General features: G+C 69.3%; 53 protein-coding genes (1 of these 53 only partly in view). 17 read left to right on the top strand and 36 right to left on the bottom strand.

The genetic code is table 11. From position 1 onward, the window contains the following. From JOY88_RS14325 to JOY88_RS14280, 10 genes are all read right to left on the bottom strand, one after another. A protein-coding gene (locus JOY88_RS14325) for a DUF8689 domain-containing protein (RefSeq protein WP_293503306.1) crosses the window boundary here: on the bottom strand, positions 1-302 show its beginning. The gene continues 1,060 nt to the left of window position 1, outside the view; the window shows 302 of its 1,362 coding nt (coding positions 1-302); the start codon lies at positions 300-302; the stop codon falls past the left edge of the window. Between the two features lie 13 nt (positions 303-315). Further along, positions 316-846 carry a prepilin peptidase gene (locus JOY88_RS14320; RefSeq protein WP_293503305.1) on the bottom strand — a complete coding sequence of 177 codons (531 nt, stop codon included), beginning with the start codon at positions 844-846 and terminating at the stop codon, positions 316-318. Positions 847-859: 13 nt separating this feature from the next. After that, positions 860-1,039: a Flp family type IVb pilin gene (locus JOY88_RS14315; protein ID WP_293503304.1), complete on the bottom strand. Its 180-nt coding sequence runs from the start codon at positions 1,037-1,039 to the stop codon at positions 860-862. A 135-nt stretch (positions 1,040-1,174) separates the two neighbouring features. Beyond that, the gene (locus JOY88_RS14310; RefSeq protein WP_293503303.1) at positions 1,175-1,357 is read right to left on the bottom strand and encodes a Flp family type IVb pilin; all 183 of its coding nucleotides are present in this window, start codon (positions 1,355-1,357) and stop codon (positions 1,175-1,177) included. 144 nt (positions 1,358-1,501) lie between these two features. Continuing rightward, positions 1,502-1,690, bottom strand: coding sequence for a Flp family type IVb pilin (locus tag JOY88_RS14305; RefSeq protein WP_293503302.1), 189 nt, complete (start codon positions 1,688-1,690; stop codon positions 1,502-1,504). Between the two features lie 10 nt (positions 1,691-1,700). After that, on the bottom strand, positions 1,701-2,204 hold the full coding sequence (locus tag JOY88_RS14300; RefSeq protein WP_293503301.1) for a response regulator: 504 nt from the start codon (positions 2,202-2,204) through the stop codon (positions 1,701-1,703). An 86-nt stretch (positions 2,205-2,290) separates the two neighbouring features. Next, positions 2,291-2,941: a methyltransferase family protein gene (locus JOY88_RS14295; protein WP_293503300.1), complete on the bottom strand. Its 651-nt coding sequence runs from the start codon at positions 2,939-2,941 to the stop codon at positions 2,291-2,293. A gap of 10 nt (positions 2,942-2,951) precedes the next feature. Beyond that, on the bottom strand, positions 2,952-3,842 hold the full coding sequence (locus JOY88_RS14290) for a phosphatase PAP2 family protein (RefSeq protein ID WP_293503299.1): 891 nt from the start codon (positions 3,840-3,842) through the stop codon (positions 2,952-2,954). Between the two features lie 78 nt (positions 3,843-3,920). Then, the gene (locus JOY88_RS14285; RefSeq protein ID WP_293503298.1) at positions 3,921-4,667 is read right to left on the bottom strand and encodes a response regulator; all 747 of its coding nucleotides are present in this window, start codon (positions 4,665-4,667) and stop codon (positions 3,921-3,923) included. A 21-nt stretch (positions 4,668-4,688) separates the two neighbouring features. Further along, positions 4,689-6,272 (bottom strand): sensor histidine kinase, encoded by a 1,584-nt coding sequence (locus JOY88_RS14280; RefSeq protein WP_293503297.1) that lies wholly within the window; start codon positions 6,270-6,272, stop codon positions 4,689-4,691. A gap of 546 nt (positions 6,273-6,818) precedes the next feature. Here JOY88_RS14280 and JOY88_RS14275 point away from each other — a divergent pair. From JOY88_RS14275 to JOY88_RS14250, 6 genes are all read left to right on the top strand, one after another. Then, on the top strand, positions 6,819-7,940 hold the full coding sequence (locus JOY88_RS14275; RefSeq protein ID WP_293503296.1) for an efflux RND transporter periplasmic adaptor subunit: 1,122 nt from the start codon (positions 6,819-6,821) through the stop codon (positions 7,938-7,940). Continuing rightward, positions 7,940-11,041, top strand: a complete 3,102-nt coding sequence (locus JOY88_RS14270) for an efflux RND transporter permease subunit (protein WP_293503323.1) — start codon at positions 7,940-7,942, stop codon at positions 11,039-11,041. Before JOY88_RS14275 ends, JOY88_RS14270 begins: the two co-directional genes overlap by 1 nt. Next, positions 11,034-11,336: a DUF3240 family protein gene (locus tag JOY88_RS14265; RefSeq protein WP_293503295.1), complete on the top strand. Its 303-nt coding sequence runs from the start codon at positions 11,034-11,036 to the stop codon at positions 11,334-11,336. The genes JOY88_RS14270 and JOY88_RS14265 overlap by 8 nt, the downstream gene beginning before the upstream one ends. Then, positions 11,333-12,574, top strand: coding sequence for a TolC family protein (locus JOY88_RS14260; protein WP_293503294.1), 1,242 nt, complete (start codon positions 11,333-11,335; stop codon positions 12,572-12,574). Before JOY88_RS14265 ends, JOY88_RS14260 begins: the two co-directional genes overlap by 4 nt. 17 nt (positions 12,575-12,591) lie before the next feature. Continuing rightward, complete coding sequence (locus JOY88_RS14255) at positions 12,592-13,248, top strand: response regulator transcription factor (RefSeq protein WP_293503293.1); 657 nt, start codon at positions 12,592-12,594, stop codon at positions 13,246-13,248. A 74-nt stretch (positions 13,249-13,322) separates the two neighbouring features. After that, positions 13,323-14,615, top strand: a complete 1,293-nt coding sequence (locus tag JOY88_RS14250; RefSeq protein ID WP_293503292.1) for a sensor histidine kinase — start codon at positions 13,323-13,325, stop codon at positions 14,613-14,615. Between the two features lie 11 nt (positions 14,616-14,626). On the opposite strand, the gene lexA is transcribed toward JOY88_RS14250, so the two are convergent. Then, on the bottom strand, positions 14,627-15,298 hold the full coding sequence (gene lexA / locus JOY88_RS14245) for a transcriptional repressor LexA (protein ID WP_293503291.1): 672 nt from the start codon (positions 15,296-15,298) through the stop codon (positions 14,627-14,629). Positions 15,299-15,364: 66 nt separating this feature from the next. Here lexA and JOY88_RS14240 point away from each other — a divergent pair, with 66 nt between their 5' ends. After that, complete coding sequence (locus tag JOY88_RS14240; protein ID WP_293503290.1) at positions 15,365-16,300, top strand: asparaginase; 936 nt, start codon at positions 15,365-15,367, stop codon at positions 16,298-16,300. Positions 16,301-16,313: 13 nt separating this feature from the next. Here JOY88_RS14240 and JOY88_RS14235 read toward each other — a convergent pair whose 3' ends face one another. After that, a complete protein-coding gene (locus tag JOY88_RS14235) occupies positions 16,314-16,748 on the bottom strand; it encodes an organic hydroperoxide resistance protein (RefSeq protein WP_293503289.1) in 435 nt (144 codons plus the stop codon). 26 nt (positions 16,749-16,774) lie between these two features. Next, positions 16,775-17,260, bottom strand: coding sequence for a MarR family winged helix-turn-helix transcriptional regulator (locus JOY88_RS14230; protein WP_293503288.1), 486 nt, complete (start codon positions 17,258-17,260; stop codon positions 16,775-16,777). A gap of 120 nt (positions 17,261-17,380) precedes the next feature. Here JOY88_RS14230 and JOY88_RS14225 point away from each other — a divergent pair, with 120 nt between their 5' ends. Further along, a complete protein-coding gene (locus tag JOY88_RS14225) occupies positions 17,381-17,743 on the top strand; it encodes a DUF1304 domain-containing protein (RefSeq protein WP_293503287.1) in 363 nt (120 codons plus the stop codon). On the opposite strand, the gene JOY88_RS14220 is transcribed toward JOY88_RS14225, so the two are convergent. From JOY88_RS14220 to JOY88_RS14155, 14 genes are all read right to left on the bottom strand, one after another. Further along, positions 17,740-19,677: an ATP-binding cassette domain-containing protein gene (locus tag JOY88_RS14220; RefSeq protein ID WP_293503286.1), complete on the bottom strand. Its 1,938-nt coding sequence runs from the start codon at positions 19,675-19,677 to the stop codon at positions 17,740-17,742. The genes JOY88_RS14225 and JOY88_RS14220 overlap by 4 nt on opposite strands. Continuing rightward, positions 19,674-20,534, bottom strand: coding sequence for a 50S ribosomal protein L3 N(5)-glutamine methyltransferase (gene prmB / locus JOY88_RS14215; RefSeq protein WP_293503285.1), 861 nt, complete (start codon positions 20,532-20,534; stop codon positions 19,674-19,676). The genes JOY88_RS14220 and prmB overlap by 4 nt, the downstream gene beginning before the upstream one ends. Next, complete coding sequence (locus tag JOY88_RS14210; RefSeq protein WP_293503284.1) at positions 20,531-21,676, bottom strand: PilT/PilU family type 4a pilus ATPase; 1,146 nt, start codon at positions 21,674-21,676, stop codon at positions 20,531-20,533. Before JOY88_RS14210 ends, prmB begins: the two co-directional genes overlap by 4 nt. Positions 21,677-21,701: 25 nt before the next feature. Beyond that, positions 21,702-22,526 (bottom strand): 2,3,4,5-tetrahydropyridine-2,6-dicarboxylate N-succinyltransferase, encoded by an 825-nt coding sequence (dapD, locus tag JOY88_RS14205; protein ID WP_293503283.1) that lies wholly within the window; start codon positions 22,524-22,526, stop codon positions 21,702-21,704. Then, positions 22,523-23,728 carry a succinyldiaminopimelate transaminase gene (dapC, locus tag JOY88_RS14200; RefSeq protein ID WP_293503282.1) on the bottom strand — a complete coding sequence of 402 codons (1,206 nt, stop codon included), beginning with the start codon at positions 23,726-23,728 and terminating at the stop codon, positions 22,523-22,525. The genes dapD and dapC overlap by 4 nt, the downstream gene beginning before the upstream one ends. A gap of 33 nt (positions 23,729-23,761) precedes the next feature. Continuing rightward, complete coding sequence (locus JOY88_RS14195; protein WP_293503281.1) at positions 23,762-25,216, bottom strand: serine/threonine protein kinase; 1,455 nt, start codon at positions 25,214-25,216, stop codon at positions 23,762-23,764. Next, on the bottom strand, positions 25,213-25,989 hold the full coding sequence (locus tag JOY88_RS14190) for a metallophosphoesterase family protein (protein WP_293503280.1): 777 nt from the start codon (positions 25,987-25,989) through the stop codon (positions 25,213-25,215). The genes JOY88_RS14195 and JOY88_RS14190 overlap by 4 nt, the downstream gene beginning before the upstream one ends. A gap of 45 nt (positions 25,990-26,034) precedes the next feature. Beyond that, positions 26,035-28,467 carry a spermine/spermidine synthase domain-containing protein gene (locus tag JOY88_RS14185; protein ID WP_293503279.1) on the bottom strand — a complete coding sequence of 811 codons (2,433 nt, stop codon included), beginning with the start codon at positions 28,465-28,467 and terminating at the stop codon, positions 26,035-26,037. Between the two features lie 135 nt (positions 28,468-28,602). Beyond that, positions 28,603-29,229 carry a TIGR02466 family protein gene (locus tag JOY88_RS14180; RefSeq protein ID WP_293503278.1) on the bottom strand — a complete coding sequence of 209 codons (627 nt, stop codon included), beginning with the start codon at positions 29,227-29,229 and terminating at the stop codon, positions 28,603-28,605. Further along, a complete protein-coding gene (locus JOY88_RS14175) occupies positions 29,226-30,179 on the bottom strand; it encodes a HupE/UreJ family protein (protein WP_293503277.1) in 954 nt (317 codons plus the stop codon). Before JOY88_RS14175 ends, JOY88_RS14180 begins: the two co-directional genes overlap by 4 nt. Next, on the bottom strand, positions 30,176-31,033 hold the full coding sequence (locus JOY88_RS14170; protein WP_293503276.1) for a peptidylprolyl isomerase: 858 nt from the start codon (positions 31,031-31,033) through the stop codon (positions 30,176-30,178). The genes JOY88_RS14175 and JOY88_RS14170 overlap by 4 nt, the downstream gene beginning before the upstream one ends. Positions 31,034-31,069: 36 nt before the next feature. Then, positions 31,070-31,654, bottom strand: coding sequence for a PEP-CTERM sorting domain-containing protein (locus JOY88_RS14165; RefSeq protein WP_293503275.1), 585 nt, complete (start codon positions 31,652-31,654; stop codon positions 31,070-31,072). Between the two features lie 72 nt (positions 31,655-31,726). Then, positions 31,727-33,970 (bottom strand): hypothetical protein, encoded by a 2,244-nt coding sequence (locus tag JOY88_RS14160; protein ID WP_293503274.1) that lies wholly within the window; start codon positions 33,968-33,970, stop codon positions 31,727-31,729. A gap of 91 nt (positions 33,971-34,061) precedes the next feature. Beyond that, on the bottom strand, positions 34,062-34,511 hold the full coding sequence (locus JOY88_RS14155; protein ID WP_293503273.1) for a copper chaperone PCu(A)C domain-containing protein: 450 nt from the start codon (positions 34,509-34,511) through the stop codon (positions 34,062-34,064). 178 nt (positions 34,512-34,689) lie between these two features. Between JOY88_RS14155 and JOY88_RS14150 the strand changes: the two genes are divergently transcribed. Next, entirely contained in the window at positions 34,690-35,268 is a 579-nt protein-coding gene (locus JOY88_RS14150) for a PEP-CTERM sorting domain-containing protein (RefSeq protein ID WP_293503272.1), read from the top strand. 71 nt (positions 35,269-35,339) lie between these two features. On the opposite strand, the gene JOY88_RS14145 is transcribed toward JOY88_RS14150, so the two are convergent. Continuing rightward, a complete protein-coding gene (locus tag JOY88_RS14145; RefSeq protein ID WP_293503271.1) occupies positions 35,340-35,549 on the bottom strand; it encodes a hypothetical protein in 210 nt (69 codons plus the stop codon). 115 nt (positions 35,550-35,664) lie between these two features. Further along, positions 35,665-36,282, bottom strand: a complete 618-nt coding sequence (locus tag JOY88_RS14140) for a rhodanese-like domain-containing protein (protein ID WP_293503270.1) — start codon at positions 36,280-36,282, stop codon at positions 35,665-35,667. A 308-nt stretch (positions 36,283-36,590) separates the two neighbouring features. Here JOY88_RS14140 and nosR point away from each other — a divergent pair, with 308 nt between their 5' ends. The 8 genes from nosR to JOY88_RS14100 all read left to right on the top strand — a co-directional run bounded on the left by nosR (position 36,591) and on the right by JOY88_RS14100 (position 47,893). After that, a complete protein-coding gene (nosR, locus tag JOY88_RS14135; RefSeq protein WP_293503269.1) occupies positions 36,591-37,907 on the top strand; it encodes a response regulator c-di-GMP phosphodiesterase, NosR family in 1,317 nt (438 codons plus the stop codon). A gap of 57 nt (positions 37,908-37,964) precedes the next feature. Next, positions 37,965-38,528 (top strand): response regulator, encoded by a 564-nt coding sequence (locus JOY88_RS14130; RefSeq protein WP_293503268.1) that lies wholly within the window; start codon positions 37,965-37,967, stop codon positions 38,526-38,528. Continuing rightward, positions 38,525-40,630, top strand: coding sequence for an ATP-binding protein (locus JOY88_RS14125; protein WP_293503267.1), 2,106 nt, complete (start codon positions 38,525-38,527; stop codon positions 40,628-40,630). The genes JOY88_RS14130 and JOY88_RS14125 overlap by 4 nt, the downstream gene beginning before the upstream one ends. Before the next feature lie 117 nt (positions 40,631-40,747). After that, positions 40,748-41,887, top strand: a complete 1,140-nt coding sequence (locus JOY88_RS14120) for an NHL repeat-containing protein (RefSeq protein ID WP_293503266.1) — start codon at positions 40,748-40,750, stop codon at positions 41,885-41,887. 481 nt (positions 41,888-42,368) lie between these two features. Beyond that, complete coding sequence (locus JOY88_RS14115) at positions 42,369-42,908, top strand: cytochrome b (protein ID WP_293503265.1); 540 nt, start codon at positions 42,369-42,371, stop codon at positions 42,906-42,908. Positions 42,909-42,960: 52 nt separating this feature from the next. Beyond that, positions 42,961-43,623 (top strand): response regulator transcription factor, encoded by a 663-nt coding sequence (locus tag JOY88_RS14110; RefSeq protein ID WP_293503264.1) that lies wholly within the window; start codon positions 42,961-42,963, stop codon positions 43,621-43,623. Between the two features lie 86 nt (positions 43,624-43,709). Then, positions 43,710-44,834: an efflux RND transporter periplasmic adaptor subunit gene (locus JOY88_RS14105; RefSeq protein WP_293503263.1), complete on the top strand. Its 1,125-nt coding sequence runs from the start codon at positions 43,710-43,712 to the stop codon at positions 44,832-44,834. Next, on the top strand, positions 44,831-47,893 hold the full coding sequence (locus JOY88_RS14100; RefSeq protein ID WP_293503262.1) for an efflux RND transporter permease subunit: 3,063 nt from the start codon (positions 44,831-44,833) through the stop codon (positions 47,891-47,893). Before JOY88_RS14105 ends, JOY88_RS14100 begins: the two co-directional genes overlap by 4 nt. 10 nt (positions 47,894-47,903) lie before the next feature. Here JOY88_RS14100 and JOY88_RS14095 read toward each other — a convergent pair whose 3' ends face one another. The 7 genes from JOY88_RS14095 to JOY88_RS14065 form a co-directional block, all read right to left on the bottom strand. Beyond that, positions 47,904-48,917 (bottom strand): ABC transporter substrate-binding protein, encoded by a 1,014-nt coding sequence (locus JOY88_RS14095; RefSeq protein WP_293503261.1) that lies wholly within the window; start codon positions 48,915-48,917, stop codon positions 47,904-47,906. Positions 48,918-48,952: 35 nt separating this feature from the next. Then, positions 48,953-51,013, bottom strand: coding sequence for a PepSY domain-containing protein (locus JOY88_RS14090; protein WP_293503260.1), 2,061 nt, complete (start codon positions 51,011-51,013; stop codon positions 48,953-48,955). Between the two features lie 45 nt (positions 51,014-51,058). Continuing rightward, positions 51,059-52,084 carry an ABC transporter substrate-binding protein gene (locus JOY88_RS14085; protein ID WP_293503259.1) on the bottom strand — a complete coding sequence of 342 codons (1,026 nt, stop codon included), beginning with the start codon at positions 52,082-52,084 and terminating at the stop codon, positions 51,059-51,061. Beyond that, positions 52,081-53,169: an ABC transporter substrate-binding protein gene (locus tag JOY88_RS14080; protein ID WP_293503258.1), complete on the bottom strand. Its 1,089-nt coding sequence runs from the start codon at positions 53,167-53,169 to the stop codon at positions 52,081-52,083. The genes JOY88_RS14085 and JOY88_RS14080 overlap by 4 nt, the downstream gene beginning before the upstream one ends. 29 nt (positions 53,170-53,198) lie before the next feature. After that, entirely contained in the window at positions 53,199-53,975 is a 777-nt protein-coding gene (locus JOY88_RS14075; protein WP_293503257.1) for a hypothetical protein, read from the bottom strand. A 108-nt stretch (positions 53,976-54,083) separates the two neighbouring features. Next, positions 54,084-54,992: a PstS family phosphate ABC transporter substrate-binding protein gene (locus JOY88_RS14070; RefSeq protein ID WP_293503256.1), complete on the bottom strand. Its 909-nt coding sequence runs from the start codon at positions 54,990-54,992 to the stop codon at positions 54,084-54,086. A gap of 83 nt (positions 54,993-55,075) precedes the next feature. Next, on the bottom strand, positions 55,076-56,128 hold the full coding sequence (locus tag JOY88_RS14065) for a PstS family phosphate ABC transporter substrate-binding protein (RefSeq protein WP_293503255.1): 1,053 nt from the start codon (positions 56,126-56,128) through the stop codon (positions 55,076-55,078). Positions 56,129-56,135: the final 7 nt, after the last annotated feature.

The following is a 56,135-nucleotide window of genomic DNA, read 5'->3' as shown; positions in this document are numbered from 1 at the left end:
GCCAGCGTCAGCTCGAACTGCATGTCGGCCTCATGCTGGCCGCGGCGCGTCAGCTCCAGCAGGCCCTCGCGCCGCATGAACTGGCACAGGACCTCGACCACGCTGCCTGACAGGCAGAGCTGGCCGCCCAGTTCGACCAGGCGGCTCAGACCCAACTGCAGCATGGTCTTGGCCACCAGCTCGATCAGGAAGCCGCTGGACAGGCCGGTCTCCTCGATGCTTTGCGGCGCGCGTGGCAGGTCCGCCCATGGCGATCTGGCGTGGTGCGGGGCGGCGGCGCTGGGAAAGCTGAGCAGACTCATCATTGGCTCCCGTTCAGCGCCCCAGCGGCCACAGCAAGGCGGCAGCGCTGCCCAGCGCGATCGCCACCGCGTAAGGCAGGCGGGAGGCGCTGCGGCTCAGTGGCGTGGCACCGTCCGGACCGGCCCGGTGCAGGGTGCGCAGGTTGGCCAGCAGGCGCGGCAGCACGCCGGCGGTGTTCAGATAGAGCAGTGAGAGCAAGCCGCCGGCCAGCAGGCTGTAGAGCACTGCAGTGGCCACGCCGAGCGGGCCCACGAAGGCGCCCACCATCGTCATCAGCTTGATGTCGGCCGCGCCCATTGCGCCCAACAGGTAGAGCGGCAGCAGCAGCAGCAGGCCCAGCGCAGCACCGACCAGTGGCGCCGACCAGCCATGACCCGCCAGTGGCCGGGCGTTGCCCGCCATGGCCAGCAGATGCAGGGCAAGTGCCACGCCGGTGCCGGCCAGCAGCCAACGGTTGGCGATACGACGCGAGCGCAGGTCGCTCATCGCCGCGCCGGCCAACCACAGTGCCAGCAGCGTCAGGGAGAGGGCGCGCAGGTTCATGGCGGCGGGCCGCTCAGAGTGCGGCCGCGATGGCCGTGGAGATGGCGGTGAACACCGCGTCGAGCTTGGAGCCGACGATGGTGACCGAGGCAATGATGAAGACGGCGATCAGCGCCGCGATCAGGCCGTACTCGATCGCGGTGACGGCTGTCTCATCGGGGGCGATGTGGCGAAGCTGGCGGACGACTTGCATGATGGACCTCTCGGTAGCGCGAAGGGGATGGGTGTCGGAGCTGCGTATCGATGTTTGTTCTTGTGAAGGGGCAGCGAATCGGGTGAGCAGGCGGGGCGGAGCGCGGCCGTTGCCGGCCGGACGCCCCAGGCTGGCTCAGAGTGCTCCGGCCAGCGCCGTCGAAATGGCCGTGAACACCGCAGCCAGCTTGGAGCCGACGATGGTGACCGAGCCAATGATGAAGACGGCGATCAGTGCCGCGATCAGGCCGTACTCGATGGCGGTGACGGCCTCTTCGTCGCGGCCGAACTTCTGCACGAAGCGGTGGAGGTGTTGCATGATGATTTCCTTCATTGGCTGAGTGACAAGGCGCTGGACCGCGCCGGTGAAGAATCCATCGGGGTTGGATCCGGACCCTGTCGACCCGTTCGGGAGACGCCGGTCGGCAATACGCGTCATGCTCGGTTCCTCGGTTCCTCGGTTTCAAAGGGCGGCGACCACGGCCGCCGACCAGTACTGGTAGAGCGCCACCAGCGAGGTGCCGGCCACTGTGATGGCCCCCAGGATGGCCAGCCCGATCAGGGCAGCCAGCAGGCCGTACTCGATCGCGGTGACCGCAGACTCGTCGACCAGTAGCGGCCGACGGTGTTGGGGAGTGCGTTGCTGTTCCATGGGGTTCACTTTAGGAACGGCGCAGTGGTCGCGCAGCTGAGGATGGCTCCATGTCCCGGGAGGAGCTTGACCCTTGCCCGGCGGGACATTCCTCCCCCCTCATCCGACCGAGACGCACCATGGCATCCAACAGCTCGGCGGCAGGGCGGTGCTTCTCGATGAAGGCCTGCGCACCCAGTCGCAGCGCACGCTCGCGCGTGGCCGGGTCGCCGTGGCAGGTCAGCACCAGCACGCGGGCCAGCGGCAGCAGCAGCGGCAGCATGGCCAGCCCGTCCTCGCCGCCGAGGTCCACGTCCAGCACCACCACGTCGGGCCGCAGGCTGCGGACCGCGTGCATCGCCTGCGCGCTGTTGGCCGCGGTGCCGAGGCAGCACAGCTGCAGCGGTGCGCAGGCGATCAGCTTGGCCAGGCCCTCGCGCACCGCCAGTTGGTCGTCGACCAGCAGCACGCCGAAGGGAGCGACAGCTGCCTGCGGGGCGGCTGCCTGCGGAACTGTGGCTTGCGGGGCGACCATGAGTCGATGCTAGGCAAGGCAAGTGCGGCGCGAATGGGAGGAAGGGCCGGCGCGAGGGGGGAGAATCCTCCCGGCCGGCGCCAGTCTTAGTAGACGAACGGCAGCAGCCGGTAGGGCACGCGGCGTTGATAGGCGCGGTACTCCGGCAGTCCGGCACACAGCATCGCCTCCTCGCGCCGCATGCGCACCACCTGGGCCACATAGAGCAGGGCCAGCACCGCGGCGTTGCGCCACGAGAAGTTGACCAGCAGGAAGCCGAAATGGCCGATCAGATAGCCGAGATAGATCGGATGTCGGACCACCCGGTAGGGGCCGCGCAGTACCAGGCCGCGCCGCGCCGGCAGCAGGCCGAAGGAGCGCCCCAGCGCGATCTTGGCCGCGAGCTGCCATAGCAGCCCGCACAGCTGCAGCGTCGCGCCCAGCCATTCGGGTGCCAGGGCCTGGGTCTGGTCGGGGGCCAGCAGCACGGCGAAGCCGGCGGCGTAGATGGTGGAAACCACCGCCGGCAGCGACAGGTCGCGCTGTGCCGCGCGCCGTGCCAGCAGCACCAGCAGCAGCGTGTAGCCCTCGGAAACGAGCAGCAGCAACAGCGTGCTGCGCTGCGGTTCCCGTAGCCATGCGTAGCCCCAGCGCGCGATCATGAAGCCCAGCGCCAGCAGCGCGAAGCTGCGCAGCAGCCATTCGGTGAGGCGGCCTTCGGCCGGGGCGTCCAGGGTGGGGCGAGTCGTGAGCGACATGCGAGAGCTCCTAGGATTGGCGTGGCAACCGCCAGGCCACGACGGCCAGTGCGAGCGCGACGCCGGCCAGCACATCGACAAGGTAGTGGCCGCCTTCCACCGGGGTCGCGGCCAGCATCAGCAGGTTCAGCACCAGGCCGGGCCAGCGCAGCGGCGTGCCACGCAGCGCATGGGCCAGCAGCACCGCCATGGCGGCATGCAGCGAGGGCATGGAGATCAGGCCCTGCATGCGGCTCAGCGCCAGCTCGCGAAGGCTGCCATCGCGCAAGGCCTCGAAATGCGCCAGTGCGGCCAGATCGGACCCGTTCCCGGTGCCGAAGTGCTTCCAGGCGCCGGCTGCCGGGAAGGGCGCGGACAGCAGGATGACCAGCATCGTGGCGACGCCATAGCGCAGCAGGAAGTCCTGCAGCCGCGTGGCGCGTCCGCTGAGGCCGAGGTAAAGCAGCACCAGCAGGATCTGTGGCAGGCCGCTGTTGTAGGCGCAGCGCAGGAGCACCTGGGCGGTTTCCGGCAGCCTGGCCTGGGCGCGCTGCAGCGCCGGCCAGTCGAGGCCCAGCAGGTGATCCCAGCCCGCTAGCACGCCGTCGACCAGCGGCGGCGCCAAGGCGATCAGCAGATAGCTCATGCAGGCTGCGCCGGCCTGGAACAGCAGCAGCAGGCAGGCAGCCCGCAGTGTGCCGGCGATGCGGGCATCGCGCCGGTAGCGCCGCAGCAGCAGCGGCAACTGCAGCGCGCAGAGGGCGAGCGCGAGCAGCAGCAGATCGCCGACGGCCAGACGCCAGCCCTGTCCGGCGATCCAGAGGCCGTCTATCGCGAGCAGCGCCAGGGTCAGGCACCAAACGGGTGCAGGCCGGCAGGGCCAGGAGACTGGCGAATGGAGGCTGGCACCGAGGCTGGGCATGGCGAGGTCCTCAAGAGGGACTGGCCCCGATGCTCCGCCGTGCGGGCGCGCGTCGCCAGGGAGGCGGCGCGCGATGGTTTAGGAGTTTTCTCCCCCCCCGCGCGTGCCGGGCAACGGCCCGGCCAGGCCGTGGGCAGTGGCATAGACATGCAACTCCAGGCGGCCGCGCACGCCCAGCTTGCTGTAGATGGTGGTCAGGTGATTGCGCAGCGTGTGTTCGCTCATCCGCACTTCGTCGGCCACAGACAGCAGCTTGGCGCCGGAGCGCTGCAGCAGGATGGCAACGATCTCGCGCTCGCGCGGCGTCAGGCCGGCGATGCGACGTGCATCGGGATCCTCGCAGCGTGCGGCCGAGACCGGCCCGCTGTCGGTCAACTGGCCCAGCACCTCGCCCAGCAGGACGCGGTGCAGCCAGACCTCGCCCTCGCTGACCCGCTCGATCGCGCGCAGGATGGTGGCCGCCGGCGCGGACTTGTGCACCACGCCGCGCGCGCCCTTCAGCACGGCGTCGCGGTACTGCTCGATGTTGTCGGCCCCGGTCAGCACCAGCACATGGGCGTTGCCGCGCTGGCGCAGCGTGCTCAGCGCCGCGCCGGCATCCTCGCCGCCGAGGTCCAGGTCGAGCAGCAGCACGTCGGCTCCCGGCAGCTCCGCATGAGCGAGCAGCTCGGCCAGCGTGCTGGCGCAACCGACCACCTGCATGCGTGGCTGCATCGCGTCGATCAGCTGATGCAGGCCCCAGAGCGTGATCTGGTGGTCCTCGGCCAGGAAGACGTTGATCGCACGGCTATCGGTGGCGGGTTGCCTGATGTCGCAGAAGGTCATGATGGCTCCCGGAAGTTGCCGTCAAAGCGGAATTCGGATGGCGAGTTCGGTATTCAGTCCGTCGTGCAGTCGGATTTGCAGCGAGCCGCCGAGTTCGCCGACGCGCTGGTTGAGTGAATGCGGATGAAAGTCGGCCCGCGCCCGGCCGCTGACGCTGCCGGCGTCGTCGCGTACCCGCAGGTCCAGCCCGCTCTCATCGCTGCGCAGGGCGATCCAGACATGGCGCGCCGGCGTGTGCTTGCGGATGTTGTTGAGCGCCTCGTTGAGCATGTGGAACAGTGCGCCGGCCAGGGCCCGCGTGGTCGCCAGGGCCTCCGGGCAATCGATGTCGACCTCGATGCCGAACAGTAGCGCGAAGCGGCGGGCCTGGCGGCGCACGGCAGGCACCAGGGCGTTGTCGCCATGCTGCCCGCCGGTTCGCAGGCCGGAGATCAGCTCGCGCAGCGAGGCAACCTCGGCGTTCACCAGCTCGGCCAACGCGTCGACCTCGGTGCGTGCCGGGTTGTCTGCCGGAATGCGCAGTGCTACGCACTCCACCGCGTACTTCAGGCCCAGATAGGGCTGGATGGCGCTGTCGTGCAGGTCTCGCCCTATGCGGGCGCGCTCATGGCTGGCGCTCTCCTCCTGCAGCTGGTCAACCAGCGCGGCCTGCTCGATGATGCGCAACAGCTCCGGGGCGGCCCCGGCCAGCGCCGACAGGTCCTGGTCGGCGCTGCGCAGGCCACGGTAGCCGATCACGAAATGGCCGTACTGGCGCTCGTAGCGGCTCAGTGGCACCACATGCAGGCTGCGCACATCGAGCAGCCGCGCCAGCTCGCCCAGCGGCTCCAGCAGCGTACGCGGCGGAGTTCCCTTGCCATGCAGGCGCAGGCAGGGCCGCGGGTCCCACCAGCGACGCTGCACGTAGCTGAGAGGGGTCTGCAGGGCCGGCGCCAGCAGTTGCTCCAGCTGGGCATGTGCCAGAGCCTTGGCACGGAAGCCGCCATCCTCGCGGCTGGCGATCATGGCCGGCGCACCGACCTTGCTGGGCAGTACCAGTGCGACCACATCGGCCTGGGTGCCACCGCGCAGGCGTTCGACCAGCTCGGTGCAGATAGGTTCCAGGCCACGCCGCGGATCAAGCCGGGTCTCGAGTTCGCCGATCAGCGCCAGCCAGCGGTGCAGCACGCGCATCGGCCGGGCCAGCAACGCGGCCGCCGGCATCAACAGCAGCACCGCCAGGTCGATGAGGCCACCCCAGCGGTTCGGACCGGGCAGCTGCAGCAGGACCGAGTTGGCGTCCAGCAGCATGCCGGCGGCAGCGACGGCAGAGAGCAGCACGCCATGGCCGACGCCGTAGCCGATCGTTGTCAGCACGACCGGATGGATCAGGGTCACGAACATCATCGTCATCACGCCGATGCTGAACAGCTTCATCATCGCGCAGGCCCAGACAACGTCGACCCAGTAGGCCAGCAGGCTCGATACCAGCGGCCGTTCGCGTGCCTCGCTCCACAGCAGCCAGCCGGCCCAGGCGTTGTAGGCCAGCATCACATAGGCCGAGGTCGAGGCAATATGTGCTTCGCTATTGATGATCAGCGCGCTGCACATCAGGGCGGTGACCACTCGCACCCCGGCGGAGCAGCGCCGCATCTCGACCGAGGGACCGGGATCGGAACTCGGCGTGTCGGCAATCCCCGATATTCGGCGCCACCACATCGCTGACCTTACGACTCTGCCAACAGCTGCAGAAGTGACGCCAGTCTGTCATGCTCCTGGAGCCGGGTCCCCCCGGGAACGGGTGGTCGAGCGTGGCTATTTGTCAACTAGTTGTGAAAGTCGATGCGGCAGGCCGTGTGACTCGATCGAGGCCGGCGGGGCCAACAGCGCCGGCAACACCCCCGTGGGGGCATGAGCCCGACAGGCCTCCCGAAAGCCGGAGAAGCGCAAGGCGAGCCGATCGCCCCGAAGAACGGATCGGAGCCGATGTTGGGGAGGAGCGCCGTCCGGGTTGATGAGACGGCCGGCGTCTTCAGGGCAATGATGAACGCCCGGCGCCGGCCGATCGACGGCGACGCAAGGGCGTATGTCGCCCGCTTCAGCCCGGCTTAAGGTCTGTGCGAATACTGCGCCGGCGTCGCCCGCCACGGGCGGCTGCACCGGAGTGAACCCATGTCCCTCAGTCTCTGCAGACGCCGCCTGGCGTCAGCTCTGGCCGCTGCCTTGTTCGGCGTCGGCCTGCCTGCTCTCGCCGCCACGCCGACGGCCGAATTCGCCATGTCGCCCGCGCAGATGCAGGCCCTCGGCGTCGGCCTGCGCAGGCTCGATGCGCCGGCCGCCGTGGCGGGCCTGGCCGCGCCGGCACGGGTCGTGCTGCCGCCCCAGCTCGACATGCTCGTCAGCGCGCCGGTGGACGGCGTCGTCGAGCGGCTGTTCGTGAATCCGCAGGACCCGGTCAAGGCCGGGCAGCCATTGCTGCGCCTGGCAAGCCCGGCCTATGGTGAGCTGCAGCTGCGCGGCATGGAGGCGGGGGCGCGGGCGCGGCTCGCGCGCCAGACGCTGGAACGCGAGCGCCAGCTGTTCGCCGAAGGCATCATCCCCGAGCGTCGCGTGCAGGAGGCGCAGGCCGCGCTGCAGGGGGCGGACGCCGCGCTGCGCCAGGCTGAGGCTGCGCTGCGCCTGGCCGGCGCGGATGCGGCCGGCCTGGGGCGCATCGCGGCCGGCGGCCGGCTCGACGACGGCCTCGTCGTGCGTGCGCGCAGCGGTGGCTGGGTCGCGTCCTTGGACGTGCGGCTGGGCCAGCGCGTGCGCGAGGCCGACACGCTGGCGCGCATCGCCGACCCGCGTGAGGTCTGGCTGGAGGCGCAGGTGCCGGCCGGCGCCAGCGTGCAACCCGGCCAGGCAGTGCCGGTCGTCGGGCGCGACGCGACGGCGGTGGCCCAGTCGCTGGGCACCCTCGTCGGTGAGGGCCAGACGCTGACGCTGCGCGCCCGCGTCACGCGCGGCGCCGAGCGGCTGCGGCCAGGCGAGGTCGTGCAGGTGCAGGTGCCGCCGGCGCCGAGTGGCGGCTGGGCGCTGCCGCTGCGGGCGTTGACACATCACGAAGGCCGCGCCTACGTGTTCGTGCGCAGCGCGCGCGGTTTCGTCGCGACGCCGGTCAGCGTCGTCGCCAGCGCCGGCACGCAGGCCCAGGTGCAGGGCGCGCCAGGCGGGCTGAGCGCCGGGCAGGAGGTGGCGGTCGCCGCCGTCGCGGCGCTGAAGTCGGCCTGGCTGGGCCTGGGCGGGGGCGAATGATGCTGACGCACCTGGTCCGGTTCGCGCTGTCGCAGCGGCTCTTCGTGCTGCTGGGTGCCGCCCTGCTGGCAGGCTTCGGCTGGCACGCCTTTCGCAACCTGCCGATCGACGCCTTCCCTGACGTGTCGAGCACCCAGGTCAAGGTGATCCTGAAGGCGCCCGGCATGACGCCCGAGGAGGTCGAGAACCGGATTGCCGCGCCCATCGAGGTCGAGATGCTGGGCATCCCGCGGCAGAAGATGCTGCGTTCGGTGTCCAAGTACGGCATCGTCGACGTGACGGTCGACTTCGAGGACGGCACCGACATCTATTGGGCCCGCCAGCAGGTCGCGGAGCGTCTGGCCGGCATCCAGGGCGAGCTGCCGCCGGGCCTGGCCGGCGGCATGGCGCCGATCACGACGCCGCTGGGCGAGATGTACCAATTCACCGTCGAGGCGCCGGCCCTGTCGCTGGAGGAGCGTCGCAGCCTTCTGGACTGGGTCATCCGGCCGGCGCTGCGAACCGTGCCCGGCGTGGCGGACGTCAACGCGCTGGGCGGCAAGGTGCGTGCCTTCGAGGTCGTGCCAGACCCTGCGCGGCTGGCGGCGCTGGGGCTGTCGACGGCAGCGTTGCGCCTGGCCATCGAGCAGAACAACCGCAACGACGGCGCCGGCCGCCTCGGCGAGGGCGACGAGGTGCTGCTGGTGCGCACCGAGGGCAGCCTGCGCTCGGCCGACGACATCCGCGCCGTCGTCGTCACGCGCCGCGGCAGTGCGCCGGTGCGTGTGGCCGACGTGGCCGAGGTGCGCATGGGCAGCGTGACGCGCTACGGCGTCGTCACGCAGGACGGCCGGGCCGAGGCCGTCGAGGGCCTGGTGCTGGGCCTGGCGGGCGCGAACGCGCGCCAGGTCGTAGAAGGCGTCACCGCCAAGCTCGCCGAGCTGCAGCCGACGCTGCCCGCGGGCGTGACGGTCAAGGCCTTCTACAACCGGGCCCAGCTCGTCGAGAAGGCGGTTGGCACCGTCTCCCGGGCCTTGCTGGAGGCGACGGTGCTGGTGCTGATCCTTCTCGGCGCCTTCCTCGGCAACCTGCGCGCCGCCGTCACGGTGGCCCTGGTGCTGCCGCTGGCCGCGCTGTGGACCTTCATCGCCATGCGGCTGGCCGGCATGTCGGCCAACCTGATGAGCCTGGGTGGGTTGGCCATCGCGCTGGGCATGCTTGTGGACGCGGCCGTCGTCGTCGTCGAGAACGTCGTGCAGCAGCTGGGCCACGACCGAACGGGCGGGCGCCTGCCGCGCCTGCATGTCGTGCTGCGCGCGGTGCGCGAGGTGGCCGCGCCGGTGGTGGCCGGCGTGCTCATCATCGTCACCGTCTTCCTGCCGCTGCTGACGTTGCAGAACCTTGAGGGCAAGTTCTTCGTGCCGGTCGCGATGACCATCGTCTTCGCGCTGGCGGGTTCGCTCGCACTGTCGCTGACGGTGATCCCGGTCGTCGCGTCGTTCCTGCTGCAGCGGGTCTCGCACGAGGACCCCTGGCTGGTGCGCCGGCTGCTGCGCGGCTACGAGCCCTTGCTGGCCGGCGCGCTCAGGCGCGAGATGCTGGTCTACGCCGCGGCCGCGCTGCTGCTGGTGGGGGCGGCCGGCGTCTACCTGCGCGTCGGCAAGACCTTCCTGCCGACGATGGACGAGGGCGATCTCATCGTCGGCATCGAGAAGCTGCCGTCCATCGGCCTGGAGGAGGCGGCCGCGCTGGACCTGAAGATCCAGCAGGCACTGCTGGCGCAGGTCCCGGAGATCCACGGCATGGTGGCGCGCGCCGGTGCCGACGAGATCGGCCTGGATCCGATGGGCCTGAACCAGACCGACACCTTCCTCGTGCTCAGGCCGCGGGAGGAATGGCGTCTGGCCGACAAGGAGGCGCTGATCGCCCGCATCCGCCAGGTGCTCGAGCAGATGCCCGGCATCAGGTACAGCTTCACGCAGCCCATCGACATGCGTGTCTCCGAGATGATCCTCGGCGTGCGCGGCGACCTCGCGGTCAAGGTTTTTGGCCCCGACCTCGGCACGCTGAACCAGCTGGCCGCGCGCATCGAGGCCGTCTTGAAGACCGTGGCCGGCAGCCAGGACGTCTACACGGTGCAGAACGACGGCGTGCAGTACCTGCGCGTTGTCGTCGATCGGCTCGCGGCCGGCCAGCAGGGCCTGAGCGTCGAGGACGTGCAGGACGCGTTGCGTGCGCAGATCGAGGGCCAGCGTGCCGGCCAGCTCGTCGAGGGCGTGCGGCGCACGCCCATCGTGCTGCGCGGGCCGGAGCTGATGCGGTTGTCGCCGGCCGAGTTCGCGGCGCTGCGCATCGCCACCCCCGAGGGCCACGCGGTCCCACTGTCTTCGGTGGCCACGCTGCAGCGCGACACGGGCCCGGTGCAGATCAACCGCGAGCTGGGCAGCCGCTACGGCGTCGTCATCGCCAACGTCGACGGCCGCGACCTCGTGGGCTTCGTCGACGAAGCCAGGCGCAAGGTGGCCGAGCAGGTGGCGCTGCCGACCGGCTATCACCTCAGCTGGGGCGGGCAGTTCGAGAACCAGCAGCGCGCGGCCGCGCGCCTCGGCCTCGTCGTACCGTTGGCGCTGGGCATCATCTTCGTGATCCTGTTCTCGACCTTCGGCTCGGTGCGCCAGTCGCTGTTGGTGCTGTCCAACATCCCGTTCGCGCTGGTGGGCGGCATCGTCGGCCTGTGGGTGACGGGCGAGTATCTGTCGGTGCCAGCGTCGGTGGGTTTCATCGCGCTGCTGGGTATCGCGGTGCTCAACGGCGTCGTGCTGGTCAGCTATTTCAACCAGCTGCACGGCGAGGGCCTGGCGCTGCGCGACTGCGTCGTGCAGGGCTGCCTGCGCCGGCTGCGGCCGGTGCTGATGACGGCCTCGATCACGGCCTTCGGCCTGGTCCCGCTGCTGTTCGCGACCGGGCCTGGCTCCGAGATCCAGCGGCCGCTGGCCATCGTCGTCATTGGTGGCCTCATCACGGCCACGGCTCTCACCCTCATCCTGCTGCCCGTGCTCTACCTGCGCTTCGGGCGGCCCCAGCCCGCCGGGCTGGCGACTCCGGAGATTTCGCATGGCTGACCGTTGCCTTCATCTCGTATGCCCGCGGGCTGCCGAGGAGCGCGTGCTGGACGCGCTGCTCGCGCTCGGCGAGGCCGGCGTATTCACGAGCCTGCAGGCGCATGCGCATGGCTTCGCCCATGGCCGTCTGAGCGCGGCCGAGCAGGTCAGCGGCCACAGCGAAGCCAGCCTCGTGCAGGTGTTTGTGGCTGCGGGCCGGCTCGATGCGCTGCTCGGCGAACTGGCGCGCCAACTGGCCCAGGCCGGCGTGCGCTACTGGGTCACGTCGGTCGAGCGGCAGGGGGAATTCCAATGAGGCCGAGCTGGCTTTGCGCCGTGGTCCTGTGCGCCGCGCTGGGCGCCGCCGCGCAGGACCTGGAGCTGTCGCCGGCGCTGCCGACGTCGGCCCAGGCCGCGGCATGGATAGAGGCCGACCCGGGCGTCGTGCGGGCGCGCCATGCGGCGGCGGCGGCCGGGCATGGCGCCGAGGCGCTCGCCGCTGGCGGCCACGAATGGACGCTGCGCCTGCAGGGTCAGCAGCGCCGCTACCAGGACGGAGGGCCGGCCTCGCGCGAATGGCTGACGCAGCTGGAGCGGTCGTTGCGGGTCAACGGCAAGGCCGGCCTGGACCGCCGGCTCGGCGAGGTCGAGCGCGAGCTCGCGCAGGCCCGCGTCGGCGAGGCGCGGCACGAGTCGGCGCGCGCGCTGGCCGAACTGTGGATCGCCGAGCTCGCGGCCCGGCAGCGCCGCGGCTGGGCCGATGCCCAGCTGGCGCTGGCACGCGCCAACGTCGACGCCGTCGCGAAGCGGCGGCGCGCCGGGGACGCGTCGACGCTGGACCTGCAACTGGCCCAGGCCGAACTCGGCGACGTGCAGCGTGAGGCCAGCCTCGCGGCGACGGCCGTCGTCAAGGCGCATGCGGCGGCGCAGTTGCGCTTCGGCGCCGAGGTGCCGGTCGGGCTCGTGCTGCCCGAACCGCGCGAGCCGGCGCTGCCGCAGGCCGCCTGGCTGCAGCGTCTGCTCGACGAGGCCGACCCGTTGAAGTCGGCGCGAGCCGAGCTGGATCGCGCCCGCCTTGTGGCCGCGCGCTCGCGCGCCGACCGGGTGCCGGATCCGGTCGTCGGCGTCTTCGCGGCGCGCGAGGCGCGCGGCAACGAGCGCCTGCTGGGCCTGAGCCTGACGCTGCCGATAGGCGGCGCGCAGCGCACGCAGCGGGCGCTGCAGTTCGAGCGCGAGGTCGATGCGGCGCAGGCCGCGCTCGACGAGGTGCGCCGCGGTCTGGAGCTGGAGGCGGCCCAGGCCTGGGCCGATGCGAACGGCAGCCTGGAACGCTGGCGCCTGGCCCGCGACACTGCTGCGCTGGCGGCCGGGAACGCCGGCCTCACGCAGCGCGCCTACGCCCTCGGCGAGGCCGACCTGCAGACGCTGCTGCAGGCGCGGCGTCAGGCGGCGCAGAGCGGCATGGCGGCGCTGGAGGCCCAGGCCGAGGCGCTGCGCTGGGAGGCGCGGTTGCTCGTCGACGCGCACCTGATCTGGGACCTCGCACACGACTGACGGGATACTGTCCACCCATGCGCCTGCTACTGCTCGAAGATGACGACACGCTCGGCGAGGCCTTGAGCGCCTTCCTGCGGCTGGACGGCCATGTGGTCGAGTGGTTCCGGCAGCTGCGCGATGCGCAGGCCGTCGTCGACGAGCCCTTCGATGCGCTGCTGGTCGACTGGCAGCTGCCGGACGGCTCGGGCGTCGACTGGGTGCGCCGGCTGCGCGAGCGCCGCCGGACATTGCCCATCCTCGTGCTGACCGCGCGCGACCTGCTGCCCGACCGCATTGAGGGGCTGGACAGCGGCGCCGACGATTACCTCGTCAAGCCTTTCCCGCCCGAGGAGCTCGTCGCACGGCTGCGCGCCGTCCGGCGCCGCCAGCTCTCGCAGGGCATTCCGCGGCTCGCGCTGCCGGACGGCGTCAGCGTCGACCTGCCGGGGCGCTCGGTGTGGCGGGGCGAGGACCCGGTCGAGCTGACGGCCCGCGAATGGGCCTTGCTGGAGGCGCTGGCGTCGCGCGCCGGCCGGGTCGTGTCGCGCACCGACCTGGAGAGCCTGTCACAGGGCTTCGACGGCGACGCGGCCAGCAACGTGCTGGAGGTCCACGTGTCCAACCTGCGCCGCAAGCTGGGGCGCGGCGTCATCGAGACCGTGCGCGGCCTCGGCTACCGGGTGCCGAGGTGAGCGCCGCGCCGGGTCGCCCGCAAGCAGGTGCGCTCTTGCTTGGCGGGGCAGGGCGCAGGCCGGAGACTGCATCCGTGGGCCTGCCCACGCTGCGGGGCGAGCTCACGCGACTGGCCACCTTGATCGGCATGGGCTGGCTGCTGCTGCTCGCGCTGACGGTGTCCTGGGCCGTCAAGCACGAGATCGACGACCTGATGGACGAGACGCTGCGCGAGGCATCCGAGGTCATGTTCGGCGTGCTGACGGCTGCCCAGCTGACGCACGGCGAGACGCTGGCCCTGCCCGAGGTGCTGCCGGCGCCGGCGCACGACGAGCGCATGGTCTGGCAGATCGTCGACGCCCAGGGCCGCGTCGAGCGGCGTTCGCACAAGGCGCCGGCCGCGGCGCTGAGCACGCGCTCCGCCGTGGGCCTGTTCGATGCGGCGGGGCAATGGCGCGTGCACGGAATGCGGCTGTCGCCGCAGGGACGCACGCTCTATGTCGCCCAGGTGGGGCGCGCGCGCGTCCAGTCGCACTATGAGGCCATCGGCACCGTGCTGCTTGCGGCGCTGACGGTCGGCCTGGCCTGGGTGGTGCTGCTGCGCCGGCGTGTCGATCGCGCCATGCACCCGCTCGAGCACCTGGCCCGGCAGATCGAGGCCTATGACCCGCAACGGCCGGCGACCGAGCCCGACCCGGGGCAGCGCGCCGAGACGGCGGCGATCTCTCAGGCCGTGATCGCACTGGGCCGGCGACTGGGGCGGCGCATCGAGCTGGAGCAGGCCTTTGCCGCCTGCGCCGCGCACTCGCTGCGCACGCCGCTGGCGGGCATGGATGCGCAGCTTGCGCTCGCGCTGCGCGAGCCACCGGCCAACCTGCCGCAGCGCCTGGCGCGCGTGCGCGGCGCGTTGACGCGGTTGACGCAGGTCGTGCAGTCGCTGCTGGCGCTGTTCCGCGCGGGTGAGGCGCAGCGCCTGACGCTGCGCCCTTGCTCGTTGCACGAGCTGGTGCCGGAGATCCCGCTGCACGGCCTGCAGGTCACGGTGGAGGCCGACGCGAACTTCGATGCCGACCCCAACCTGCTGACGATCGCGCTGCTGAACCTGCTGGACAACGCGTCACGCTTCGAGGCGCGGCAGGTGCGCCTGTTCGCGGCGCAACAGGGGCGCGGTGCTGTCATCCGCGTCGAGGACGATGGGCGCGGCATCACGCCGACGCGTTGGGCCGAAGTGTGCCGGGCGCTGGCCGAGGGCGATGTCGGCCCCGGTCTGGGGCTGGGGCTGCGCCTGGCGTCGCTGGTGGCTCAGGCCCATGGCGGCAGCCTGCACCTGCCCGAGCCGCGGCCGGAGGTGCCGGGCTTTGCCGTCGAACTGCGGCTGTGGGCGTGACCGGGCCGGGGTCAGTTGAACCCTTGCCCGCGGATCAGGCCTACCGCCAGGCCTTCGATGCTGAAGGGCTCGCTGCCCTCGTTGACGATGATGGGCTCGAAATCGGGGTTCTCGGGCAGCAGCCGTATGCCTTCGGGGCTGCGCTGAAAGCGCTTCACGGTGACCTCGTCGCCGACACGGGCGACGACGATCTGGCCGTTGCGCGCTTCCTTGGCGGACTGCACGGCGAGCAGGTCGCCGTCGAGGATGCCGATGTCCTTCATGCTCATGCCCTTGACCTTGAGCAGGTAGTCGGGCCTCTTCGCGAACAGGCTGGGTTCGACGCTGTAGGTCTGCTCGACATGCTCCTGAGCCAGGATGGGCGCGCCGGCGGCGACGCGGCCGATCAGCGGCAGCGTCAGCTGCGCCAGGGCGGGGAGGGGCAGGCTGAACTGGCGGGCGCGGTTGACGGCGCTCAGCGCGTCGGACTTGAGGCGGATGCCGCGCGAGGTGCCGCCCACGAGCTCCAGCATGCCCTTGCGGGCCAGCGCCTGCAGATGCTCCTCGGCGGCATTGGCGGACTTGAATCCCAGCTCGGCGGCGATCTCGGCGCGGGTGGGCGGCGCGCCGGTGCTTTCGATCGCGTTGCGGACCAGATCGAAGATCTGCTGCTGGCGGGCGGTAAGCTTGGGTCGGTCTTGCACGTGCGGCCTTTTCAATAGGCTGGCAATTTGTCCAGCAGCTGTATTTTCATCCAGGAAACCAGGAGATTGCAAATTCCCGCGGATCTGATCGTCATTCTGGGCACCGGCGGCACGATCGCCGGTACGGCCCAAACGGCCAGCGATGGCGTGGGCTACACGGCCGCGCAGCTGAGCGTGGCGGACCTGCTGGCCGCCGTGCCAGCCTTGGCCGGCCGTCCGCTGGAGGCGCAGCAGGTCGCCCAGCTGGACAGCAAGGACATGGACTTCGTGACCTGGCAGCGCCTTGCGACCGCCGTGCAGGCGCAACTTGCCCGCGCTGAGGTGGGCGGTGTCGTCATCACGCATGGCACGGACACGCTGGAGGAGACCGCATATTTCCTGCAGCGCGTGCTCGCGCCGGCCAAGCCCGTCGTGCTGACGGCGGCGATGCGACCGGCCACTGCCTTGGCGCCGGATGGGCCGCAGAACCTGTTCGATGCGGTGCAGGTGGCCGCGGCGCCGGGGGCGGCGGGCGTGCTTGTCGCGCTTGCCGGCCGGGTGCATGACGCGGTCCAGGTGCGCAAGACGCACAGCTACCGTGTCGACGCGTTCGAGTCCGTGGACGGCGCGCTGGTCGCGCGCGTGGAGGAGGGCGTCGTGCGGCTGGTCGGGCGCTGGCCGCAGGGCGAGGCGCTGGGCCTGGCACGCATCTCGCGGCCGGCCGAGCGCTGGCCGCGCGTTGAGATCGTCATGAACCATGCCGGCGCCAGCGGCGCCGTCGTGCAGGCGCTGCGGGCCCGGGGCGTGGAGGGATTGATCGCCGCCGGCACCGGCAACGGCACGCTCAGCGCTGCGCTGGAGGCAGCGCTGAGCGAGGCGCAGGCTGGCGGCGTGAAGGTCTGGCGCAGCACGCGCTGCGACGCCGGACCGGTCATGGACCTGCCCGGCCTGCTGCCCAGCGCTGGAGCGCTGAGCCCGGTCAAGGCCAGGATCGAGATGATCCTGGCCCTGCTGGCCGGCTGAGCCGGCCCGGCCATCAGACGATGGTCAGCGAGACGTCGACGTTGCCGCGCGTGGCGTTCGAGTAGGGGCAGACCTCGTGGGCCGTCTTGACCAGCGCCTCGAGCTGGGCGCGGTCCATGCCGGGCACCGAGATCTTCATGTCGACCTGGATGCCGAAGGCGCCGGGCTTGTTGGCGTGCGGGCCGATGGCGACGTCACTGGTGATGGAGACCTCGGCGGGCAGCGCGATCTTCTGCCTGCCGGCGACGGCCTTCATCGCGCCGATGAAGCAGGCGGAATAGCCGGCTGCGAACAGCTGCTCGGGGTTGGTGCCGGGACCACCGGCGCCGCCCAGTTCCTTGGGCGTGGCGAGCGTCAGGTCGATGGCGCCGTCGGACGACTTGGCGGTGCCGGTGCGGCCACCGGTGGCGGTGGCGGTGGCGGTGTAGAGGGCTTTCTCGATGGCCATGGTGGGCTCCTTTGGGGTGGTGGGATTCAGGCCGCCGTGTCGGCGGCCCGGTTGAGTTGCTGGCGCAGCTGGTGCAACCGCTGAGTCAGCGCGATGACCTCGTCCAGCTCGCAGGCGCTGGCGCATGCGAGCTGTCCGGGGATGTCCAGGGCCGGCTCGCGCAGCTTGCGGCCCCGGGGCGTCAGGAAGATGTCGACGCGGCGCTCGTCGTCGCTGGCACGGCGGCGCTCGATGTGGCCCAGCGCCTCCAGGCGCTTGAGCAGCGGCGTCAGCGTGCCCGAGTCCAGCGACAGGCGTTGGCCCAGCCGGGACACGCTCAGGCCGTCGGCCTCCCACAGCACCAGCATGACCAGGTATTGCGGATAGGTCAGGCCCAGCGGCGCGAGCAGGGGCTTGTAGATCCGGGTCATGGCCAACGAGCTGCTGTACAGCGCAAAGCAGAGCTGACGGTCCAGCCGCAGCCATTCCTCGCGGGGATGGTCGGCCAGGGTGGGGAGCTTGCTGCGTGCCATGGCTGCAAATGTAGTTGGCAATTAAATTGCGTACAACTTAAATGGTCTTTTGCGCGACATCGGACGCTAGGTCTATCTGAGAGGATGCGCCACCCCGAACATGCAATGAGGAGTGAGGCGATGCAAACCCTGGCCGTCGTGCTGGCCGCGCTGGTGGCGCTGCTGCACCTGTACTTCCTGGTGCTGGAGATGTTCTTCTGGACCAAGCCGGCCGGCCGCAAGGCCTTCGGGCTGGACCAGGCCTTCGCCGAGCAGAGCAAGGCGTTGGCGGCCAACCAGGGCCTCTACAACGGCTTTCTGGTGGCCGGCCTGGCGTGGGGGCTGATGCAGGGCGCTGCTGGCGCAGGCCGGCCCTGGCTGCTGTTCTTCCTGGGGTGCGTGATCGTGGCCGGCCTGTTCGGCGCGGCCACGGCGTCCAGGAAGATCCTGTATGTGCAGGCACTGCCGGGCGCGCTGGCGCTGGCAGCGGTGCTGGCGCTCTAGGCCGACATCGCCTCGATCTGCTCGCCCAGCTCCAGCCAGCGCATCTCGTCGGCTTCGAGCTGGTCGGCAATCGCCTTCAGCCGCTTGCCCATCTCGGCGATGGCCGACGCGGCGGCGCCTTCGGCAAGCTGGGCCTCGATCTCGGCGCGCTCCTGCGCCAGCGTATGCAGGCGCTTGTCGATCGCTTCCATCTCCTTGCGCAGTGGCCGGGTCTGCTCGGCCAGCTTGGCACGTGCCTGGCCGGAGGCCTTGCGGTCCTCGCGTGACGCCGGGGGCGGCGCTGCCACGACGGGTGCAGGAGCGGCGGCCGGCTGCTTCTTCGCAGCACGGGCTGCTTCCTTGCTCTGGTCCAGCAGCCAGCGCTGGTAGTCGTCCAGGTCGCCGTCGAAGGGCTTGACGACGCCGTCGGCCACCAGCCAGAACTCGTCGCAGACCTCGCGCAGCAGCGCGCGGTCGTGGCTGACCAGCATGACGGTGCCCTCGAACTCGTTCAGCGCCAGCGACAGCGCTTCGCGCGTGTTCAGGTCCAGGTGGTTGGTGGGCTCGTCCAGCAGCAGCAGGTTGGGGCGCTGCCACACCAGCATCGCCAGCACCAGGCGCGCCTTCTCGCCGCCGGACAGGCTGCCGACCAGCTGGTTGACCATGTCGCCCGTGAAGCGGAACTGGCCCAGGAAGTCGCGCAGCTCCTGCTCGCGGCCCGGCGGGCCGACGTCGCGAGCCAGGCGCACCATGTGCTCCAGCGGCCCTTCGTCCAGCCGCAGCACGTCCAGCTCCTGCTGGGCGAAGTAGCCGATGGACAGGCCCTTGCCCTCGGTGAGCTTGCCGCCCATTGGCACCTGTGCGCGTGCGATGGTCTTGACCAGTGTGGACTTGCCCTGGCCGTTGGCGCCGAGGATGCCGATGCGCTGGCCGGCCAGCACGGAGCGGTCCACGCCGCGCACGATGATCTTGTCGCCTTCCTCGGTGCGGTAGCCCGCCGACAGGTCGTCGAACATCAACATCGGGTTGGGCAGATTCAGCGGCTCGCGGAACTCGAAGTTGAAGTCGGCCGACGCCAGCACCGGCGCCAGCCTTTCCATGCGCTCCAGCGCCTTCACGCGGCTCTGCGCCTGCTTGGCCTTGCTGGCCTTGGCCTTGAAGCGGTCGATGAACTTCTGCAGATGGGCGACCTTCTCCTGCTGGCGCTCGAACGCGGCCTGCTGCAGCACCATGCGCTCTGCGCGCTGGCTCTCGAAGCTGGTGTAGTTGCCGCCGTAGCGCACCAGCTTGCCTTCATCCAGATGCAGCGTGACCTTGGTGATCGCGTCGAGGAACTCGCGGTCGTGGCTGATGATGATGAGCGTGCCGCCGTAACGCTGCAGCCAGGCCTCCAGCCACACCAGGGCGTCCAGATCCAGGTGGTTGGTGGGCTCATCCAGCAGCATCAGCTCGGCCGGGCACATCAGCGCGCGTGCCAGTTGCAGGCGCATGCGCCAGCCGCCGGAGAAGCTGTTCACGGGCGCGTCGAGCTGCTCGGTCCTGAAGCCCAGGCCCATCAGCAGCGCCTGCGCGCGCGAGCGGGCGTCGAACGCACCGGCATCGGCCAGCGCCGCATGAGCCTCCGCCATCGCATGGCCGTCATTGGCTTGCTCGGCCTCGTCCAGCGCGATGCGCGCGGCCACCAGCGTCAGGTCGCCCTGCAGCACGAAGTCGGTCGCGCCGTCCTCGGTCTCAGGCATGTTCTGGGCCACCTCGGAGCGGCGCCAGTGCCTGGGCACCTCGACCTCGCCCCTGTCATTGGAGAGGCGGTGCGTCAGCAGCGCAAACAGGCTGGACTTGCCGGCCCCGTTGCGGCCCACCAGGCCGATCTTCTCGCCGGGCTGAAGCGTCGCCGACGCGCCGTCCAGCACCACCTTGACGCCGCGGCGCAGCGTGATGTCGCGTAGGGTGATCACAGCAGGTTTTCTTTCGTCACCAGCAGCACCTGATCGGCGCCTGATGAGGTCTCCATCCACACGACCTCGAGCAGCGGGAAGGCCGCCTCGAAGTGCTCGCGCTCGTTGCCGATCTCCAGCACCAGTACGCCGTCGTCGTTCAGCGCGGCGGGAGCCGCGCGCAGCAGCTCGCGGATGAAGTCCATGCCGTCCGTGCCGCCGGCCAGGGCCAGCTCGGGTTCGGCGCGGTACTCGGCGGGCAGGGCAGCCATGCTGGCGCTGTTCACGTAGGGCGGGTTGCAGAGGATCAGGTCGTAGGGCCCCTGGGCGCCCGCCAGGCCGTCGCCTTGCAGCAGGCGGATGCGAGTTGTCAGGTCGTGGCGCTCGACGTTGAGCCTGGCGACCTCCAGCGCATCGGGGCTCAGGTCGAGCGCATCGACCTCTACTTCCGGCCAGGCCATGGCGGCCAGCACGGCCAGGCTGCCGTTGCCGGTGCACAGGTCCAGCACGCGGCGGCTGTCGGGGTGCAGCCAAGGGTCGATGCTGGCGTCGACTATCAGCTCGGCGATGAAGCTGCGCGGCACGATGGCGCGCTCGTCGATGGTGAACGGCACGCCCTGCAGCCAGGCCTCGCCGGTCAGGTAGGCGGCCGGCTTGCGGGTCGCGATGCGCTCGTCGATCAGTGCGGCGATGGACGCGACCTGCGCCGCGCTCAGCTCGCGCGCCTCGTGCTCGTCCAGGGCATCCAGCGGCAGGCCCATGCGCCACAGCGCCAGCCACATGGCCTCGTCGAAGGCATTCGTCGTGCCATGGCCAAAAAACAAGCCCGCCTGGGCGAGGCGGGCGGCTTGGGATTCGATGCAGTCAATCAGCTTCAAGTGGCGCGGACGTCCAGGGTGATTTCGGTGAAGCTGGCCTCGTCTGAGGCCTTCTCCTCCTTGCGCGGCGCGGTCGTGAGACGGGCGCCGGGCGCCTCGTTCTGCAGGCGCCACAGCAGGTTGGTGGGCGAGTCGGCGAAGGCCAGGCCTTCCTCGCGGGTGATGATGCCGTCGCCGATGAGCTTGGCGAAATGCTCTTCGTAGGTCTGCGAGCCCTCGGCGATGGACTTCTCCATCGCCTCCTTCACGCCGGCGAAGTCGCCTTGCTCGATGAGCTCGGACGTCAGCTTGGTGTTCAGCAGGATCTCGATGACGGGCACGCGGCCGCCGGCCGTCGCCCGCACCAGGCGCTGCGACACGATGGCCTTGAGGCCGGCCGCCAGGTCGTTCAGCAGCGCCGGGCGCGACTCGGGCGTGTAGAAGGACAGGATGCGGTTCAGCGCGTGGTAGGTGTTGTTGCCGTGCAGCGTGGCCAGCACCAGATGGCCGGACAGCGCATAGCTGATGGCCGCCGTCATCGTCTCGCGGTCGCGGATCTCGCCGATCAGGATGCAGTCCGGCGCCTGGCGCAGCGCGTTCTTCAGCGCGATCTGCAGCGAGGCCGTGTCGCGGCCGATCTCGCGCTGGTTGACGACCGAGCGCTTGTTGCTGAACAGGTACTCGATCGGGTCCTCGATGGTGAGGATGTGCCCGGACATGGTCTGGTTGCGCATCTCCAGCATGGCCGCGAGCGTCGTGCTCTTGCCGGTGCCGGTGGCGCCCACCATCAGGATGAGGCCGCGCTTCTCCTTGATCATCTGGCCCAGCACGGGTGGCAGGCCCAGCGACTCCAGCGTCGGGATCTCATGCGGGATGTGGCGGAACACGCCGGCGATGGAGCCGCGCTGGCGGAAGCCCGACAGGCGGAAGCTGCCCACGCCGCGCACGCCCACGGCCATGTTCAGCTCGCCGCTGTTGTCCAGCTCGGCCAGCGAGCCGGGGTCTATGACCTCGGCGATGAGCTGGCGCGGCTGCGGCGGCGTCAGGAGCTGGTCGGAGAGTTGCACGGTCTGCCCGTTGATGCGGATCAGCACCGGCATGTTGGCCGACAGATAGCAGTCCGAAGCACCCTTGTCGGCCATCAGCCGCAGGATGCGCTCCATGTTCCCACCGCCAGGGCCGCTCATGTCAGGCCCGCAGCAGTTCGTTGATGCTGGTCTTGGAGCGCGTCTGCGCGTCCACGCGCTTCACGATGATGGCTGCGTACAGCGAGTAGCGGCCGCCGTCCTTGGGCAGCGAGCCCGAGATGACGACGGAGCCGGCCGGGATGCGGCCGTAGCTGACCGTGTCGGTCGCGCGGTCGTAGATGGGCGTGCTCTGGCCGATGTAGACGCCCATGGAGATGACCGAGTTCTCCTCGACGATGACGCCCTCGACGACCTCGGAGCGGGCGCCAATGAAGCAGTTGTCCTCGATGATGGTCGGGTTGGCCTGCAGCGGCTCCAGCACGCCGCCAATGCCCACGCCGCCGGACAGGTGCACGTTCTTGCCGATCTGCGCGCAGGAGCCGACGGTGGCCCAGGTGTCGACCATGGCGCCCTCGTCCACATAGGCGCCGATGTTCACGTAGCTGGGCATCAGCACGACGTTCCTGGCCTGGAAGCTGCCGCGGCGCGCGACGGCCGGCGGCACCACGCGCACGCCGGTGGCGCGCAGCTCGGCCTCGCTCATGCCGGCGAACTTGGTTGGCACCTTGTCGAAGAAGGTCAGTTCCTTGTCACCCATGAGGCGGTTGTCATTCAGGCGGAAGGACAGCAGCACGGCCTTCTTGATCCACTGGTGCACCGTCCACTGGCCCACGCCCTCGCGCGTGGCCACGCGCAGCCGGCCTGCGTCCAGCTCGGCGATGACGTGCTCGACGGCCTGGCGCAGTTCCGGCGCGTTGGTGGGGTCCAGGGAGGCGCGGTTGTCCCAGGCAAGGTCGATCAGGCTTTGCAGTTCAGCGGTGTTCATGGGCGGGATTTCGTGAAAGAGACAATGCGGCGGGCGGCTTCCAGGCACTCGGCCTCGTCGGCCACCAGGGCCAGGCGGATGCGCCCGGCGCCGGGGTTGTGGCCATGGGCTTCGCGGGCCAGCAGGCTGCCCGGCAGGACCGCCAGATTGTATTGAGCGAGCAGGCCCTGGGCGAAGGCGATGTCGTTACCACCGGGAACAGCGGCCCACAGGTAGAAGCCGGCGTCGGGCAGCGCCACGTCCAGCACTTCGGCCAGCAGCGGCGTCACGTCGGCGAACTTGCGTCGGTAGCGCGCCCGGTTCTCGACGACATGGGCCTCGTCGCCCCAGGCCGCGATGCTGGCTGCCTGCACGATGGGGCTCATTGCGCTGCCATGGTAGGTGCGGTAGAGCAGGAACTTCTTCAGCAGCGCAGCGTCGCCGGCCACGAAGCCCGAGCGCAGGCCCGGCACGTTGGAGCGCTTGGACAGCGAGGTGAAGGCGATCAGGTTGCGGAAGTCGCTGCGGCCCAGCCTGGCCGCGGCCTCCAGGCCACCCAGGGGCGCTTCGTCGCGGAAATAGATCTCCGAGTAGCACTCGTCCGATGCGATGACGAAGCCGTGGCGGTCGCTCAGCTCGAACAAGGCCTGCCATTCCGGCAGCGGCATCACCGCGCCGCTGGGATTGCCGGGCGAACAGACGTAGAGCAGTTGCGTGCGCGCCCAGGTCGCGTCGGGGATCTGGCGCCAGTCGACGGCGAAGTTGCGCGCGGGGTCGGAATTGGCGAAGGCCACGTCGGCGCCGGCCAGCAGCGCCGCGCCTTCGTAGATTTGATAGAAAGGGTTGGGGCAGACGACGGTGGCGCCGGGGCGGGTCGAGTCGACGACCGTCTGCGCGATGGCGAACAGCGCTTCGCGCGAGCCGTTGACGGGCAGCACCTGGGTGGCCGGGTCCAGCGTCAGCCCGTAGCGGCGCGAGATCCAGCCGGCGATGGCCTCGCGCAGCTTCGGCGTGCCGGCCGTGGCCGGATAGGCCGACAGGCTCTTCATCGCGCCGTTGATGGCCTCGGCGATGAGGGCCGGTGCAGCGTGGCGAGGCTCGCCTATGCCCAGCGAGATGGGGGCAAACCCTGGATTCGGCGTGATGCCGGCCGTCAGTTCGCGCAGGCGCTCGAAGGGGTAGGGCTGCAGCCGGTCTAGCCGCGGATTGGCGGGGAAAGTCATGCCGGAATCATAGGTGGCCGGCCATCTAACAGCTCAACCGCCGGCCGGCTCGCGCACGACGGTGACGGTGCAGTCCGACTCGGCCACGACCTGGCCCGACACGCTGCCCAGATAGCGCCGCAAGGCCGACGCGCCGCGCGCGCCCATGACGATGTGGTCCACGCCGTTGCGGTGGGCGAAATCGATGATGGCGCCAGCCGCGTCGGGCGCCTCCAGCACGTGGAAGGTCAGCCGCCCATCCTCCAGGTTCAGCGCCTTGCTGATGGGCCGCGCCCAGTGCTTGAGGGCGATGAGCTGCTTCACGTGCAGGCTCTGGCCATGCTTGTCGGTCAGCTCGTCGATGCCGATGCGGTTCACGCGCATGACGCTGACGCAGGCCAGGCGGGCGCCGGCCTCGGTCTGCACGATGCGGCGCACGGTCTCGCATAGCTGGGCCAGCAGCTCGGGCGTCGCGTTGCCGACGTCCACGGCCGCCATGACGATGGGACTGCGCGCCAGTTGCTGGCCGGCCGGCGCGGCGGGCTGGGCTTCCGCGCCCAGCGCGAAGAACCACCGCTTGAGCCGGCGCATCGCGCCGCTGACCTGCAGCTTCTCGGCGCGAGCGGTGAGCGCGACGCCGCCGGGCTCGCGCAAGTCCAGCGCCAGCTGGGCGGCACTCTGGTAGCGCCGCTCGGGCCTGACCTCCAGGCAGCGCAGGATGACCTCCTGCAGCCAGGGCGGCAGCTCGGGCCGGATGGCGCGCGGCGGCACCGGCTCGACGTAGAGGCGGCGGCGCAGTCCGCGCACCGAGTTCGGCTGACCGAAGGGCCGCTCGCCGGTGCTCAGGTGGTAGAGCATGACGCCCAGCGCGAACAGGTCGCTGCGCGGGTCGTTGCGCACGAACTGCACCTGCTCCGGGCTCATGTAGGGGCCGGTGCCCATGGGCAGCGTGAACTCCTCCTCCAGCAGGTCGGGCAGCAGCTCGTGGCGGCTGAGGCCGAAGTCGACCAGCACAGCAGTGCCGTCGGGGCGGAACATGATGTTGCTGGGCTTGATGTCCAGGTGCACCACATGCTGGCGGTGCAGGGCCGCCAGCGCCGTGGCGACGCGGGCGCCGATGTCGGCCACCTCTTCGGGCGGCAGCGGGGCGTCGTCGAGGAGCGGGCGCAGCGTGTCGCCGGGGATGCGCTCCATGACGATGAAGGCCTGGCGCGTCCAGTCGCCGCGGGCGACGAAGCGCGGCACGTGCGGGCCGCTGAGCTGCGGCATCAGCATCTGCTCGACTTCGAAGCCGACGATGGTGGCGGGGTCCTCTCCGCCCTTGATGCGCGGCACCTTCATCAGCAGCCCGATGCCATCCTCCTCGCCCTCCACGCGGCTGACACGCCACAGGTTGGCCATGCCGCCCTGGTGCAGCCGTTCCTCCAGCCGGAAGCCGTCCAGCACACGGCCGGCCTCCAGCGGCGCGGGCGGCGCGGGGGAGGCGAGGGGCAGTGTCGTCGTCATCATTCGCCGAGCGTGAGGCGGCGCGCGAGGCGCTCGACAATCAGCGGCGGCAGGGCGGTCGCGCGCAGGGCCGCGCAGGCGGCGTCGACGTCGTAGGCCACGCGCTGGAAGGTGATGCGCGCGTCGTCGAGATCGGACTTGCCCGGGTCCAGCAGCGCGTAGCAGGCCGCCGGGTTGCCATCGCGCGGCTGGCCGCAGGAGCCCGGGATGGCCAGCCATTGGCGGTGGCCCGGCAGCGGCATGGGCACGCCGGCCACGGGCCGGAAATCACCCGCCTTGCCGGTGCCGGAGAGGTGGAAGAGCATGGGCTCGTGCATGTGGCCGCAGACCTGGATGCGTGCCGCGCTGGCGTGCAGGCTCTTCACGGCCTCGGCACGGCCCTGCACGTACTCCCAGCGGCCGGGTTCGAAGGCGTTGGCGTGCACGAACAGGCAGTGGCCCGGTTCGCCGCGGGCCTGCAGGGGCAGCCGCGCCAGGAAACGCAGCTGGTCTTCATCCAGTTGGGCGCGCGTCCAGTCGACGACGGCGCGTGCGTCCGGGTGCATGCCCGGCGTGCTGCCATGGGCCACAGCCTCGTCGTGGTTGCCCTGCACGGTGAGGGCGCCGTCGGTGGCGAGGGCCATGACCTGCTCCAGCACCCAGGCCGGGTCGGCGCCGTAGCCGACGAAGTCGCCCAGCAGCGCATAGCGGGTGGCACCCTGGGTGCGGGCGTCGGCCAGGACGGCCTCGAAGGCCTGGCGGTTGGCATGAATATCGGTAATGAGGGCCCAGCGCATGGGCGACAGCTTGCCATGAAGCGCTGACGCCGGGCCGACAGGCGTTCAGCGGGCGACGAGGTCGGGGCGGATGCGCGCGAGCGCGTCCAGCAGCTGGCGCGCAGCAGCGGGGTCGCGCGGCGCCAGAGCTTGCGCAATGCGGCGCAGCGGCTCGGCGGCGGGCTGGAAGTCGGGGCTCTGGCGTAGCACGGCCAGCAGCGGCGCGCCGACACGGGCCAGCATGACGGCTGGGTCGGCGCTGGGCTGGGTGCGGCGGCCCAGGTCCAGGTAGCCATGGCGGGCCCGGGCGTAGGCGTTCAGGCGCGGGGCCAGTCCGGGCTCGGCGAGCAGGGCCGTCGTGTCGACGTTGAGCAGGCCCAGAAGGTCCAGCAGGCGGTCGCGCGGCGCGGAGTCAGGGGCGTAGGTGACGCGCGGCGCGCTGTAGGCCACCCAGGGGCGGTCGTCGGTGTTCGGCGGCGCGCCGGCGGCAAAGCGCTGCAGGGATCTCGGGTCGGCGATGAGGCTGCCCAGCACCGCCAGCTCGTCGTCCAGGCCGAAGCTCGCGGCCAGCGCGGGCGGAGGGCGGGGCCCGAAGCGCGTGCCGCCGGCGCGGCCGACCAGGCCGACTGTGGGGGTGTCCAGGCTGTTGCTGGCCAGGATGGCAGCGCCGTCGGGGAATGCCTGCAGGAAGGCCGCGGTGATGCTGCGCAGCGTGTCCAGGTCCAGCTGGTGCAGGGGCAGCCATTGGCAGAACAGGCCCCGCGGCGCCAGGCGCTCGCGCACGGCGTGGAAATGCTCGACGGTGTAGAGCGCGCCGGAGCCACTGCGGGCGGGGTGGAAGTTGTCGGAGACGACGACGTCGTAGCGCTGCGTCGCGGTGCGCACGAAACGGCGCGCATCGGCGGCCAACAGCCGCGGTTCCGGCCCGTCGCCCAGACCTGCCAGCGCGTGCCGGAACAGCGTTGCGGCCTGGATGACCTCGGGCAGCAGCTCGACTGCATCCACCCGCAGGCCCGGCAGCCTTGCGGCCACGCCGGCGGTGACGCCCGATCCCACGCCGAGGAAGAGGGCCTGTCCGGCCTCGCCGTGCAGCAACAGTGGCAGCAGCGCCTGGCGGCCATCGACCAGCAGCGTGGCGCTGCTGCCCTCCTGCTGGCGGTTGTTGATGCGCAGACGTGCGATGCCGGCCGCGTCCTCGACGACGCTGACGGCCGCCATGGCGCCGTCGCGGTAGCTCAGCAGCCGACCGCCCTCGGGCAGGTCGACGAAGGCCAGCGGCGGTGCGAGGAGCGCCAGCGCCGCGGTGGCTCCGGCGGGAAGCCACCAAGACGGGCGGCGCCAGGCCGGCGTGAGCAGCAGATAGCCTGCAGCCACCAGCAGCAACGTGAGCTTGGGCCCCAGGACCGGAGCCAGCGCGACACCGAACAGCGGCGCGGCCACCATCGCGCCCAGCGTGTTGGCGCCCAGCGCGCGGCTGAAGGGGATGCCGGCCGCGGCGGCGTCGGCGCTGAGCTGGCAGAAGAGGGCGCCCATCAGCAGCGTGGGCAGCGCGAACGCCGCGACGGCCAGCAGTGCCTCGGTGGCCAGCGCGGCGGCCTGGGTCTCGGGCTGCAGCCAGGCCTTGATCGCCTCGGCGCTCCACAGCGCGGCCATGCCCAGCAGGATGCTCCAGGCCAGGGCCTTCAGTAGCAGCGGCGTGCTGCACAGCCGCTGCCAGCGCGTGAAGGCGGCGGCGCCCAGCGCGCTGCCGGCGAGGTACACGGCCAGCAGCAGCGCGAAGGTGTAGACCGTGTCCTCGGCGACCTGGCTGAGCACGCGCACGGCCAGCACCTCGTAGGAGATGCCCAGAAGGCCGGTCAGCGCGAGCAGCGCCAGGGGCCGGCTCGAGGTACGTGGTCCCAGCGGTGGCGTGGGTCGCGCCTGCAGCGCGAGGCCGGCCAGCGCTGCGCAGCCCAGGTTGAGGGCGACGCACAGGCCGGCGCAGCGCGTCAGGCCCCAGCCCGGGATCAGCCAGAAGGCAGTGCCCAGCACGCCCGCGACGGCACCCAGCGTGTTGGCCGCGTACAGCGGCGGGAGGTGCGTCGTGCCGAGGCGGGCCATGGCTGGCAGCGTCGCGCCCATGGCGGTGGTGGCCGGCAGTAGCAGGACGAAGCTGGCTCCGAAGGCAACGCACCAGTGGCGCAACGGCGTTGCCTCCGGCCCGATGAGGGCCAGTGCTGCGCCGCTGGCCGCGGGCATCGCGAGCATCAGCAGCCCGCCCCACAGCCCGATCAGCGCCTCGCAGCCGGCATACCAGCGCAGCGGCCGCGCGCTGGCCTCGATGCGTCGCCCCAGCAGCAGCGCGCCCAGCGAAAGCCCGCCAAAGAAGGCCGCGACGACAGCCAGCACGGCTGCCGACTCATGGCCGAGGACGAGGCCGAACTGCTGCGTCCAGACGATCTGGTAGCCCAGGCCGGCGAAGCCGGACGCGGCCATCAGCAGCAATGCCAGGCGGCTCATATCGCAGGGGCCTCAAGCCGGTCCGCTGTGGTGATGCGCCTGCGGCTCGAAGCCGCAGGCATGCCGCTCCACCGGGTGAGCGGCTGGGCTCGCCCGCGTTCAGCGGAGCGAGGCTGGGCGAAGGAGCGTTTCACTTCAAGCGCTGAAGCTCAGGGTGTAGCCCCAGCTTTCCAAGCGCGTCGGGATGGCGTTGAAGGCCAGGCTGATGCGGCGCGCGCCGGCATTGGGCGGCACGGCGTGCATCAGGTAGCTGGGGAAGAGGATGAGGTCGCCCGGCGCCGGCGCTGGGCTGACCCATTTCTCGGCGTTGTAGGGCCCGGTGACGACGCCGGCATGGTCGTTCTTCAGCGCGAAGTCGTGGCCGCCGGGTGACTTCATGAACACCGTGCGCGCCGAGTCGTGCGTCTCGGTCAGGTAGACCACGCCGGAGGCAAAGCTGTTGGCGTGGTTGTGCATGGCCTGGCGACCGCCGGTGTCCAGCACGTTGACCCACATCTCCTTGATGGCCCATCCCAGGTTCTCTCCGAACAGGTGGCGGCCGAACGCGGCGATGCGGGGCGTGATGAGGGCGGCGGCCTGCACCAGCAGCGGGCTGTCCCCGGGCTGCAGCATGCGGGTGTGCGACAGCGCGTCGGAGCTGTTGTTCGCCTGCAGCGCGCGGGTGCTGAAGTGGTCGACCAGCGCGTGGACGAGGGGCATGGGCAGCACCCCCTGCGAGCGCTGCAGCGGGACGGGAAAGAGCCCGATGACTTCGTCCGTCATGTCACGATCGCCGCGATGCGCAGCCAGGACCAGTAGGCTGCGATGCTGCCGATCATGTAGAGCAGCACCGTGCGCAGCCGCTGCGCGGCCTGCCAGTGGCCGGCGAGGCGCCACAGGCACCAGCAGGCGGCCACCGTCAGCAGCTGGCCGATCTCGACGCCCAGGTTGAAGGTCAGCAGCGCGACGAGCAAGTGATGCTCCGGCAGGCCGATCTCCTGCAGCGCACCGGCAAATCCGAGGCCGTGCACGAGGCCGAACAGGAAGGCGACGAGGGCCGGCCAGCGGCTGGCCAGGGTGTCGCGTCGCTGCAAGGCCTCGCCCGCGACGAGCACGATGGACAGCGCGATGCTGGCCTCCACCGGCGCGGCGCGCAGCGTCAACCAGCCAAGGGCACTGCAAGCCAGCGTGAGGCTGTGCGCGGCAGTGAAGGCGGTGATGGTCCAGACGAGGCGTCGCCTGAAGCCCACCAGGAACAGCAGGCCGATGACGAACAGCAGGTGGTCGATGCCGCCGAGGATGTGCTCCACGCCCAGCAGCGTGTAGGCGCTGGCGATCTCGCCCATGCCGCGCGGGTCATCGGCAGCGCCGTAGAGCTGCACCGTGGGCTGGGCCTTGGTCAGCGTGTAGACGCGGGTCTGGCCGTCCAGCCAGAACACGCGCACGACGGCGGCCGAGTAGCGCTCACCGACGCCTTTGACCGACAGCGTGCCGGCGAGGCCGGCCTCGCCGCAGCGCAACACCGTGGCCTCGGCCGCGCAGGCCTGCGGCCAGATGGGCGTCAGGTCCTGGGCGATGGGGCGCTTCTCGCCGGCGCCCCATTGCCAGAGGAATTCGCCGCGCCGGGTCTCGCGCAGCTGCATCTCGGCCATGCTCATCTCGTGGCCAAAGGCGGGCAGGGCTGCCGGCAGGGGCGCGGCCAGCCACAGCAGCCAGATCAGCAGCCGTTTCATTTCGCTGGCGCCTCGATCTTGATGGCGTACTTTCTGGCCAGGGCCGCGACGGCGGCGCTGCGCTGCTCGGCCAGCGTCGCATCTGTCCAGTCCTGCAGCACGACGCCGCGCAGCACCTCGAACTCGGCGGGCCTGGCGGCGCTGGCGGCCTCCAGCCGCACGGCGTGCCAGCCCTCGCGGGACTCCAGTGCCAGCCATTGGCCAGGCGGGGCGGCTTCCAGCGCCCGGGCGAAACCGTCGCCGTAGCTTTGCAGCAGGTTGCCATGCGGCCGGCCCTTGAAGACGCGCAGGCCGGCCCGGGCATCGCCGGGCGTGCCGTGATTGAGCTGATCGACGAAGGCGCGCACGGCGGCCTCGCCGGCATGGCCTTCGAGCACGGCTTCCTGGAAGTCGAAGCGGGCAGGCTCGTCGTACTTGGCGCGGTGCTTTTCGAACCAGCCGCGCAGCAGTTCGTCGCTGACCGGCGGCAGCTTGGTGCCGCCGTCGACGACGCTCAGTGCCTTGAAGATGACGCGCTCGCGGATCGCGGTGTCGCCCTTGTCGAGTTGCAGGGCCAGGCCCTCGCGGTAGAGCACTTCGTTTTCCAGCCAGACCTTGCGCAGGGCCGTCATCTCCTCGGCGTTGGGGTCCTGGCCGCGCTTGGCCTTGAAGAGCTGGCGCGCCTCCTCGTCGACCTCGGCACTGATGATGATCTCGCTGGCCTCGCCGCTGCCGGGGTTGAGCCAACGGTCCACGCCGAACAGCAGCGCGCCCAGCAGCAGGAAGTGCAGCAGCGGCTCTCGCGCCCAGCGGGACAGGGGCCGGCGCGACAGCGCAGCCTGGACGGCCGGGCTCAGGGGAAGTTGGGCGGACATGGCTCTCGAAACGGACGGCGTAACAGGCGGCGGATGCTATCGGCGCAGCAAGACAGAACGGCGACAAGCGAGCCCGAGGAGGCCCAGCCCCAGGCATAGGGCCGCGGCAGGCTCCGGAACGGCGGACGTGATGACAAAGTCCAGGCCATAGCTGACCTGGCCGCCGGTTTCTTGCAGCCAGACCGACCAGGTGCCGGCCGGGATGGGGGCCTTGTCGGCGCCGACCATGGCGACGAGGATGTCGCTGCCGATCTGCTCGCCGCCGTAATGGTTGAAGCCATAGAAGGCTTCGATGCCACCACCGGATGGCGTCACGGTGAGTTGCGGTCCGGCCTGGATGCCGAAGAAGGAGGCGCTGCCCGATACGCCGGTGACGGGCAGCAGCCATAGCTCGGCCAGCACATGGCCCGCGGGTACGGTAAAGCTGAAGTAGTCGCGGTCCACACCATGGCCGGCATCGCCCATGGTGCCGAGTACCAGGTTGCGGCCGGGCGCCATCGCGATGACGGTGGGTGCCAGGCCGTTGTCCGACAGGTCGCCTTGGATCGCTTCGTCCCAGACGATGGCGGCCTGGGAAGAGGCGACTGCTACAAGCAGCGCAGCACCGATGCAGGTCTTCATGACATCTCCTCGATGAAAAAAGGGCGCTGCATCGCTGCAGCGCCCCTGGACGGGAGCGGGCTCCCGGCGGCCTCACCTCACGCCGGCGACGGCGTAGGAGTTGGCCACCTCGACGTAGATCGGGTTGCTGTAAAACCAGAGGTCGGCCCAGGCGGCCACGTCGTAGGAGACGTACTTCTGGCCCGCCACCGTGGCGAGGTGGGCCGGGCAGCCGTTGATGGCGTCGCCGGTCAGTACTGTGCCGACGGTTCTGCAGGGGATGCGCAGCATCGAGGTGTCGTTGGCGTTGGTGTAGATGTCGGCCAGCGGGTTGCCGCTGGCGTCCGTCTCGTAGGGCACGGCGGCGGGCAGGTTGCTGCCGCGCAGGCGCAGGTACTGCGAGGCCTGGACGGCGGGGATGCGGAAGCTCATCTTCAGGAAGACGGTGTTGTCCACACCCGACTGCACGGCGGTCCACGGCGTGCCGCCGTCGCCGCTGAAGGTCTTCAGCACGGCGGCCGAGGTGTTCTTCGCGCCGGCCGGCACGGCGGCCAGGCCCGCTGTCGTGCCGTCGGCCTTCAGCCAGGCCGTGTTGCGCGGCCATTCGCCCGAGTAGTCCGCCGAGCCGGGCGTCTTGTAGCCGGTGACCATGCCCCGAATCACGTCGACGTGGTCCAGCACCGGCTTGTTCAGCGGCTGGTTGATGCCGACCTGTGCCAGCGACGGGTTGGGGAAGGTGTAGGGCGAGAAGTTGGTGCCGTCCGGGTCGCGCACGACGACGGCGACGACGATCTCTGCGCCCGGGCGGGCGGCGAGCTTCTCGCCCATGGTGGCGCAGCCGACGGCGTCGATGTCGGTGCCCTTGGTGGCAGCGGCGACGGCCAGGGCCTCGACTGCGGCGTTGGTGCGCGCGCCGGGACCGGCGTAGGACGTGCAGGCGACGAAGGCCAGGCGGTCGATCAACTGGCCGGAAGCCGACCATGCGTTGCCGCTGCGCAGACCGTCGACGATGGTCTGCGGGCGCAGCTTGTCGCTGCCGTTGCGGACCATGACATGGGTTCGCTGGTATTCGCCGGGGTAGAAGTCCTGCGTGGAGCGTCGGTCGTCCGGGCCGAAGCTGCCGCGGTTGTGCCAGTCGGAGCTGGCGAAGAACCACCAGTTGCGGCCTTCGCCGAGCAGCGCGTCCCAGACGCCGCCGACCTGGGCCGCGTAGACGCCGGTGCCGCCGTAGGTCGTGCCGCCGACGGAGTCGACCAGGCCGGCCGTGCCGCCGAAGTTGTTTCGCTTGACCTGGTACTCGCCGCGGTTGCTGGACGCGCCATGGCCGGGTTGAGACTCGAAGCCGAAGGCGACGTTGGGCGCGGTGTTGTTGAAGTTGCGCAGGTGCTCGATGTTGAAGCCGTTGTTGCCGTCCACGTTGAACGGGCCGGCACGCTCCAGGTGGGCGGGCACGTAGTAGCTGGCCTGGCCGTGGAAGTTGGCCATCCACTTCAGGGCTTCCAGCGTCTTCAGGTGACCCTTGTCTCCGGTGCCGGCGCCGCCGGGCTGCACGAGCTTCTTGCCGGTGCCGCTCCAGCCCAGCGTGCTGGACGTGGAGTCGGCGCTGGCGGGGTTGCTGCAATCCCAGTTGTTGCCGGTGGTGGAGCCGGTCACGTTGCCACGGCTCTGGTCAGTGTCACCGCGGTCGAAGCAGTAGGACCATTGGGCCAGCGCGCTGGCGTTGCCCAGCGCCGTGTAGCCCGGCGCGGTCGGCAGCGTGGCGTTGTCCACGGCGGACGGCATCTGGCCGGTCACGACGGACATGGAGCTGTGCTCATGGCCGGCGACGACGGACTCCAGGCCCAGGAAGAGGGGCAGGTTCTTGTAGGCAGCCAGGTACTCGATGACCGGGTACTGGTATTCCTGCAGCGACTGCCAGCGCCACATGTTGCCGTTGCCGCCGACGCCGCCGCCATTGCCCTTCAGGTTGGCCGCGCCGATGCTGTTGGCCCAGGTCGTCGTGGGGCCCTGGCCGGCTACATAGGGGTAGGCAGGCGTGGACAGCGAGGCGTCCTCGACCAGCGTGCAGTTGCGGTTGCCGTTGCCGCCGTGGCCGGCCTGCACGAACCAGTCCAGGCCCCAGGGCGAGTCGGCCGTCTTGTCTGTGACCTTCTTGACCAGCTTCTGCATGGAGATCGCGCCGTCCGAGCAGGTGGTGTGGTTGTGGAAGTCGCCGGAAACATACTTGCCTGCCGTCTTTCCGGCGGCCGTGGCGAGGTTGGGCGCGATGACCGCGGCGCTGCCCAGCGCCGCGAGGGCGGCCAGGGCGATCTGGCTCTTGCTGAAGAAATGAGTCATGGGATCTGCTCCGTGGATGAAGGGGAGAGGGCCGAAAGCGGGGCGCATGCTATGGATGGGGGATGACCTCGGCGTGACGGGTTCACGACGTTCAGCGCAGGCCGGCGTAGTCGACGTTGAGCGTGGCGTTGACGGGCTCCGCGAACTCGAAGATCAGGCGCAGCGGGAAGCTGCGGCCAAGCTGCAGCGGCTGCTGCAGGTCCAGCAGCTCGATGTGCAGGCCGTCCTCGGTGAGGGTGAGTTCCTGGCCTGCGTGGATCGGCAGTGACAGGCCTTGCACGCCCTCCGGTGCGCCGGGGCCGGCAAGACGTGCCCCCCCAGCCACGGGGGTTTGCAGTCCGATCAGGCGGTCGCTGGCCTGCACCTCGTCGAAGCGCATGCAGAGCCGGGTCGTGTCGGCGTCGACGCGCGTCGCGCGCGTCCAGGGGTGCCAGATGCGCATGCGGCTGCTGAAGAACTCGCAGGCGCGAGCGGGGCGGGCAAGGCCGGCGGCGCCGAGGGCGATGAGCAGATAGCGGCGGGGCAGGACAGGTCGGGTCATGGCGGGCGGCAGCGGGCGGGCTTGAGACCATCGCAGCCACCGATGACATCGGCGTGAAGTGCGCTGGTGCCTGCCTTGGTGGCGTCACGTGGCTGTCGTCATTGCCCACCACACTGCGCCCCCGACCAAGACGCTGCGGCCACCGCCGCCCCAAACCCTCAAGCCCTGGAGTTCTTCGATGAAGCTCGCCTCCCTCGCCCTGGCTCTCGGCCTGGCCTCGCCGGCCTTCGCGGCCGCCCCGCTGTTCGTGGACTTTGAAAAGACCTGGTCCTACGGTGAGGAGGTGGCCGACACCTACGCCGCCAGCGGCGTGTCTTTCACCAACGTGCTGGGCCTGTCCAACGACGCCGACTTCACCTACTTCAGCAACGCGCCGTCGCCGCTGGGCGTGGCCTTCGTGCAGCTGGACGGCATCGTCAACACCACCGCCTTCATGAACGTCAGCGCGGGCGTCACCGGCGGCCTGAGCTTCTTCTACTCAACCCCGAGCGACGCGCCCATCGCCATCAAGGCCTACTCCGGCCTGAACGGCACCGGCACGCTGCTGGGCAGCCTCGACCTGACGGCCAACTCGGCCGACTACAGCGCCTGGAACCATGCCGTGCTGAGCTTCAGCGGCACGGCCATGTCCTTCGACCTGACCGGCATGGCCAACGCCGTGGCGCTGGACAACATCAGCGCCGTACCCGAGCCGGGCAGCGTCGCGCTGATGCTGGGCGGCGCCGCTCTGCTGCTGGCCCGCCGCCGCCGCGACTGATCGGCGGGCGCCAAAACGAAAAGCCGGCTGCACGCAGCCGGCTTTTCGTTGCCGGGGCGAAGCCCGGGTCTTCAGCGGGATGGGCGGCTGAGGCCCTGCAGCAACAGGCCACCCAGCGCGGCCGTGCTCAATGACGCGACACCCGAACTGAAGAGGGGGTGGTGCGCCATGAGTGCCAGATCGCCGAGCCTGAGTGCGTGCTCCAACGAGACCCCGAGGAACGCCAGCCCAATGAGGGCAACGAGGAAGATCATCGATACGAACGCGTGCTGGAAGTTCATCACCGCTCCTCGCGAAAAGCAGGCAGCTTCTTGTAGCACTTCCGGCCGCCGCATGGCGAGCCCAGGGCTGAGGTGCCTGTCCCCCCGGGCTTGAGGGGGGCGCTGCGCGCATGGCTCAGCGCGGGAAATACATGCGGCTGCGGTCCAGCTTGTAGCTCCAGGGCAGGCCCGCGTTTCGCCAGCCGTTCACGCTGCGACGGCCTTCCTTGTCCAGGTCGCCCTCAAAGCCATCGACGACCGACCATACCCGCGTGAAGCCGTCCTCGGCCAGCCGGTTGGCGGCACGGGCGCTGCGGTCGCCGGAGCGGCAGATCAGCACGACGGCGTCCGTGGGCTGCAAGCCCTTCTGCACCAGACGCCGGCGCACCTCGGGCACGAAGTCCTGCATAGGCTCGAGCTTGTAGGCGTTGCGCTGCGCATCCCAGTCGGTCATCAACTCCTGCAACTCGACGAAAGGCACCAGCGCATCCACAGCGGTGGGCATGCCGACGAACATGGCTTCGGCCCGGGTCCGGATGTCGAGAAAGAGGACACGCGAGGCGCCGCCCTGGGACTGGATGAAGCCGGGCACCTCGCTCGCGCTCAGGTACATGCCCGCCTTGGTGCGCTTGGGCTCCGGCAGCGAGGCCGGGTCGGTGACCGCCGCCGTCCAGCCATTCCCGAGCATCAGCGCCAGGGCCGCGACTGCCTGCAGGCCCAGCCGGCGCCGCGCCGAACCGGTACCTCGTGACAAAGCCTTTGGTGATCCATTGGATTGCATTGGTGTCTCCTCTAGTTCGCTATATAGGCAATCGCGAATATTAAACCCGCCGCCGCTGCCCGCCTGTGCCTGTGGGCGCGGCCTGCGCGGACCAAGCCTGATCGCCACGCGACAGGGGCCGGCGGCGACGCGCGCAACTGCACCCCGGATCGGAGCCGGCGAGGCCTTGATGATGCCCCGCCGAGGGCGTTCGGAAAAGATAGACACCCAAGTCCGCGCTGCCTGCCTAAACTCACGCTTCGGCGGACCTGTCACTGCTGGCCCGCAAGTGGAGGCATGCAATGAATTCAGAGCTCACTGAATCGCCGGTCGTCCTCTTTGTTGATGACGAGCCTTCCATCCTCAGCGCGCTGCGGCGGCTGTTCCGGCCGCAGGGCTATCGCGTGCTGCTGGCCGATAGCGGCCGCGCCGGGCTGGCCATGCTGGAGGCAGAACCCGTGGACCTCGTCGTGTCCGACATGCGCATGCCGGAGATGGACGGCGCCAGCCTGCTGGAGCAGGTGCGTGAACGATGGCCGACGGTCGGGCGCATCCTGCTGACCGGCTATTCGGACATCGGCTCCACGGTGGCAGCGATCAACCGCGGCCAGATCCATCGCTATGTCGCCAAGCCCTGGGACGACCGCGAGCTGCTGATGTGCGTGCACGACGGCTTGGAGCGCCGCAGGCTCGAACAGGAGAACCGTGCGCTGATGCAGCTGACGCGCAAGCAGAACGATGAGCTGCAGGCCTTCAACGCCGAGCTGGCCGAGCGCGTCAGGGCGCGCACCGTCGAGCTCGAGCAGGTCAACGCGATGCTGGAGGCCTCGTTCGCGCAGGTTCAGGAGAACTTCCTGCTGTCGATCAACGTCTTCTCCGGCCTCCTGGAGCTGCGTGGCAGCGACATGGCCGGCTACTCGCGCCAGGTGGGCGGCCTTGCGCGGCGCATCGCCCGCCACCTCGACGGCGGCGCGATGCTGGAGCAGGATGTCTACATTGCCGGCCTGCTGCACGAGGTCGGAAAGATCGGCTTTCCCGACGCGATGCTGCGCAAGCCGCTGTCGACAATGAGCAGCGAGGAGTTGACCCTGTACCGCCGGCACACGCTCGATGGCGAGGCCGCGCTGCTGCCGCTGGGCCAGCTGCAGCGCGTTGCGCGCTATGTGCGCTCCCATCACGAGCGCATAGACGGCAAGGGCTTTCCCGACGGCTTGCGCGGCGAAGATGTGCCGTTCGGCGCGCAGATCGTCAGCATCGCGAGCGACTACCACGCGGCGCAGGCGGGGCGGCTGTCTTTGAAGCATTACTCGGCGGCGGAGGCGCAGGCGCTCGTCGTCGGCGGCGCCGGCACGCGCTATGAGGCCAGCATCGTCCAAGCCTTCGAGCTGGCTCTCGACGACGAGCCCACCGAGAAGCCGCAGGATCGCGAGCTGCCGGCCAACGATGTCGCACCCGGCATGGTGCTGTCGCGAGACCTGCTGTCGCCCCAGGGGACCTTGTTGCTCGCGGCCGGCTTCGTCTTCGACGAGCGCGTCGTCAGGCAGCTGCGCGAGTTCGCCGGCCGCCATGGCGTCAAGCTCAGCATCCATGTGAGGCCGCAGGATGGTCCGGCGGCATGAGCCGGCGGGCCGCTGCCCGAGCCCAGGTCCCGGAGCGCATGGTGCGGAGGAGAGTTCATGAGTGAGCGCATCCTGCTCGTCGACGACGAGCCCAGCATTCTCAGCGCGCTGCAGCGCCTGCTGCACGCCGGGTTGAAGGACGCCGCCGGCGGCCGCTACACGGTGGAGGTCTTCACCGACGGCGCGTCGGCCCTGGCGCGTGCGCGCGAATGCGCCTTCGCGCTGGCCATCTCCGACCATCGCATGCCCGGCATGACGGGCGTCGAGTTCCTGCGTGAGCTGCGCCAGGTGCAGCCGGATTGCGGGCGCATCATCCTGTCGGGATACGCTGACCTGAATGCCCTGGTCGCCGCGATCAACGAGGCCGAGATCGCCCGCTTCATCTCCAAGCCCTGGGCCGACTTCGACCTGCTCAGCGCGGTGCGCCAGGTGCTGCGGATCCGCGAGCTGACGCTGGAAAACCAATGCCTTGCCGACCAGGTGCGCCAGCAACGGGGGGTGCTGAGCGCCCAGGAGGCCGAGCTGCGCCGCCTGGAGCGTCTGGAGCCGGGCATCACCCATGTCAGATGGGGCAGCGACGGTTCCTTCATCCTCGAGGATCCCGACGAGGTCGGGCTGTGAGCGGCGCCGCGCTGAGCGATGACTTTCGCCTCGCGCTGCAGGCCGTGACGACGCCTACCCTGGTGCTCGACGCCACGCATGTCCTGCTCGCGAACACCGCGATGCAGCGCCTGCTCGGCCATGAGGAAGACGCGTTGCGACAGATGCCGTTGCGCGGTTGGGTGGCTGACGGCGACGCCGATGTGCTCGGGCGCTACTGCGAGCGTTGTCTCGCCGAGACGGGGGAGCAGCCGGCGATAGAGATCGAGGCCGAGACCGGAAGCGGCGCGCGCCGCGTGCTGGAGATCAAGGCCCAGCGCGTCGTCGTGGGTGACCGGGCCTGCGCCGTGCTGACGGGGCAGGATCTCAGTGATATCCGCTATGTGCAGAGCAGCCTGCTGGACGTCGGCCGTGTGCTCTACCAGATCCTCGAGAACAACCCGGTGCCGACCTTCGTCATCGACAAATCCCACCGGATTACGCACTGGAACGCCGCCTGCGCGCAGCTGACAGGCCACGAAGCCGCCGACATGCTGGGCCGTGACGACGCCTGGCGCGCCTTCTACCCCGAGGCCAGGCCGCTGCTGGCCGACCTGATCCTGGATGGCAGCATCGAGCAAGAGCGAGAACGCCTGTACGGCAAACGCTGCAACCCGTCGCCTCACATCGCGAACGCCTACGAGGTCGAGAGCTTCTTCCCCGCGTTCGGTGACGGGGGGCGCTGGCTCTTCTTCTCGGCGGCCCCCCTTGCCGACACGCAGGGCGAGCTGGTCGGCGCGATCGAGACGCTGCAGGATGTGACGCGCCGCCGCCAGGCCGAGGATGAGCTGCGCCGCCATCGCGTCGAGCTCGAGAACATGATCGTCGACAGAACGGCCGAGCTGCTCAGCACGCATCACGAGCTCGAGGCCTTTCTCGAGAACGCGTCTGTCGGCATCATCGCGACGGCCAACAACCGCGTGCAGCGTGGCAACAGGAAGTTCGCCGAGATGTTCGAGCTCGGCGATGTGTCGCCAGCCGGACTGCCGACACGCAGCCTGTTCAAGAGCGAGGAGGACTTTGAGGAGCTGAGCCGCATCGCCTATCCCGTGCTTTCCCAGGGCGGGTCGCTGTTCCACGAGATGGAGGTGCGCACGCTGGCCGGCAATCTCTTGTGGGTGCAGATCATTGCCTACGTGGCCAGTCCGTCCGAGCCGACGGCCGGTACATGGTGGTTGCTGCAGGATCGCACCGAGGTACGCCGCGTGCAGCGCGAGCTGGAGTTGAACTACGAGCGCATCAAACAGACCAACTCGCGGTTGGAAGAGGCGCAGAACCAGTTGCTGCAGTCCGAGAAGATGGCCTCCATCGGCCAGCTCGCCGCCGGCGTCGCCCACGAGATCAACAACCCCATCGGCTTCGTCAGTTCCAACCTCGGCTCGCTGCGCGGCTATGTCGAGCCCGTCTTCGGGCTGCTTGCGCTGCTGAAGCAGGCGCCCGCCGATACGCTGCCGGCCGACGTGAACGAAGAACTCGCCCGAGTCGACGCCGTCGTCGACCTCGGCTTCGTGCAGGAGGACCTGCCCAAGTTGCTCGACGAGAGCGAGGAGGGGTTGCTGCGCGTGAAGAAGATCGTGCAGGACCTGAAGAACTTTTCGCGGGTCGACCAGGCCGACTGGCAGGACGCGGACCTTAATGTGGGCCTGGACTCGACGCTCAACGTCGTCATGAACGAAGTCAAGTACAAGGCGGTGGTGCGCAAGGACTACGGCGAGCTGCCGCCGGTGCGTTGCATCGCGGCGCAGCTCAACCAGGTGTTCATGAACCTCATCGTCAATGCGGCCCACGCCATTCCCGAGCGCGGCACGATCACGCTGAGGACACGGGCAGCGGACGGCTGGGTCAGCGTCGAGGTGGCGGACACCGGCAGCGGCATGACCGAGGAGGTCAGACGGCGCATCTTCGAGCCTTTCTTCACGACCAAGCCGGTGGGCAAGGGGACAGGCCTGGGCCTGTCGCTGTCCTTTTCCATCGTGCAGAAGCATGGCGGCCGCATCGAGCTGGAGTCGGAGGTCGGCGTGGGAACCTGTTTCAGGGTTCGGATCCCGGTCCAGGGGGCTGCGCAGGATGGGTTGGCGGCATAGGCCGGCCATGCCCCGGGCGATAGTGTCCCGGCCAGGCGTGGGCGCAACTGCTCTATGCAGCCACGCTGTGATGGTCGACACTTGCCTGCGGTAGGGCGGGCTCTGAGGGCATTCATCATGTCGAACGGGCGACTGGTTCTGGCAACAGCGCGATGGGCGGCCACGCTCACTGCATGCATCGCGGTTGTCGGGTGTGCGTCCACGGCGCTGCCGGGAAATGGTGGCGACGTCCCTCGCTTTGTTGTCGACGCGGCATGGCCGCAGCCGTTGCCGAACAACTGGATCCTTGGCCAGGTCAGCGGGGTCGCCACGGACAATGCCGACCATGTGTGGGTCTTGCAGCGCCCAGGCAGCCTGACACCGGACGAGCGTGGCGCGACGAGGAGCCCGCCGCTGTCGAAGTGCTGCGCTCCAGCCCTGCCGGTGCTGGAGTTTGACGCGGCCGGCAGGTTGCTGCGTTCCTGGGGAGGGCCCGGGGCCGGCTACGACTGGCCGCAGAACGAGCACGGCATCCATGTCGATGGGCGAGGCTTCGTGTGGATCACCGGCAACGGGGAGCAGGACGGGCAGATCCTCAAGTTCACCCGTGATGGCCGCTTTGTGATGCAGATCGGCAAGATCGGGCCGCAGACGGGAAACAGCGACACCAGCCGGGTTGGGCGGGCCGCAGGCGTCGAAGTCGACGTGGCTGCACGTGAGGTCTATGTCGCCGATGGCTATTACAACAAGCGAATCGTCGTCTTCGACAGCGAGACCGGTGCTTTCAAGCGCAGCTGGGGCGCCTACGGCCGACCTGCCGCGCCCTTTGACAAGCCTGACTCGCCGCGCACGGCAGCACCAACCCCTGCCCAGTTGAGCCAGTTCGGCAACCCCGTGCACTGTGTGCGCCTCGCGCACGATGGGCTGGTCTACGTCTGCGACCGATTGAACAACCGTGTGCAGGTGTTCCAGCATGACGGCAGCTTCGTCAGGGAGTTCTCGGTGGAGCCGGAAACCTTGATGGCGGGCTCGGTGTGGGATCTCGTGATTTCACGCGACGCGGGGCAGCGCTGGCTGCTGTTGGCAGACGGTGCGAACAACCAGATTCTTGCAATCGACCGTGCGACCGGCGAGGTGCGCGGCACGCTCGGGCGCCCCGGCCGGTACGCCGGCCAATTCCACTGGGTGCACGATCTGGCCATCGACTCGCACGGAAATCTCTACGCGGGTGAAGTCGATACCGGGAAGCGATTGCAGAAGTTCGTGCCGCGCCCCTGAGACGGGCCGGGTGCACCGCCGCGTCGCTGCGCCAGGGCGCTTTTAGACGCCGAGTCGCCGGCTGGACCGTGCCGCAGTCAAGCAGTTGAAGCCGCTTTGCCGCGGCGTATGGACGGTGTGGCGCCCAGAAGCCCCGTCGCCATCGGCCGGACGGGTGGCAGTCGTCCGGCCTCCGCTGGCCCCGATGGATTCCGCCCGATCCCCTGACGGGAAAGCTCGCGAGCGGCTCGATTCACCGGCAGAGTCATGGGGCAGGGGGCGGGAAAGCCCTTGGAAGGCAATTCGAAGATAGGAGCGGGCAAAGCAAATGTGCTGCCCATATCCGAGCGCTGCTTGCCGTAGAAGCCTCCGATGGGGAGCCAGGTCCGCCAAACCTGAACATTCTTTCAGACTTGTTTCAGGCAGGGGTCAGCTTCAGTCACTAGCGTCCTCATCCATAGATGTGGCGCCCAAGCAGGCGCCGCACGGACTGGAGACCTCGTTGAATTCCAACGCCCGCTACACCGCCACCGCTGTCGTGCTGCATTGGCTCGTCGCGATGGGCTTGATCGTGACGTTCTGCGTCGGCCTCTATATGGTCAGCCTGGAGCGATCGCCCACCAAGCTGCTGATTGTCAACTGGCACCGCTCTGCCGGTATCACCGTGCTGGCGCTGGCCCTGGCGCGCCTGCTTTGGCGCTTCGGCCGCCGGCCTCCGCCGGATGTGCCCATGCCTGCCTGGCAGGCCAAGGGCGCTCAAGTGCTGCATGGGTTGCTCTACCTGCTAATGCTCGCCGTGCCGCTGCTGGGCTGGGCCATGAGCTCGGCCAAGGGCCGGCCGGTGGTCTGGTTCGACCTGGTGACGTTGCCCAACTGGCTGCCCAAAGACAAGGCGCTCGGGCATCAGCTCGAGGAACTGCACGGCATGCTGTCCTGGGTCCTGGTCGCGCTGGTGGCTTGCCACGTGGTCGCCGCGCTCAAGCACCACTTCATCGACAAGGACGGGTTGCTCGGCCGCATGCGCCTGGGCCGCCCGGTCTGAGCTCGCCGCAAAATCGGTGCATCGTGCCGGGCAGGTACGAGGAGATAAGGCAATGAAGATCCTGGTCATCGAAGACCAAGAGCGGCTTGGGCGCTTTCTGCAGCAGAGCCTGTCCGAGTGCTCGTACACCGTGAGCTGGGCACGCAACTGCGCGGACGCTTCCGATGCGCTGGCCGAGACCGGCTACGACGCTATCGTGCTCGACCTGGGTTTGCCAGATGGCGACGGGCTCGATCTGCTGCGCCGCTGGCGTAGCAGCGGCTTCAAGGAGCCAGTGCTAATCCTCAGCGCGCGCGACGGTGTGCAGGACCGCGTCAAGGGCCTGGACATCGGTGCGGACGACTACCTGCCCAAGCCCTTCAGTCTGGAGGAACTGCTGGCGCGCGTGCGCTCCCTGGTGCGCCGCCAATCCAGCGTCAAGCAGGTGGTGTTCGAGCACGCCGGCATCCGCCTGGACCTGCTGAGCCACACGGTCCAGATGAACGGAAGGTCGGTGGACCTGACCAGCCGCGAGTACGCGTTGCTGGAGATCTTCATGCAAAACCAGGGTCGCATACTGCCGCGCACGTTGATCTCCGAGAAGATCTGGTCCTCGCACTACGACGTCGACACCAACTTGCTCGACGTCTACATGAGCCGCCTGCGCTCCAAGCTGGAGTCGCCCGGCCGCCAGCTTTTCAAGACGGTGCGCGGCGTGGGCTATCAGCTCGTCTGAAAGCACGTTCAGGTTCGCTCAAGCGGCCGTTCAGCTTCCGTTCCTAGCATGGTTGCTTGCGGGCCATCAGCCTGTCCAAGCCGACGATGAACCACAGAACGAGAACCGCCGTCGAATACTTCGTTGCGCTGACCGTGGCTGCCCTGGCCATGGCTGCCGCTGTGGCGCTGAGCAGGTCGGTCGAGAAGCCTGCCGACAAGGGCGATGCCAAGCTCGCCCCGGTCGTCAGCGTCGCTCCGGCCGTCGCGCGCAACCTGCCGGTCCAGCTCGACGCGCAGGGGCACCTCGTGCCTTTGAAGCAGGTGGACGTGCGCGTGCAGGCGACCGGTACCGTCCGCGCCGTCCATTTCAAGGAGGGCGAGGAGATCAAGGCAGGGCAGCTGATGTTCACGCTCGACGCCAGCGACGTGGCCGCGCAGCTTGCCAAGGCGCGGGCCGCTGCCGCGCAGGTGCAGGCGCAGCTTGACGAGGCCCAGCGCGACCTGGCCCGCTCACGTCAGCTTGCCAAGGACAAGTTCTATTCGGACAGCGTCGTCGATGTGGCGGAGGGCAAGGTCGCGTCCTTGCGCGCCCAGCGCGACGCGATGCAGGCCGACATCGACGGCAGCCGTGTGCTGGTGGACCGCACCCGCATCGTCGCGCCGATGGCGGGTCTGACCGGTGCGCTGTCCGTCCATCCCGGCAGCCTTGCGCAGTCGGGGGCTGCGACGCCCATGGTCAGCGTCGTGCAGATGGACCCCATCGGCGTGGAGTTCACCCTGCCCGAGGTCCACCTGCCCACGTTGCTGGCCGCACGGGCGGCCGGTACGGTGAAGGTATTGCTGGCTGCGCCGGACGGCTCGACGGTCGAGGGCCAGCTCGTCTTCGTCAACAACAGGGTCAACACTGACACGGGTACCATCAGTCTGAAGGCGGCCTTCCCCAACGCACGTCGACTGTTGTGGCCTGGCGCCTTCGCCAAGGTGCTGGTTACGGCGGGCGTCAGCCGCAGTGCGGTGACGCTGGCGCCGCAAGCGCTGCTGGACGGGCCGGACGGCCGATTCGTCTATGTGCTGGACGCAGTTGGCGCCAAGGTGGCGACCAAGTCCGTCACGCTGCTGCGCGTGCAGGATCAGCTCGCCGTCGTTGCCGGCCTGGCGGATGGCGAGCGCGTCGTCACCGAAGGCCAGCAGGGCTTGAAGAACGGCATGGCCGTGAGGCTGGCGAAGTGAGCCTCTCCGAAGCCTGCCTGAGCCGCCCCGTTGCGACGCTGCTGTTCTGGATCAGCGTCGTCGTCGCCGGTTTCATCGCCTGGTTGAGCCTGCCGATCTCTGCACTGCCACAGTACGACACGCCCGTCATCCAGGTCACCGGCAACCTGCCCGGCGCCAGCCCAGAAAACATCGCGGCGTCGGTCGCGACGCCGCTGGAGAAACAGTTCTCCTCCATACCCGGGCTGCTGACGACCACATCCTCCAGCTTCCAGGGACAGACGCAGATCACGCTGGAGTTCGATGCCAGCCGCAGCATCGACGGCGCGGCGGCCGACGTGCAGGCGGCGCTGTTCCGCGCCGGGCGCCAGTTGCCGGCCGAGATGCGCACGCCACCGTCCTACAGCAAGGTCAACCCCGCGGACGCGCCCATCCTGCTGGTGGCGCTCAGCTCACCCAGCCTGTCCTTCTCAGACCTGAACGCCTTCAGCGACAACCTCGTCGTGCCGGCACTGTCCACCATCAACGGTGTGGCCCAGGTGCAGGTGTCGGGCCAGAAACGCTACGCGGTACGTATCCAGGCCGACCCGGCACGGCTGGCCGCGTTGGACCTGACGCTGGACGAGTTGGCGGTCGCGTTGCAGGCCGCCAACTCTGCAACACCCACTGGCCAGCTCGACAACAGTCGCCAGATGTTGACCGTGCAGATGAGTGGTGACCTGATGCGTGCTGCCGACTTCGCGCAGTTGGCGGTGGCAAGCCGCCAGGGCCGCAGCGTGCGGCTGGCAGACGTGGCCTCGGTGCAGGACAGCATCGAGAACGTGCAGAACATGAGTGACGTGAACGGCCGTCCATCCATCCTGCTGAAGGTGAGCCGCCAGCCAGGCGCCAATACGGTGGCCGTGGTGGACGCGATTCACGCGATGCTGCCGCGCCTTCAAACCCAACTTCCGAGCTCGGTGGCGGTTCAGCTGTTGAGCGACAGATCCATCTCCATTCGCAATGCCATCCACGACGTCAACCTCACTATTGTGTTGACTGTCGCGCTGGTGGTGCTGGTGATCCTGCTCTTCCTGCGCCGCGCAGCGGCCACCTTCATCCCGTCGTTGAGCGTGCCGATCTCGCTGTTCGCCACCTTCGGGCTGATGTACGCAATGGGCCTGAGCCTGGACAACATCTCGTTGCTGGGCCTGACCATCGCCGTCGGCCTCGTCGTGGACGACGCCATCGTCGTGCTCGAAGCCATCACCAGCCGAATCGAGCGCGGCGAGGCACCCTTTGCGGCGGCCATGGCCGGCGCGCGCGACGTTGGCTTCACGGTGTTGTCGATCTCGGTGTCGCTGGTGGCGGTCTTCATTCCTATCTTCTTCATGCCCGGCGTCATCGGCCGGCTGTTTCACGAATTCGCCGTCGTCGTTTCCCTCGCCATCCTGGTGTCGGCGGTGGTGTCGCTCACCTTGATCCCGATGCTGGTGCCGATGCTGATGAAGCCTGCGTCGCTACACGCGCCCGAGCCGGCTTGGAGCCGCGCGTTCGAGCGTGCCTTCCAACGTTTGCTGGAGGCCTATGCGCGCCTGTTGGACGTGGCGCTGGCGCACCGCAGGCTCGTGCTGCTGGTCGGCGCGGTCACGGTGGCGGCCACCGCCTGTCTCTATGTGGTAGCGCCCAAGGGCTTCTTCCCGCAGGAGGACATCGGACAGGTCGTCGTCAACGTGGACACGCCGCAAGACATGTCCTATGCCGGTCGCCTCGCTGTCGTGCGCCGCCTGCAGGCCATCGTGACGGCCGACGCCAGCGTGGCCGGCGTGGCCACCAAGGTCGACCACGACACCACCCAGCTCACCGTCGACCTGAAGGGGCGCGGTGAACGCCCCGAGCTGCCGGCCGTGCTCACACGGCTGCGCAAGGCCACCGGTGACCTGCCGGGCATCCGCGTCTTCCTAAGCCCGGTGCAGAACCTGCGCGTCGGCGCGCGCTCGTCCAAGAGCAGCTACCAGTACACATTGCAGGCCGTCAGCGCCAGCGCGCTTGACCAGTGGGCCGACAAGCTGATGGGCGCGTTGCGTGCCTCAGACGTGCTGATCGGTGTCAACAGCGACTATCAAAAGAACGGCTTGCAGGCGCGCGTCAGCGTCGATCGCGACAAGGCGGCACAGCTCGACGTGGATCTGAGTGCCATCCGAACGTCGCTGTTTTCGGCCTTCGGCAGCCGCCAGGTGACCACCATTCGCGCGCCGGAAGACAGCTACGAGGTCATCCTCGAAGTGGCGGACGAGGCCAGGCGCGACGAGAGCGACATCCTCGGCCTCGAAGTGCGTAGCCGCCACGGCATGCGCGTGCCACTGGGCGCCTTCGCGACGGTGGCGCGCGGCAAGGGCGTCATCGCGGTAAATCACCAGGCGCAGCTGCCGTCGGTGACGTTGTCGTTCGACCTCGCGCCGGGAAAGTCGTTGTCGGACGCCGCCGCCGTCATCAATGCCGCAGAGGCCGAGTTGCGGCTACCACCCACGGTGTTTGGCTCCTTCAGCGGTCAGGCGGCGCTCTACCAGCAGTCGCAGACGACGCAACTGTGGCTGATCGCCGCCGCTGTCGCCGTCATCTACGTCGTCCTCGGCATGCTCTACGAAAGCTGGCTGCACCCGCTGACCATACTGCTGGGCATTCCGTCCGCGGCGGTGGGCGCGCTACTGGCGCTGCGCCTGATGGACATGGAGTTGAGCTTCATCGCGATGATCGGTGTGCTGCTGCTGATCGGCATCGTGAAGAAGAACGCCATCATGATGATCGATTACGCGATCTCGGCGCGGCGCGACGAGGGCCTGCCTGCCGTCGACGCGATCCGCCAGGCCTGCCGGCAGCGCTTTCGCCCCATCATGATGACGACGATGTGCGCGCTGATGGGGGTTCTTCCTATCGCACTTGGCCTCGGTGCCGGTGCCGAGCTGCGCCAGCCACTTGGTGTGGCCATCGTCGGAGGCCTCCTGCTGTCGCAGCTCATCACGCTCTTCATCACGCCGGTGCTCTACCTGCTGTTCGACCGCGGGCAGCAGCAGGGTCCGGTGCTGGCCCCGGCGAGATGAAGGCGCTGGATCAGTACCGGCCGGCGGGGTATGCCTTGAGTGCCCGCTCGACGAAGGTGTTGGTGTAGGTCTTCCCGATGTCTACCCCCAGGGTCTTCGGGTGCTGCTTGGCGAACACGGCGGCCTCCTTGCGCGCTCCGTCGGCGGGCATCAGGCCGTCGGTGGCGAACATTGGCAGCGCCTGGCGCACGTTGGCAAGGTAGGTCGCGTGGTCCTTGCCGACGATGTTGGGTGGGATCATCGAGACCAGCTCCTCGGCGGTGTGCTGGTTCATGAATTGCAGCGTGCGCACGAAGGCCGTGGCCAGGTGGGCGGCCATCTCGGGGTGCTGGCGCACTTTCTCGCTGTTCATGAACACCGTGCTGGAAGGGAACAGTGTGCCCATCGCGGCGCGCGTGCCGGCCGGTGTGGTCAGGTCGAAGAGCACCTGGGCCGCGCCCTCGGCCTCGTAGCTGTCGGGCACCGGGATTGGCGCAACGAGCAGATCAGCCTTGCCCTCCTTGAGCGCGGCGAGGTTGGCCGGAATTCCGTCGGTGTTCAGGCGCGTGTAGCTGTCCAGGTCGTGGCCGCCGTCCAGTACCAGCCAATTGGCCAAGGTGGTCTTGGAGGAGCCGGCGCCGCCGGCGATGAAGCGCGCGCCCTTCAGGTCGGCCGGCGTCCTGAAGCGGTCCTTGGCGCCGGTGGCCACCAGCACCTTGGCACCCGGCGTGACGCCCAGCGTGACGATGGCCTGCGAGGGCCGGCCGTCGGCGGCGTTGACGAGATTGTGGTGGTAGTAGGCCATGATCGCGTCGATTCGGCCGTCGGCCAGCATCTGGGCGTGGGGGATCTCGTCGCGGATGTTCATCACCGTGACGTCGAAGGCCTCGGTGCGCAGATAGCCCAGCTTCTCGGCGATCAGCAAAGGCAGGTTGCGCACTGTCTTGACCTCGTCGACCAGCAGCACGATGCGCTGCGGTGTGGCGTGGGTGGCCCCGGCGGCAACGAAGGCCAGCAGAGCCAGAGCGTGGCGGAAATTCTTCATCGGCGTGTCTCCTTGGAATAGGTCGGGGATTCAGGCTACAGATCGAGCACCAGGTTTTCACTCTTGGCCCGCGACACGCAGACCATGATCTTGTTGCAGGCCTTGCGCTCGGCCGGACTGAGGAAGGCGTCCCGGTGGTCGGGCCTGCCTGCCAGAACGACTGTCAGGCAAGAGCCGCAAACTCCCTGCTCGCAGGATGTGAAGGGCTCCAGCCCGTGGGCGCGCAGCACGTCGGTGATGGTCTGCTCGGCCGGCACCTGCAGCGTGCTTCCGCTGCGGCGCAGCTCGATCGTGAACGGGTGGCGTTCGCCGGCCAAGGCCAGGGGGGCGGCGCCGAAATGCTCTACATGCACCATCTCCGGCGCCCAGGTGGCCGAGGCGGTGGACTCGACCAGGTCCATGAAGCCGCGTGGGCCGCAGACGTACAAGTGGGCGTCCTCGGCGTGGTGCCACAACATCTGGCGCAGCCGCTCCCCCAGGCCCGAACGCTGCACGGCATAGTGGAAGAAGACCTTGCTCTGGAAGGCTGAGGCGGAGAGCTCCTCATGGAAGGCCATCTGCTCGGGCGAGCGGGCGAAGTAGTGCAGGGTGAAGGGCTCGCCTCGACGCATCAGTTCGCGCGCCATGGACAGCAGCGGCGTGATTCCGATACCGGCGGCCAGCAGCATGTGGTGGCCGGCCCGCGGGCTGAGTTCGAAGTGGTTGCGCGGCCTGCCGACGGCCAGCTCGTCGCCGACGCGCACCTCGTCGTGCATCCAGACCGATCCGCCGCGCGAGTCCGCCGTGCGCTTCACTGCGATCACGTAGCGGTGTCGCTCGGCCGTGTCGTTGCATAGTGAATACTGGCGCACCAGACCGCTGCCGGTCAGAACGTCGACATGGGCGCCGGCCGTGAAGGGCGGCAGCTTGCCGCCGTCGATCGCGATGAGCACGAAGCAGCGGATGTCCTGGGCCACGTCGCGCATCTCGGCGACACGTAACCGCAGCGGCGGCGGCGCGGCGGCCACGCGACGCCGCCGGCGGAAGAAGCTACGTAGGCCTGTGTAGGCGAGCACCGGCACGCCGGCGATGCCGGTGAAGAACAGCAGTTGCACCGGCAAGCCGCCGACTTCACCGGAATGCAGCGACGAGGTGTAGCGGTAGATGCGGTTGCCCAGCGGGCTTGTGGCATAGGGTTCGGCGCGCAGCAGCTTGCCGCTGTAGGCGTCGAGGTAGTAGTAGCTGCGCGCATTCGGATGGGCGGCGCCGATCTCGACCGCGTAGATCACGGCCGCGTCGTTCGGCTTCCTGGGCAGCTCGATGGAGATCTCGTGCGGCGTCGTGTCGGGGTGCTCGAGCAGCGGTCGGACCTGCTCCCACAGTGCGCCGGCATCCAGCACCTGGGCACCCGCGACGGGCGTGGAACGCAGCTTGGGTGGTTTCTCCGTCGGCGAGCCGACGGCGACGTTGATGACGGTGCGAGTCCACTTGAAGGCCATCGGCAGCGCCGTGATCGACACGATGACGATGACCGTGGCCGTATAGAAACCGATGCTGCGATGCAGGTTGAGATCCAGTGCGCGGCCGCGCAGGTGTGGGCGAGGCGTCGTCACGGTCTTGAGCTGGCGCCAGGACGAAGGCCATAGCACGAAGAGGCCGCCGAAGCCCATTGCGAACAGCATCGCCATCGCCGCACCGCCGGTGATGAAGTTGCCCGCGTCGGCGCTCTCCAGGAAGCGGAAACGGTGCAACTGCTCCAGCAGGCCGAACACGCCAGCCCAGCGATTGCGGTCCATCACCCTGCCGGAACAGGGGCCCACATACAGGTCGTGACGGTCGGACATGCGCACAATCACCGACTGGCCGTCGTCCCTGACACGGATGGCCTGGACCTCGGCGTCGGGGCGCACGGCGCGCGCCTTTTCGATCAGTGCGTCCAGCGGCTGCGGGGCCCGGCATTCGACGTCGCCGTGGAGGCTTGTGTCCATCCAGCCCCCGAGCTCACCGCGAAAGACGAGCGTCAATCCGGTGAGCGCCAGGAACAGGAACAGCAGGCCGAGCGTCATGCCCGTCCAGCGATGCACGAACAGCAGCGGGCTGCGCAGGTTGACTTTCATGAGTGTTGCCTTGAGCGCGATGGCATGCGATTGGACTGGGGCGGCCTACCCCTGCGCCCGGTCGATGAAGCGGTTGCTGAAGCTGGAGGCCGGGTCCAGCCCGCTGCGGCGAAGTTCGGGCCGCCAAGCGGACAGCACGCGCAGCATGTTCTCTGCCGTCCCCGGCTGCAGGCGGCCGTCAGCGGTGAAGGATGGCCAGGCCAGCGCTAGCGCGCGCCGGTGCAACTCGGCGTCGCCGCGCGCATAGTTCGCCGGCAAGCGATTGGCGGCCTCGACCGGGCCATTCGCCTGCATCCAGGCCAGGGTCCGCGACAAAGCCCCCGCCAAGCGGCGCACTGCCTCCGCGTCGGTCGGCTGGCGCACCGGGTCGACGTAGACACAGGTGGAGGCAAACAGTCCGCCGAACAGCGGCAGCGTCGCGTCGCGCGAGATCAGGTCACAGTGGATGCGCGCATGGCCGGCGTCGACGGCCTTGAGCGCCTCCTGGCCCCAGAAGATGCCGAAATCGGCCTCGCCGGAGGCCAGCGCGGCAGCGACGCGCCCACCTAGGGCCAAGGCCTGGAAGTCATTTGTCGCCAGCCCAGCGGTGGCGGCCACCTGGTTCACGAGCAGGTGGGCGATCTTGCCGAGCCCAGTGACGGCGACGCGGCGGCCGCGCAGCGCGGCCGGCCCGGGGGGCAAGTCCGCCAGCCGCGTGCTCGCCAGCAGCACGTAGCCGGGCGTGTCGGCCAGCGTTGCGATGTTGAGGCCGCGTGGCGCGTCTGGTCTGGCGAGGTCGGTGATGAGCTTGTCGTAGAAGCCGGCCACGGCCTGCACGCGGCCTGCGGCCAGCTCGGCGTCGGCGTTGACGCCTTCGACCTCATTGACCAGCCTCACGTCCAACCCCGCCAGGGTATAGAAGCCCAGCGCCTTGGCCAGCGTGATCGGCGCGTAGTGTGGCTTGTCAAGACCGTCGGCCTTGACCATCAGCGTCAGCGGGACGAGCGCAGCCGTGGCCCGCGCAAGGCCGGCGGCGTGGCAGGCCAGCGCGGCGGCGACGAGGCGGCGGCGCGAGAGCGCGGCGGCCTTCATTGCGCGGCCCCGCGTTGCAGACTGGTGCGCCAGCGCTGCACCAGCGCGTCGTGGCGCGCGGGCACTAGCGTGTCGGCCAGGCGGGTGTCGACGGAGATGAGGCGCCCGTTGGCGCCAAGGCGGGCATCGAGGGCCGCGCCGCTGTGCTCTCCACTCACGTCGGAGCGCACCGAGAACAGCTCCAGTGCGTCGGCGACGATCTGCTGGCCGTGCCGCGACAGCAGGTAGTCCGCCCACAGGCGCGCGGCATTCGGGTGCGGCGCGTGGAGGCTGACGAGCATCACGCGCGACAGTACCAGCGTGTAGTCGCTCGGCATCACGACGGCGAGGTCGGGCAGGTCCTTGCGGGAGCGCGACAGCGCGTAGGCGCCCATGATGTTGTAGCCCAGCAGGCTGCGGCCCGCGTGGATGTCGGCCAGCATCGCGCCGGTGCCGGGAGACTGCTTCAGGCCTCCCGCGCCCAGGGCCAACAGCAGCTCGTCGAAGGCGGGGTTCTGGGCCGCGTCCTGGGCCGCGAACATGAAGCCGACACCGCTTTTCTCGATGTCGAAGGCCGTCACCTTGTCGCGCAGTGGGCCGGCGGGGTCGCGCAGCGCGCGGACCAGCGCGGCGTGGTCCCGCGGTACCGCGTCAATGGGCAGCAGGCGGCGGTTGTAGGCGAACACGACAGGCTCGCGCGTCGTGCCCCAGGCGCGGTCCTCGAAGTTCAGGCCCGCGGCCAGGGCGCCACGCTCGGGGCTTTCGTAATGGGCCGCGTAGCCGTCGACGACCAGCTTCATCTGCAGGTCCATCGCCGAGCTCCACATCACGTCGGCCGATGGCTTGCCCGCCGCCACCTCGCCGCGGAAGCGCTCATCGACCTCGTTGGAGCCGCCCTCGCCGTCGTAGTCCACTTCGATGCCTGGGTAGAGCGCCTTGAAGCCGGCTACCAGCGGGGCAGCGGCCTTGTTGCTCAGCACGCTGTAGATGACGACGCGACCTTCGCGCCGCGCGGCCGACACGAGGTCGGCGGAGGACTGGGCCAGCGCGCCGCCGGTGGCCGAGAGGGCGCACAGCATGAGCAGGAGGAAACGTGAACGCAACATGGAGTCTCCGATGAGAGCTTGAAGGCGGTTCAGAGTGGGAAGCCGACGATGAGCTTGAGCGTCAGCCGGTCGGTCGCGCCGTTGAGGCCATGGCCAATGCCGGCGTTGATGTCCCAGCCGTGGATCTCTCCGTCCATGGCGAGGTAGAGGCTGCGAGGCTGTTGTGCAGCCGGCAGCCTGCCCTGGGTCGTGCCGATGTCGACGTAGTACTCCAGCCCGAGCGCGAGCTTGTTGGCGACGCTGCGCGCCGCCTTCAGCCCCAGCGACAGGTCGGCGCCGCCGCTGCGGTAGCCGGGCGACAGGTTCACGCCGATGACCGGGTTGGCCGCCAGCAGCCAGTCGGCGCCGCGCCAGCCGCCAATCAGGCGCAGCTCGGCACTGTTGCGAGATTCCGAGAAACGCTGCTGCAGGCGTGACAGCTCGACGTTGGCCCCGGCAAACAAGCCGCTGCCGCCTTCCTCGGCCTTCAGTGGCAGCCATTTCATGCGCAGCTTCATGCCGGCGAGGCTGAAATGACCGTTGGCGTCGCGGTTGGTGGGTAGGTAGAGGCCCGCTTCCAGCGTAGGCGTCAGCCCCAGCGAGAACTCAGGTGTGACTCGTAGTCCGTGGTAGGGCACGGCCTCGCCGGGATAGTCGGGTGTCCTGCGGCCGCGCGGCGTCGTATTGACGTGCAACTCCAGGCCCTTCTGGCCGGGTGCATTGATGTCGTCGGTGTAGACCTGAATCTCGTCGCTGAGCTCGGCGCGGGCGGTGAAGGGGCCCGCGGCCAATGCGACGCAAAGAATGAGAACAGCGAGGTTGCGCAAATTATGTCTCCGGCCGAACCGGTACGTTGCCGGTAGCTCACGAGGAGACTAGGCCTCGTGCATAAAGCCAGTCTGAAACGGACCTGAATATTCTTTCAGGCTGCGACCTCATTCCAGCGCAGCCAGCCTCTTCAGTTCCGCCATGCGCTCGGGTTCGCTCAAGGGCAGGTAGCCGAGTGTGCCGGCGGCGATGGCCTGCTGTCCTTCGGCGGACAGCATCAGGCGCAGCAACTCGCGCGCCACCGGGTCGATGCGCTTCGTCAGCGGGTCGGTGCGCAGATAAATCAGCAGGTGGCGATCCAACGGATAGCGGCCGGAGACGAGATCGTCGCGCGTGCCGGCAAAGGCGGGCTTGCCGTCGTGCGCCGACAGCGGCAGGGCGCGCACGCCAGGAACGCCGCGGTTCAGCGACGCGAAGCCGATCGCCAGCGGGTTGGCCGCGACACAGGCGACCGCATCGCGCGACTGTGCATATCCCGCAAAGCCCGGTGCGAAGGCTTCGCCGCCGAGCCGGTGCAGCATCAGCCGGCCCAGCGCCGTCGCGGGCGCCATGCCGCAGAGGTGGATGGGGCGCCTGGCCCACTCACCTCCGACTCCGAGCTGGCCCCAATGCATGACGCCCCCCGTGAACACCCGTGCGAGCTGAGCCATGCTGAGAGTGCTCACCGGGTTGCGCGCATCGACGAAGACGCCCAGCGGCGCCGACAGCGCCGCCGGATTCAGCGAATCGTGCGCGACATGAAAGGGCAGCGGCAGGTCCCCCCCAGTGATGCGAGCGTAGCCGGCCAGCTCGGCCTCGGAGAACTCCGCACCCATGGGCGCCAGCAGCGACAGACCGCGGGCCAGCGCGTCGGGCGCTGTTCGCGTGCCTTTGAGAATCAGCTCGAACTTGAAGCCGGAATGCATGCGCCGGAACAGCGCGGTGATCGCGTCCAGCATCTCCTGCATATCGTTGTAGCCGACGATGCGGATCGCGCCGTCGGCGTTCAGATAGGGCGCACCCGGGGGTGGCAGCAACTGCTCCGCCATCGCCGGGGCCCTCGCGAGAGCGGCCGACAAGGCCGCAAGCAGGCTTCGCCTGTCCATCTTCAGGCTACGAGTCAGTCCAGCTTCTTCAGCTCTTCCTTCGCCACCTCGGGCAGCAGCGGGATGAAGACGCGCTCATCCGCCACCACCTGCTGGCCCTCCTGGCTCAGCACGAGTTTGAGGAACTCCTTGACCTTGGGCTCCAGCGGCTTGCCCGGGGCTTTGTTGACGTAGATGTAGACGTAGCGGCTGAACGGGTACTTGTGCTGGTAGACGTTCTCGACCGTCGGCGCATAGCAGGTGCCGCCCTGCTTCGACGACAGGTTCAGCACCTTGACGTTGGGCGTGACATTGGCAAGCAGCGCGTAGGTCAGGCCGCCAGGGTTCTTGGCCATGTCTTCGGCGGCGACGGTGAAGGCGTGCGTGAAGCCCTTGCCCTTGACGAACTGGATGTTGTCCTTGTACTCGCCGCCGTCCATCGCGACAGCCTTGAAGTACTGCTCGATACCGTTGACCGCCTTCAGACCGTACAGGTGGATGGGCTTGGTCGCCCAGGCACCTGTCGCACCAAGGTCGCCCCAGGTGTTGACCTCCTTGTGGCCGAGCTTGCGCGTCTTGGAGTAGATTGCGTCGAGCTGCGGCAGGCTCAGGCAGTCGATCGGGTTGTCCTTGTCGACGAGGATGACGCTGCTGGCCGTCTTGCCGAGCGAGCCGACGCTGCCGGTCGCGACCTTGATCTCCAGCGGCTCGTAGCCGAATTTGTCGATGAAGGCCTGGCGCTCCTTCGGGAACATCTCGCGGCCGACCGGGGCCAGGTGGCCCTGGCCCGACACCAGACCGGGGCTGCCGGCGCCCGAGGCGCGCAGGTCCATCGTCAGCGAAAGGCGCGGGTACTGCTTGCGGTAGATCTTGGTCCAGCCCAGCACCATCTCGTCCATGATGTCGGCGCCGACGATGGTCAGTTCCTCCTCGGGCTCGCTGGCGACGGGACCGGGGTTCCACTTGGGGATCGACGGGTCGGCCTTGAGCGAGTGCTCGGGGGCTGCGTACTTCAGCGCCCGGACGGGGCCGGCGGCGAATGCGAGCAGCGCGGCAGCGACGGCGATGTTGAAAGCATGGGTCTTCATCAATGTC

This window comes from Roseateles sp., assembly GCF_019237615.1.
Lineage (GTDB): Bacteria > Pseudomonadota > Gammaproteobacteria > Burkholderiales > Burkholderiaceae_C > Pelomonas.
Note: the sequence above shows the minus strand (reverse complement) of the source record. Positions and strands in the feature narration are given on the sequence as shown.

Bases quoted from the DNA above. Each gene is read 5' to 3' on its own strand.
- JOY88_RS14320 (WP_293503305.1), bottom strand. From the start codon at position 846: ATGAACCTGCGCGCCCTCTCCCTGACGCTGCTGGCACTGTGGTTGGCC.
- JOY88_RS14315 (WP_293503304.1), bottom strand. From the start codon at position 1,039: ATGCAAGTCGTCCGCCAGCTTCGCCACATCGCCCCCGATGAGACAGCC.
- JOY88_RS14310 (WP_293503303.1), bottom strand. From the start codon at position 1,357: ATGCAACACCTCCACCGCTTCGTGCAGAAGTTCGGCCGCGACGAAGAG.
- JOY88_RS14305 (WP_293503302.1), bottom strand. From the start codon at position 1,690: ATGGAACAGCAACGCACTCCCCAACACCGTCGGCCGCTACTGGTCGAC.
- JOY88_RS14300 (WP_293503301.1), bottom strand. From the start codon at position 2,204: ATGGTCGCCCCGCAAGCCACAGTTCCGCAGGCAGCCGCCCCGCAGGCA.
- JOY88_RS14295 (WP_293503300.1), bottom strand. From the start codon at position 2,941: ATGTCGCTCACGACTCGCCCCACCCTGGACGCCCCGGCCGAAGGCCGC.
- JOY88_RS14290 (WP_293503299.1), bottom strand. From the start codon at position 3,842: ATGCCCAGCCTCGGTGCCAGCCTCCATTCGCCAGTCTCCTGGCCCTGC.
- JOY88_RS14285 (WP_293503298.1), bottom strand. From the start codon at position 4,667: ATGACCTTCTGCGACATCAGGCAACCCGCCACCGATAGCCGTGCGATC.
- JOY88_RS14275 (WP_293503296.1), top strand. From the start codon at position 6,819: ATGTCCCTCAGTCTCTGCAGACGCCGCCTGGCGTCAGCTCTGGCCGCT.
- JOY88_RS14270 (WP_293503323.1), top strand. From the start codon at position 7,940: ATGCTGACGCACCTGGTCCGGTTCGCGCTGTCGCAGCGGCTCTTCGTG.
- JOY88_RS14265 (WP_293503295.1), top strand. From the start codon at position 11,034: ATGGCTGACCGTTGCCTTCATCTCGTATGCCCGCGGGCTGCCGAGGAG.
- JOY88_RS14260 (WP_293503294.1), top strand. From the start codon at position 11,333: ATGAGGCCGAGCTGGCTTTGCGCCGTGGTCCTGTGCGCCGCGCTGGGC.
- JOY88_RS14255 (WP_293503293.1), top strand. From the start codon at position 12,592: ATGCGCCTGCTACTGCTCGAAGATGACGACACGCTCGGCGAGGCCTTG.
- JOY88_RS14235 (WP_293503289.1), bottom strand. From the start codon at position 16,748: ATGGCCATCGAGAAAGCCCTCTACACCGCCACCGCCACCGCCACCGGT.
- JOY88_RS14230 (WP_293503288.1), bottom strand. From the start codon at position 17,260: ATGGCACGCAGCAAGCTCCCCACCCTGGCCGACCATCCCCGCGAGGAA.
- JOY88_RS14225 (WP_293503287.1), top strand. From the start codon at position 17,381: ATGCAAACCCTGGCCGTCGTGCTGGCCGCGCTGGTGGCGCTGCTGCAC.
- JOY88_RS14210 (WP_293503284.1), bottom strand. From the start codon at position 21,676: ATGGAGCGCATCCTGCGGCTGATGGCCGACAAGGGTGCTTCGGACTGC.
- dapD (WP_293503283.1), bottom strand. From the start codon at position 22,526: ATGAACACCGCTGAACTGCAAAGCCTGATCGACCTTGCCTGGGACAAC.
- dapC (WP_293503282.1), bottom strand. From the start codon at position 23,728: ATGACTTTCCCCGCCAATCCGCGGCTAGACCGGCTGCAGCCCTACCCC.
- JOY88_RS14195 (WP_293503281.1), bottom strand. From the start codon at position 25,216: ATGATGACGACGACACTGCCCCTCGCCTCCCCCGCGCCGCCCGCGCCG.
- JOY88_RS14190 (WP_293503280.1), bottom strand. From the start codon at position 25,989: ATGCGCTGGGCCCTCATTACCGATATTCATGCCAACCGCCAGGCCTTC.
- JOY88_RS14185 (WP_293503279.1), bottom strand. From the start codon at position 28,467: ATGAGCCGCCTGGCATTGCTGCTGATGGCCGCGTCCGGCTTCGCCGGC.
- JOY88_RS14180 (WP_293503278.1), bottom strand. From the start codon at position 29,229: ATGACGGACGAAGTCATCGGGCTCTTTCCCGTCCCGCTGCAGCGCTCG.
- JOY88_RS14175 (WP_293503277.1), bottom strand. From the start codon at position 30,179: ATGAAACGGCTGCTGATCTGGCTGCTGTGGCTGGCCGCGCCCCTGCCG.
- JOY88_RS14170 (WP_293503276.1), bottom strand. From the start codon at position 31,033: ATGTCCGCCCAACTTCCCCTGAGCCCGGCCGTCCAGGCTGCGCTGTCG.
- JOY88_RS14165 (WP_293503275.1), bottom strand. From the start codon at position 31,654: ATGAAGACCTGCATCGGTGCTGCGCTGCTTGTAGCAGTCGCCTCTTCC.
- JOY88_RS14160 (WP_293503274.1), bottom strand. From the start codon at position 33,970: ATGACTCATTTCTTCAGCAAGAGCCAGATCGCCCTGGCCGCCCTCGCG.
- JOY88_RS14155 (WP_293503273.1), bottom strand. From the start codon at position 34,511: ATGACCCGACCTGTCCTGCCCCGCCGCTATCTGCTCATCGCCCTCGGC.
- JOY88_RS14150 (WP_293503272.1), top strand. From the start codon at position 34,690: ATGAAGCTCGCCTCCCTCGCCCTGGCTCTCGGCCTGGCCTCGCCGGCC.
- JOY88_RS14145 (WP_293503271.1), bottom strand. From the start codon at position 35,549: ATGAACTTCCAGCACGCGTTCGTATCGATGATCTTCCTCGTTGCCCTC.
- nosR (WP_293503269.1), top strand. From the start codon at position 36,591: ATGAATTCAGAGCTCACTGAATCGCCGGTCGTCCTCTTTGTTGATGAC.
- JOY88_RS14130 (WP_293503268.1), top strand. From the start codon at position 37,965: ATGAGTGAGCGCATCCTGCTCGTCGACGACGAGCCCAGCATTCTCAGC.
- JOY88_RS14120 (WP_293503266.1), top strand. From the start codon at position 40,748: ATGTCGAACGGGCGACTGGTTCTGGCAACAGCGCGATGGGCGGCCACG.
- JOY88_RS14110 (WP_293503264.1), top strand. From the start codon at position 42,961: ATGAAGATCCTGGTCATCGAAGACCAAGAGCGGCTTGGGCGCTTTCTG.
- JOY88_RS14105 (WP_293503263.1), top strand. From the start codon at position 43,710: ATGAACCACAGAACGAGAACCGCCGTCGAATACTTCGTTGCGCTGACC.
- JOY88_RS14095 (WP_293503261.1), bottom strand. From the start codon at position 48,917: ATGAAGAATTTCCGCCACGCTCTGGCTCTGCTGGCCTTCGTTGCCGCC.
- JOY88_RS14090 (WP_293503260.1), bottom strand. From the start codon at position 51,013: ATGAAAGTCAACCTGCGCAGCCCGCTGCTGTTCGTGCATCGCTGGACG.
- JOY88_RS14085 (WP_293503259.1), bottom strand. From the start codon at position 52,084: ATGAAGGCCGCCGCGCTCTCGCGCCGCCGCCTCGTCGCCGCCGCGCTG.
- JOY88_RS14080 (WP_293503258.1), bottom strand. From the start codon at position 53,169: ATGTTGCGTTCACGTTTCCTCCTGCTCATGCTGTGCGCCCTCTCGGCC.
- JOY88_RS14065 (WP_293503255.1), bottom strand. From the start codon at position 56,128: ATGAAGACCCATGCTTTCAACATCGCCGTCGCTGCCGCGCTGCTCGCA.